The sequence below is a fragment of the Brevundimonas sp. AJA228-03 genome (genome assembly GCF_017795885.1).
Classification (GTDB): Bacteria; Pseudomonadota; Alphaproteobacteria; order Caulobacterales; family Caulobacteraceae; genus Brevundimonas.
In genome coordinates this window covers 1302204-1355334 of the sequence record NZ_CP059297.1, presented here as the reverse complement: position 1 = coordinate 1355334, position 53131 = coordinate 1302204, and the positions used below count along the sequence as shown (strand labels likewise).

67 protein-coding genes and 1 pseudogene (1 of these 68 running past the window's edge) are annotated in these 53131 nt (G+C 67.8%); 13 read left to right on the top strand and 55 right to left on the bottom strand.

Annotated elements, in window-relative coordinates; genetic code table 11:
• Positions 1-578 carry the 3' portion of a hypothetical protein gene (locus HZ989_RS06725; protein ID WP_209322832.1) on the top strand. Its footprint begins 586 nt before the window's first position, so the window shows 578 of its 1164 coding nt (coding positions 587-1164); its start codon lies beyond the left edge, outside the window; it ends in the stop codon at positions 576-578.
• A gap of 55 nt (positions 579-633) precedes the next feature.
• Here HZ989_RS06725 and HZ989_RS06720 read toward each other — a convergent pair whose 3' ends face one another.
• The 4 genes from HZ989_RS06720 to HZ989_RS06705 all read right to left on the bottom strand — a co-directional run bounded on the left by HZ989_RS06720 (position 634) and on the right by HZ989_RS06705 (position 3546).
• Positions 634-1371, bottom strand: coding sequence for an RluA family pseudouridine synthase (locus HZ989_RS06720; RefSeq protein ID WP_209322831.1), 738 nt, complete (start codon positions 1369-1371; stop codon positions 634-636).
• A 9-nt stretch (positions 1372-1380) separates the two neighbouring features.
• Positions 1381-1824, bottom strand: a complete 444-nt coding sequence (locus HZ989_RS06715) for a hypothetical protein (RefSeq protein WP_245162486.1) — start codon at positions 1822-1824, stop codon at positions 1381-1383.
• Positions 1825-1908: 84 nt separating this feature from the next.
• Positions 1909-2205 (bottom strand): HigA family addiction module antitoxin, encoded by a 297-nt coding sequence (locus tag HZ989_RS06710; protein ID WP_209322829.1) that lies wholly within the window; start codon positions 2203-2205, stop codon positions 1909-1911.
• A 33-nt stretch (positions 2206-2238) separates the two neighbouring features.
• Positions 2239-3546 carry a replication-associated recombination protein A gene (locus tag HZ989_RS06705; protein WP_209322828.1) on the bottom strand — a complete coding sequence of 436 codons (1308 nt, stop codon included), beginning with the start codon at positions 3544-3546 and terminating at the stop codon, positions 2239-2241.
• A gap of 68 nt (positions 3547-3614) precedes the next feature.
• Here HZ989_RS06705 and HZ989_RS06700 point away from each other — a divergent pair, with 68 nt between their 5' ends.
• Together HZ989_RS06700 and HZ989_RS06695 are read left to right on the top strand one after the other, a co-directional pair.
• Positions 3615-4034: a VOC family protein gene (locus HZ989_RS06700; RefSeq protein ID WP_209322827.1), complete on the top strand. Its 420-nt coding sequence runs from the start codon at positions 3615-3617 to the stop codon at positions 4032-4034.
• 1 nt (position 4035) lies between these two features.
• Positions 4036-4458 carry a VOC family protein gene (locus tag HZ989_RS06695; protein WP_209322826.1) on the top strand — a complete coding sequence of 141 codons (423 nt, stop codon included), beginning with the start codon at positions 4036-4038 and terminating at the stop codon, positions 4456-4458.
• Here the strand turns inward: HZ989_RS06695 and HZ989_RS06690 are convergent.
• Entirely contained in the window at positions 4455-5852 is a 1398-nt protein-coding gene (locus HZ989_RS06690; protein ID WP_209323064.1) for a Do family serine endopeptidase, read from the bottom strand. The genes HZ989_RS06695 and HZ989_RS06690 overlap by 4 nt on opposite strands.
• A 70-nt stretch (positions 5853-5922) precedes the next feature.
• Positions 5923-7122, bottom strand: a complete 1200-nt coding sequence (locus tag HZ989_RS06685; RefSeq protein ID WP_245162484.1) for an ectonucleotide pyrophosphatase/phosphodiesterase — start codon at positions 7120-7122, stop codon at positions 5923-5925.
• Positions 7123-7244: 122 nt separating this feature from the next.
• Here HZ989_RS06685 and HZ989_RS06680 point away from each other — a divergent pair, with 122 nt between their 5' ends.
• The 3 genes from HZ989_RS06680 (at position 7245) to HZ989_RS06670 (ending at position 9784) form a co-directional block, all read left to right on the top strand.
• Positions 7245-7922 carry a hypothetical protein gene (locus HZ989_RS06680; protein WP_209322824.1) on the top strand — a complete coding sequence of 226 codons (678 nt, stop codon included), beginning with the start codon at positions 7245-7247 and terminating at the stop codon, positions 7920-7922.
• A gap of 75 nt (positions 7923-7997) precedes the next feature.
• Positions 7998-8918, top strand: a complete 921-nt coding sequence (locus HZ989_RS06675) for an ABC transporter ATP-binding protein (RefSeq protein WP_209322823.1) — start codon at positions 7998-8000, stop codon at positions 8916-8918.
• On the top strand, positions 8915-9784 hold the full coding sequence (locus HZ989_RS06670; protein ID WP_209322822.1) for an ABC transporter permease subunit: 870 nt from the start codon (positions 8915-8917) through the stop codon (positions 9782-9784). The genes HZ989_RS06675 and HZ989_RS06670 overlap by 4 nt, the downstream gene beginning before the upstream one ends.
• Here HZ989_RS06670 and HZ989_RS06665 read toward each other — a convergent pair.
• The 31 genes and pseudogenes from HZ989_RS06665 to HZ989_RS06515 form a co-directional block, all read right to left on the bottom strand.
• Positions 9756-10442: a glutathione S-transferase family protein gene (locus HZ989_RS06665; RefSeq protein ID WP_209322821.1), complete on the bottom strand. Its 687-nt coding sequence runs from the start codon at positions 10440-10442 to the stop codon at positions 9756-9758. The two genes, HZ989_RS06670 and HZ989_RS06665, sit on opposite strands and share 29 nt — an antisense overlap.
• Positions 10439-10921: a GNAT family N-acetyltransferase gene (locus HZ989_RS06660; protein ID WP_209322820.1), complete on the bottom strand. Its 483-nt coding sequence runs from the start codon at positions 10919-10921 to the stop codon at positions 10439-10441. Before HZ989_RS06660 ends, HZ989_RS06665 begins: the two co-directional genes overlap by 4 nt.
• Before the next feature lie 88 nt (positions 10922-11009).
• Positions 11010-11426, bottom strand: coding sequence for a 50S ribosomal protein L17 (gene rplQ / locus HZ989_RS06655; RefSeq protein ID WP_209322819.1), 417 nt, complete (start codon positions 11424-11426; stop codon positions 11010-11012).
• A gap of 92 nt (positions 11427-11518) precedes the next feature.
• Positions 11519-12538 carry a DNA-directed RNA polymerase subunit alpha gene (locus HZ989_RS06650; protein ID WP_209322818.1) on the bottom strand — a complete coding sequence of 340 codons (1020 nt, stop codon included), beginning with the start codon at positions 12536-12538 and terminating at the stop codon, positions 11519-11521.
• An 89-nt stretch (positions 12539-12627) separates the two neighbouring features.
• Complete coding sequence (gene rpsK, locus HZ989_RS06645) at positions 12628-13017, bottom strand: 30S ribosomal protein S11 (protein ID WP_013268944.1); 390 nt, start codon at positions 13015-13017, stop codon at positions 12628-12630.
• A gap of 9 nt (positions 13018-13026) precedes the next feature.
• A complete protein-coding gene (gene rpsM, locus HZ989_RS06640) occupies positions 13027-13395 on the bottom strand; it encodes a 30S ribosomal protein S13 (protein ID WP_209322817.1) in 369 nt (122 codons plus the stop codon).
• 139 nt (positions 13396-13534) lie between these two features.
• Complete coding sequence (locus tag HZ989_RS06635; protein WP_209322816.1) at positions 13535-13933, bottom strand: TonB family protein; 399 nt, start codon at positions 13931-13933, stop codon at positions 13535-13537.
• Positions 13934-14392: 459 nt separating this feature from the next.
• Positions 14393-14959, bottom strand: a complete 567-nt coding sequence (locus HZ989_RS06630) for an adenylate kinase (RefSeq protein WP_209322815.1) — start codon at positions 14957-14959, stop codon at positions 14393-14395.
• Positions 14960-15022: 63 nt separating this feature from the next.
• Positions 15023-16402, bottom strand: a complete 1380-nt coding sequence (secY, locus tag HZ989_RS06625) for a preprotein translocase subunit SecY (RefSeq protein WP_209322814.1) — start codon at positions 16400-16402, stop codon at positions 15023-15025.
• Between the two features lie 247 nt (positions 16403-16649).
• Positions 16650-17105 (bottom strand): annotated as a pseudogene (gene rplO / locus HZ989_RS06620) (50S ribosomal protein L15); the annotation flags it as partial.
• A 162-nt stretch (positions 17106-17267) separates the two neighbouring features.
• Complete coding sequence (rpmD, locus tag HZ989_RS06615; RefSeq protein WP_209322812.1) at positions 17268-17462, bottom strand: 50S ribosomal protein L30; 195 nt, start codon at positions 17460-17462, stop codon at positions 17268-17270.
• Between the two features lie 2 nt (positions 17463-17464).
• Entirely contained in the window at positions 17465-18091 is a 627-nt protein-coding gene (gene rpsE / locus HZ989_RS06610; RefSeq protein ID WP_209322811.1) for a 30S ribosomal protein S5, read from the bottom strand.
• A gap of 10 nt (positions 18092-18101) precedes the next feature.
• Positions 18102-18464 carry a 50S ribosomal protein L18 gene (gene rplR, locus HZ989_RS06605; RefSeq protein ID WP_209322810.1) on the bottom strand — a complete coding sequence of 121 codons (363 nt, stop codon included), beginning with the start codon at positions 18462-18464 and terminating at the stop codon, positions 18102-18104.
• 3 nt (positions 18465-18467) lie between these two features.
• Positions 18468-19001 carry a 50S ribosomal protein L6 gene (gene rplF, locus HZ989_RS06600; protein ID WP_209322809.1) on the bottom strand — a complete coding sequence of 178 codons (534 nt, stop codon included), beginning with the start codon at positions 18999-19001 and terminating at the stop codon, positions 18468-18470.
• A gap of 1 nt (position 19002) precedes the next feature.
• Positions 19003-19401, bottom strand: a complete 399-nt coding sequence (rpsH, locus tag HZ989_RS06595; RefSeq protein ID WP_013268934.1) for a 30S ribosomal protein S8 — start codon at positions 19399-19401, stop codon at positions 19003-19005.
• Between the two features lie 14 nt (positions 19402-19415).
• Positions 19416-19721: a 30S ribosomal protein S14 gene (gene rpsN / locus HZ989_RS06590; RefSeq protein ID WP_209322808.1), complete on the bottom strand. Its 306-nt coding sequence runs from the start codon at positions 19719-19721 to the stop codon at positions 19416-19418.
• A 19-nt stretch (positions 19722-19740) separates the two neighbouring features.
• Positions 19741-20301, bottom strand: a complete 561-nt coding sequence (gene rplE, locus HZ989_RS06585) for a 50S ribosomal protein L5 (protein ID WP_209322807.1) — start codon at positions 20299-20301, stop codon at positions 19741-19743.
• Positions 20301-20609, bottom strand: coding sequence for a 50S ribosomal protein L24 (gene rplX, locus HZ989_RS06580; RefSeq protein WP_013268931.1), 309 nt, complete (start codon positions 20607-20609; stop codon positions 20301-20303). Before rplX ends, rplE begins: the two co-directional genes overlap by 1 nt.
• Positions 20610-20611: 2 nt before the next feature.
• Complete coding sequence (gene rplN / locus HZ989_RS06575; RefSeq protein WP_077354965.1) at positions 20612-20980, bottom strand: 50S ribosomal protein L14; 369 nt, start codon at positions 20978-20980, stop codon at positions 20612-20614.
• 19 nt (positions 20981-20999) lie between these two features.
• Entirely contained in the window at positions 21000-21251 is a 252-nt protein-coding gene (gene rpsQ / locus HZ989_RS06570) for a 30S ribosomal protein S17 (RefSeq protein ID WP_013268929.1), read from the bottom strand.
• Positions 21252-21260: 9 nt separating this feature from the next.
• Positions 21261-21458: a 50S ribosomal protein L29 gene (gene rpmC / locus HZ989_RS06565; RefSeq protein WP_209322806.1), complete on the bottom strand. Its 198-nt coding sequence runs from the start codon at positions 21456-21458 to the stop codon at positions 21261-21263.
• Positions 21458-21898: a 50S ribosomal protein L16 gene (gene rplP, locus HZ989_RS06560; protein WP_013268927.1), complete on the bottom strand. Its 441-nt coding sequence runs from the start codon at positions 21896-21898 to the stop codon at positions 21458-21460. Before rplP ends, rpmC begins: the two co-directional genes overlap by 1 nt.
• Before the next feature lie 3 nt (positions 21899-21901).
• Positions 21902-22651 (bottom strand): 30S ribosomal protein S3, encoded by a 750-nt coding sequence (gene rpsC / locus HZ989_RS06555; protein ID WP_209322805.1) that lies wholly within the window; start codon positions 22649-22651, stop codon positions 21902-21904.
• On the bottom strand, positions 22651-23031 hold the full coding sequence (rplV, locus tag HZ989_RS06550; protein ID WP_209322804.1) for a 50S ribosomal protein L22: 381 nt from the start codon (positions 23029-23031) through the stop codon (positions 22651-22653). Before rplV ends, rpsC begins: the two co-directional genes overlap by 1 nt.
• A 1-nt stretch (position 23032) precedes the next feature.
• Complete coding sequence (gene rpsS / locus HZ989_RS06545) at positions 23033-23311, bottom strand: 30S ribosomal protein S19 (protein ID WP_013268924.1); 279 nt, start codon at positions 23309-23311, stop codon at positions 23033-23035.
• A gap of 2 nt (positions 23312-23313) precedes the next feature.
• Positions 23314-24147 (bottom strand): 50S ribosomal protein L2, encoded by an 834-nt coding sequence (gene rplB / locus HZ989_RS06540; protein ID WP_209322803.1) that lies wholly within the window; start codon positions 24145-24147, stop codon positions 23314-23316.
• 4 nt (positions 24148-24151) lie between these two features.
• Complete coding sequence (locus HZ989_RS06535; RefSeq protein ID WP_013268922.1) at positions 24152-24454, bottom strand: 50S ribosomal protein L23; 303 nt, start codon at positions 24452-24454, stop codon at positions 24152-24154.
• Positions 24454-25122 carry a 50S ribosomal protein L4 gene (gene rplD / locus HZ989_RS06530; RefSeq protein ID WP_209322802.1) on the bottom strand — a complete coding sequence of 223 codons (669 nt, stop codon included), beginning with the start codon at positions 25120-25122 and terminating at the stop codon, positions 24454-24456. The genes HZ989_RS06535 and rplD overlap by 1 nt, the downstream gene beginning before the upstream one ends.
• Positions 25122-25874 (bottom strand): 50S ribosomal protein L3, encoded by a 753-nt coding sequence (gene rplC / locus HZ989_RS06525; protein ID WP_209322801.1) that lies wholly within the window; start codon positions 25872-25874, stop codon positions 25122-25124. The genes rplD and rplC overlap by 1 nt, the downstream gene beginning before the upstream one ends.
• Before the next feature lie 22 nt (positions 25875-25896).
• Positions 25897-26202 carry a 30S ribosomal protein S10 gene (rpsJ, locus tag HZ989_RS06520; RefSeq protein WP_003164367.1) on the bottom strand — a complete coding sequence of 102 codons (306 nt, stop codon included), beginning with the start codon at positions 26200-26202 and terminating at the stop codon, positions 25897-25899.
• A gap of 362 nt (positions 26203-26564) precedes the next feature.
• Positions 26565-27509 (bottom strand): GIN domain-containing protein, encoded by a 945-nt coding sequence (locus HZ989_RS06515; protein WP_209322800.1) that lies wholly within the window; start codon positions 27507-27509, stop codon positions 26565-26567.
• A gap of 184 nt (positions 27510-27693) precedes the next feature.
• On the opposite strand from HZ989_RS06515, the gene HZ989_RS06510 reads away from it, so the two are divergent.
• The 4 genes from HZ989_RS06510 to HZ989_RS06495 all read left to right on the top strand — a co-directional run bounded on the left by HZ989_RS06510 (position 27694) and on the right by HZ989_RS06495 (position 31892).
• Positions 27694-28059, top strand: a complete 366-nt coding sequence (locus HZ989_RS06510; protein ID WP_209322799.1) for a YciI family protein — start codon at positions 27694-27696, stop codon at positions 28057-28059.
• A gap of 9 nt (positions 28060-28068) precedes the next feature.
• Positions 28069-29301 carry an RNA polymerase sigma factor gene (locus tag HZ989_RS06505; RefSeq protein WP_209322798.1) on the top strand — a complete coding sequence of 411 codons (1233 nt, stop codon included), beginning with the start codon at positions 28069-28071 and terminating at the stop codon, positions 29299-29301.
• A 33-nt stretch (positions 29302-29334) separates the two neighbouring features.
• Entirely contained in the window at positions 29335-29856 is a 522-nt protein-coding gene (locus HZ989_RS06500) for an FKBP-type peptidyl-prolyl cis-trans isomerase (protein WP_209322797.1), read from the top strand.
• A 98-nt stretch (positions 29857-29954) separates the two neighbouring features.
• Complete coding sequence (locus HZ989_RS06495; RefSeq protein WP_209322796.1) at positions 29955-31892, top strand: M61 family metallopeptidase; 1938 nt, start codon at positions 29955-29957, stop codon at positions 31890-31892.
• A 25-nt stretch (positions 31893-31917) separates the two neighbouring features.
• Here HZ989_RS06495 and HZ989_RS06490 read toward each other — a convergent pair whose 3' ends face one another.
• Both HZ989_RS06490 and gyrA read right to left on the bottom strand, forming a co-directional pair.
• Positions 31918-32712, bottom strand: coding sequence for an aminotransferase class IV (locus HZ989_RS06490; protein WP_209322795.1), 795 nt, complete (start codon positions 32710-32712; stop codon positions 31918-31920).
• A gap of 171 nt (positions 32713-32883) precedes the next feature.
• Complete coding sequence (gyrA, locus tag HZ989_RS06485; protein WP_371812985.1) at positions 32884-35664, bottom strand: DNA gyrase subunit A; 2781 nt, start codon at positions 35662-35664, stop codon at positions 32884-32886.
• Positions 35665-35796: 132 nt separating this feature from the next.
• On the opposite strand from gyrA, the gene HZ989_RS06480 reads away from it, so the two are divergent.
• Positions 35797-36366 (top strand): superoxide dismutase family protein, encoded by a 570-nt coding sequence (locus HZ989_RS06480; RefSeq protein ID WP_209322794.1) that lies wholly within the window; start codon positions 35797-35799, stop codon positions 36364-36366.
• A 9-nt stretch (positions 36367-36375) separates the two neighbouring features.
• Here the strand turns inward: HZ989_RS06480 and HZ989_RS06475 are convergent, their stop codons facing one another.
• The gene (locus HZ989_RS06475; RefSeq protein ID WP_209322793.1) at positions 36376-37284 is read right to left on the bottom strand and encodes a DMT family transporter; all 909 of its coding nucleotides are present in this window, start codon (positions 37282-37284) and stop codon (positions 36376-36378) included.
• Positions 37285-37438: 154 nt separating this feature from the next.
• On the opposite strand from HZ989_RS06475, the gene HZ989_RS06470 reads away from it, so the two are divergent.
• Positions 37439-39388 carry a tetratricopeptide repeat protein gene (locus HZ989_RS06470; protein ID WP_209322792.1) on the top strand — a complete coding sequence of 650 codons (1950 nt, stop codon included), beginning with the start codon at positions 37439-37441 and terminating at the stop codon, positions 39386-39388.
• 2 nt (positions 39389-39390) lie between these two features.
• Complete coding sequence (locus tag HZ989_RS06465; protein WP_209322791.1) at positions 39391-41379, top strand: tetratricopeptide repeat protein; 1989 nt, start codon at positions 39391-39393, stop codon at positions 41377-41379.
• On the opposite strand, the gene ssb is transcribed toward HZ989_RS06465, so the two are convergent.
• The 15 genes from ssb to HZ989_RS06390 all read right to left on the bottom strand — a co-directional run bounded on the left by ssb (position 41376) and on the right by HZ989_RS06390 (position 53085).
• The gene (gene ssb, locus HZ989_RS06460; protein ID WP_209322790.1) at positions 41376-41867 is read right to left on the bottom strand and encodes a single-stranded DNA-binding protein; all 492 of its coding nucleotides are present in this window, start codon (positions 41865-41867) and stop codon (positions 41376-41378) included. The two genes, HZ989_RS06465 and ssb, sit on opposite strands and share 4 nt — an antisense overlap.
• Positions 41868-41944: 77 nt before the next feature.
• Entirely contained in the window at positions 41945-42367 is a 423-nt protein-coding gene (locus tag HZ989_RS06455; protein WP_245162483.1) for a hypothetical protein, read from the bottom strand.
• An 8-nt stretch (positions 42368-42375) separates the two neighbouring features.
• Positions 42376-43077: a hypothetical protein gene (locus HZ989_RS06450; protein ID WP_209322788.1), complete on the bottom strand. Its 702-nt coding sequence runs from the start codon at positions 43075-43077 to the stop codon at positions 42376-42378.
• Between the two features lie 87 nt (positions 43078-43164).
• Complete coding sequence (locus HZ989_RS06445; RefSeq protein ID WP_209322787.1) at positions 43165-45984, bottom strand: transcriptional regulator; 2820 nt, start codon at positions 45982-45984, stop codon at positions 43165-43167.
• A 241-nt stretch (positions 45985-46225) separates the two neighbouring features.
• Entirely contained in the window at positions 46226-47056 is an 831-nt protein-coding gene (locus HZ989_RS06440; protein WP_209322786.1) for a flagellin, read from the bottom strand.
• A 138-nt stretch (positions 47057-47194) separates the two neighbouring features.
• Positions 47195-47479, bottom strand: coding sequence for a flagellar protein FlaG (locus tag HZ989_RS06435; RefSeq protein WP_209322785.1), 285 nt, complete (start codon positions 47477-47479; stop codon positions 47195-47197).
• A gap of 80 nt (positions 47480-47559) precedes the next feature.
• On the bottom strand, positions 47560-48384 hold the full coding sequence (locus tag HZ989_RS06430; RefSeq protein ID WP_209322784.1) for a flagellin: 825 nt from the start codon (positions 48382-48384) through the stop codon (positions 47560-47562).
• A 261-nt stretch (positions 48385-48645) separates the two neighbouring features.
• Complete coding sequence (locus tag HZ989_RS06425) at positions 48646-48822, bottom strand: hypothetical protein (RefSeq protein WP_245162482.1); 177 nt, start codon at positions 48820-48822, stop codon at positions 48646-48648.
• A gap of 28 nt (positions 48823-48850) precedes the next feature.
• A complete protein-coding gene (locus tag HZ989_RS06420) occupies positions 48851-49306 on the bottom strand; it encodes a hypothetical protein (RefSeq protein WP_209322783.1) in 456 nt (151 codons plus the stop codon).
• Positions 49303-49686: a M15 family metallopeptidase gene (locus HZ989_RS06415; RefSeq protein WP_209322782.1), complete on the bottom strand. Its 384-nt coding sequence runs from the start codon at positions 49684-49686 to the stop codon at positions 49303-49305. Before HZ989_RS06415 ends, HZ989_RS06420 begins: the two co-directional genes overlap by 4 nt.
• Positions 49683-49949: a hypothetical protein gene (locus tag HZ989_RS06410; protein WP_209322781.1), complete on the bottom strand. Its 267-nt coding sequence runs from the start codon at positions 49947-49949 to the stop codon at positions 49683-49685. Before HZ989_RS06410 ends, HZ989_RS06415 begins: the two co-directional genes overlap by 4 nt.
• On the bottom strand, positions 49942-50112 hold the full coding sequence (locus HZ989_RS06405; protein ID WP_209322780.1) for a hypothetical protein: 171 nt from the start codon (positions 50110-50112) through the stop codon (positions 49942-49944). Before HZ989_RS06405 ends, HZ989_RS06410 begins: the two co-directional genes overlap by 8 nt.
• A 4-nt stretch (positions 50113-50116) precedes the next feature.
• The gene (locus HZ989_RS15270; RefSeq protein WP_209322779.1) at positions 50117-51574 is read right to left on the bottom strand and encodes a DUF2793 domain-containing protein; all 1458 of its coding nucleotides are present in this window, start codon (positions 51572-51574) and stop codon (positions 50117-50119) included.
• Positions 51575-51805: 231 nt separating this feature from the next.
• Positions 51806-52531: an anti-sigma factor domain-containing protein gene (locus HZ989_RS06395; protein ID WP_209322778.1), complete on the bottom strand. Its 726-nt coding sequence runs from the start codon at positions 52529-52531 to the stop codon at positions 51806-51808.
• The gene (locus HZ989_RS06390; RefSeq protein WP_209322777.1) at positions 52528-53085 is read right to left on the bottom strand and encodes a sigma-70 family RNA polymerase sigma factor; all 558 of its coding nucleotides are present in this window, start codon (positions 53083-53085) and stop codon (positions 52528-52530) included. The genes HZ989_RS06395 and HZ989_RS06390 overlap by 4 nt, the downstream gene beginning before the upstream one ends.
• Between the last annotated feature and the right edge of the window lie 46 nt (positions 53086-53131).

The following is a 53131-nucleotide window of genomic DNA, read 5'->3' as shown; positions in this document are numbered from 1 at the left end:
TTCAGTACCGCTTCCGGCTGGAGAACGATTCCTACGAGCTCTCGCGCGAGATCGTCCAGCGCACACGCGAGCTGCAGAACCTGTTCACCAACGCCCGCGCCCTGTCCGACCAGGCCGAGACCCAGTTCGCCACCGACGGCAAGGGCTGGGGTCAGCGGGCCCTGTTCCTGACCCGGCTGGTGCTGTGGATCGCCGCGCGCATGGAATATCTCGAGAAATACGCCCAGATGGAGCTGTGGCGCGTGCGCCGCGAACGCTACTGGATGCGCTGGGTCGGCCGGATCTCGACCCCGCTCGTCCTGCTGGTCTGGGCCGCCGTCTTTGCCTTCTGGCCCGCGCCGCCCGCCAACGAGGCCGGCTTCCGCGTGCTGCAGGTCGTGGCCCTCGTCATGGCGCTGATCGTCTCATGGCTGTCCTACTACCGCTGGCGGACACCGACGGCGGCGGTGAAGGACAAGCTGGGGGTCGATGGCTGGGTCCGCTACGCCTCGCTCGACGTCGACAACACGGTCGGCGACCAGGTCCGGCGCGACAAGGAACGTCTGGTCGAATACCGCGCCCTTACCCGCGGCCGCTGAGCGAGGACCGGCCGTCGCGCGCCTCCGCGACGGCCCCGGGGCGGTCCCCCTCCCCCTACGGGTGAGGATTGAGCCCCATCGCCTCCGCCAGCGCCCTGAAATCTTCCGGCGGTTCCGCCGTCACCGTCCGCTCGCCGCCCTCCGGATGCGGAAACCTCAGCGACGTCGCGTGCAGCATCAGCCGGGGTGCGCCCCGTCCCGCCGCCGTCAGCGCCCCGCCATAGCGGACGTCCCCGATCAGCGGCCGGCCGATATGCGCCATATGCACCCGCAACTGATGCATCCGCCCGGTGAAGGGCTGCAGCTCGACCAGAGCCCCCTCCGCGCTGGCCGCCAGCGTCCGGTACCGGCTCCGCGATCCTTGCGCCCCCTTCGTGTCGAAGGCCGCCACCCGCATATAGCTCTCGCGCCCGATCTCCTCGCGCACCAGCGGCACATTGATGTCGCCCTGGGCCGGCTCCGGCGCGGCCGGGACCAGGGCCAGATAGGTCTTGGTCAGCCGGTGGGCCTGAATCGCCTTGCCCAGAAAGCTCGCCGCCGGCTTGGTCCTGGCCGCCAGGATGACACCCGAAGTGTCGCGGTCCAGCCGGTGCACCAGCTCCGGACGCTTGCCGTTCGACCGCGCGAAGGCCCACAGCAGGTCGTCCAGCGTATGCGCCTGGATCCGCCCGCCCTGGCTGGACAGTCCGGCCGGCTTGGCGAAGGCGATGACCGCGGCGTCCTCGTGGATCACCCACGACCGGACGGCGGCGATCTCGTCCTCGGTCAGGGCTACGGGGGTTCTGGGCGTCACCCCCGCCGGTTAGCGGAGAAAGCCGCGCTTCGCCATCATCCGCGAATACCAGACGAGGAAGACGCAGCCCGCCAGGATCACCGCGTTCATGATCCACGCCGTGTCGCCCATCACCGCTGCGCCGTTCGACAGGCCGTACTGATAGATCAGGCTGACCAGAAATGCCGCCAGCGACGCCACGAAGACCGGAAACGCCAGCCGCTTGCGCGCCAGAAGCAGGATCGAGCCGAGCAGGGCCCCCCAGACGCCGACGGCCCACACGCCCGTCATCCAGACCGGCATGGCATGCAAATAGGCGATCTGCGGGTCGGTCATGCCGACGCCGCGGAGATAGGCGTCCCCGCCCGTCTGGGTCATCGTATAGTCGAACGGCCCATAGCTGTTCCACAGCAGCCCGACCAGGCCGACCACCCAGTAATGCCGGGGCACGCGCCCCGACCGCGTGTCGCTCATGATGCTGACCATCGTTCCCTCCCAAGGCTGTTCGGGGACTGACGATACGCCTGCCATCGAGGACGGCAAGGTCAGTGATGGAACTCAGGCCGCGATCCGGTCCACCCGGATGTCGTCGGCATGCGCGCGCGCACCGGCCAGATCATGCGCCGCCTGCATCCGCATCAGCGTGTCGGCACTCAGACCGAACGCCTTCTCGAACCGGATGGCCATTTCGGCCGAGACACCGCCGCGTCCATTCAACACCTGGCTCATGGCCTGCCGCGTCACGCCCAGCGCCTGGGCCAGGGCGGTTACGCTCAGCCCGTGCGGCTCCACGACCTCGGTGCGCAGCCACAGGCCCGGATGCACCGCGAAACTGGAATGAAGCTTGATCGCCATCAGTGATAATCCTCCAGATCGATCGCCGACTCTCTACATACTACCTTGCGACTTTGCCGCCCGCATCGCCGCCCACCGCTCCAGTCGTGCCTTGACCTTCTCCTCGTGGCCCTCGCCCTTCGGCCTGTAGAAGACCCGCCGCTCCATCTCGTCGGGAAAGAAGTTGGCGCCCGAGAAGCCCTCCTCGGTGTCCGGATCGTACTGGTAGCCCTTGCCGTAGCCCAGCGACTTCATCAGCTTGGTCGCGGCGTTGCGGATATGGGCGGGCGGCATCAGCGAGCCCGTCTCCGCCGCCGCCCGCTTCGCCGCCTTGAAGGCCTCGTAGACCCCGACCGACTTGGGCGCAGTCGCCAGATGCACCACCGCCTGGGCCAGGGCCAGCTCACCCTCCGGCGACCCCAGAAAGTCGTAGGTGTCCCTGGCCGCATTGGCGACCAGCAGCGACAGCGGGTCGGCCTCGCCGATGTCCTCGACCGCCATCCGCACGATCCGGCGCGCCAGATACAGCGGATCCTCGCCCCCGTTCAGCATCCGCGCCAGCCAGTACAGCGCCGCGTCCGGGTCCGATCCTCGCACCGATTTATGCAATGCAGATATGAGGTTATAGTGTTCTTCTCTACTTTTGTCGTAAGCCGGAGCGCGCCGCTGAAGCGTCGCGGCCAGCGCCGGCACATCCAGCGGCTCCGGCGGCATGGCGAACAGGGTCTCGGCCATGGTCAGCAGGTATCGCCCGTCCCCGTCGGCCAGGGCCAGCAGCGCCTGACGCGCTTCGGCCGTCAGCGGCAGGGCCGCCGCCTCCTCCGCCTCGGCTCGAATCAACAGTTGATCCAGCGCCGCATCGTCCAGCCGCTTCAGCACGAACACCTGGCTGCGCGACAGCAGGGCCCCGTTCAGTTCGAACGACGGATTCTCCGTCGTCGCCCCGACCAGGGTCACCACCCCCTCCTCCACGAAGGGCAGGAACCCGTCCTGCTGGGCCCGGTTGAAGCGATGGATCTCGTCCACGAACAGCAGGGTCGACTGCCCCGCCGCGCGTCGCACCCGCGCCTGTTCGAACGCCTTCTTCAGGTCCGCGACGCCCGAGAAGACGGCCGAGATCTGCTGGTACTGATAGCCTGCCGCCCTGGCCAGCAGCCGCGCGATCGTCGTCTTGCCCGTCCCCGGCGGCCCCCACAGGATCATGGAGCCCAGCCGCCCGGCCTCGATCATCCGCCGGATCGGGCCACCCTCGCCCAGCAGATGATCCTGCCCCACCACCTCGTCCAGCGAGGCGGGCCGCAGCCGGTCGGCCAGCGGCGCGTCGGGGGGATGGATGCCGGAGGCTTCGAACAGGTCGGTCATGCGGCTTGACAGATAGGCGCTGCCCGTCCCCATTTCACCTCCGGAATTCGACCCGAAAGAGGCGCGTCATGGAACAGGTGGAGGCCCCCCGGCCGCTGACCGGCATCACCCCCTACCTCAGCATCGCCTCGCGCGGGGCTGATGCGGCCGCCGAATTCTATCGCGCCGCCCTCGGAGCGGTGGAGGTCCGTCGCATGGTCGCCGACGACGGCGAACGCCTGCTGCACGTCCACCTGCACATCAATGGCGGCAGCGTCATGCTGTCCGACGAGTTTCCCGAATACGGCGGCGAGGTCGATGTGGAGCCGAAGTCGGTCACCCTGCACCTCTATGTCGACGATGTCGACGAATGGTGGAACCGCGCCATCACCGCCGGGGCGGTTCCCGTCCACCCCCTGGCCGACCAGTTCTGGGGCGACCGCTACGGCGTGCTCAAGGACCCCTTCGGCCACAGCTGGTCGATCGGATCGCCGATCCGGAACACCTGACGTGTCGGAGCCCTACGTCCCGCCTGATCCTCCGGTGGTGCCCTATCTGGTCGTCCATGACGGCCCGACAGCCCTCGATTGGTATGTCCGTGCCTTCGCCGCGACGATCATCCTGCGTCACGATGAACCGGATGGCCGCCTGGGCCACGGTGCCCTCTCGATCAACGGCGGCACGATCTATCTGGCCGACGAGTTCCCGGAGCTCGAGGACCGGATCGGAACCCGGGCGCCGCACCATCTGAACGGCAGCACCTGCAACATCGCTCTGGCCGTCGACGACGTGGATGCCTGGATGGCCCGCGCAAAGGCGGAAGGCGCCGTAACGATCCGCCCGGCCACAGACGATTTCTATGGCCGCCATGGCAAGATGACCGACCCTTTCGGGCACATATGGTCCTTCCTGGGGCCGAAGACGGGCCTTTAGCGCACCCGCCCCGACATCTCCCGGCCCTGCCGCAACAGGGACACTTCCGACCCCCGCGTCGCGCCCTGGATCGCCGCAAGGTTGCGCACGGGCCGCCCGTCGATCCGGGTCACCACATCGCCCGGCAGGAAGCCGTTGGCGCGATAGGCATAGCTGTTGCGGGCCACATCGGTGACGATCGCTCCGCTGGCGAAGGGATCCCCCCCCAGCCGGTCGGCCAGCGCCGGGTTCAGCGCCGCCACCTGGGCCCCGGCGAACGGGCCCTGTTCGATCGTCTGGCCATTGCCCTTGGCATCGCCCGGCAGGGTCTGGACCCGCGCGTTCAACGTCTGGGGCCGCCCCTCGCGCAGGACCGTCACGGCCACGCTGTCGTTGGGGGTCTTCGTCCCGATGCGGAAGTTCAGCCCGCCCTGGTCGTTGATCTCGGCCCCGTCGATGGCGGTGATGACGTCGCCTTCGCGCAGGCCCGCCCGCGCCCCCGGCCCGTTGGCATAGACGTCCGTGACGATCAGCCCCTGCGGCCGGGCCAGGCCCAGCGAGCGGGCGATGTCCGCCGTCACGCTGTCGCCCTTCACCCCCAGCCAGGGCCGGACCACCGCCGTCGCGCCGCCCAGCGCGGAGTCCACCACCCGCCGCACCATCGAGGCCGGCACCGCGAACCCGACGCCCGAGGACGACCCCGACCGCGAGAAGATCGCCGTATTGATGCCGATCACATCGCCGTCCATGTCCACCAGCGGCCCGCCGGAGTTGCCGGGATTGATCGCCGCATCCGTCTGGATGAACGACCCCGAATCCGAAATGCCGGTCTCGGTCCGGTTCAGGGCCGAGATGATGCCATTGGTCACCGTCTGGCCCACCCCGAACGGATTGCCGATGGCCAGAACCAGGTCGCCGACCTGCTGTTCCTCGCGGTCGTCGATGGCCAGGACCGGCAGCTGCTCGGTCACCCCCGTCAGCCTCAGCACCGCGATGTCGGACCGTTCGTCGGCCAGGATCACCTCGGCCGGAAACTCGCGCCGGTCGTTCAGGACGACGCGGATCTGCTGGGCCCCCTCGATGACATGGTTGTTGGTCACCACAATGCCGTCCGAGCGCACGATGACGCCCGAGCCCGCCGATTCCGCCACCCGCTCGCGCGGCATTCCGCCGCCGAACATCTGGAAGAAGGGGTCGGCCTGCACCCGCTGCACCGACCGCGCCGAAATGTTCACCACCGCCGGGGCCGCCTCGCGCACGACGGGCGAGAAGCTCTGCTTCATGGTCGAGACGTCGGTCGGCGGCGTCCGGTTGGTCGGCTCGGCGAAGACGCCGTCCTGGGCCTTGGTCGAGTTGGCGTTGCCGCAGGCGGCCAGCGCCAGCGCCGCGGTGAGGGCGAGGGTCGAGATCTTCATGGCATTCCAGAGTTCAGTCATCCCGGATACGCATATCTGTACCGATTTCGGGCGGCTTCAAGGCGGTGTGTTACCGTCTCATGGCCGGCAGCGTATCGGCCGCCCGGCCGTCGCCCGCCGGCACGGCGATCCCCAGCAGACGCCCCAGCAGGGGCTGCACATCGACACTGTCCAGGTCTCTCAGCACCACGCCCTGCGCGATGCCCGGCCCATGGGCGATGAACAGGGCCTGCATCTCGGGCGCGGCGTTGTCATAGCCGTGCGCCCCGCCGGTGGCCGTCACCGGGCGCGCCCGGACCGCGAACAGCCAGCCGATGTCGGCGGAACAGACGATGGACGCCACGCGCGGGTTGGAGCCCAGCACGAACCGCGCCGGGATCGTCCGGCGCGTCCAGCATTCGCCGTGCGGATGGCGCTTGACCAGGGCCGCCTCGACCTCCGCCTCGTGGCCCGCCACCGGCTCGATCGAGGCCAGGGCGCCGGCATACAGCACCGTCACCCTGGCCGGATCGATCAGGTCGTCCAGATAGATCACCCGCTCCAGCGACGTCGCCGCCATCCCGTGGTCGGCCACCACGACCAGAGTGGTCGTCTCCCACAGACCCCGGTCCTTCAGCCCGCTGATCAGGCGCGCGATGGACATGTCCACGTCCGCCACCGCTCGGTCGGTTTCCGGGGCGGCGGGGCCGAAGGTGTGGCCGGCCGTGTCCACCGTGTCGAAATACAGGGTCGCGAAGTCCGGACGCGGCGTCTCGTCGATCCAGGCCAGCAGCCGATCCACCCGGGCATCGCCGCTCACCGCCTGGTCGAACGGCAGCCACCAGCTCGGCCGCACCCCCCGGATTTCCGTCTCCGACCCCGGCCAGAACATCGTCGCAGCCTTCAGGCCCGCCTTCTCCGCCGTCACCCAGATCGGCTCGGCCTGGTCCCAGAATCCCGTCTCCTTGCTCGCCATCGTGAACCCGCCCAGCACAGGATCGACGAACCTGTTGCCGACGATGCCGTGGTGGTCAGGGTGCAGACCCGTCACCAGGGTGTAGTGGTTGGGAAAGGTCACGCTGGGAAACGACGGCCGCATCGAACCCGTCGCCCCCTCCGCCGCCAGCCGCGACAGCTGTGGCGTCACGCCCCGCGTCAGGTAGTCCGACCGGAACCCGTCGATGGACACCAGGATCGTCAGGGGGCGAGGTTGCCCCGGGTCGCGCGTCGCAGGGGCGGTGGCACAGGCGGCCAGCAGCAAGGCCAGAAGGACGATCATAAAACGCAGCACGATTTTGCTCCCGGGGACGCAGCGCATGAGTCACGGCATCGGTGGAATCGCGACGCGATTCCACATCAGCCGATCAGGCTCTGCTTTCTGCATAGACGCGCTCGACGACAGGCCTGCAACGCATGGCCCGACGCCCCACGACCGATCCTGACGCAGGCCCCCTCTACCCTGCGCCCATGACCGCCCCCTACCGCATCCGATCCGAAGACACCTGGGACCAGGCCCGCGAGGCCTATCTGGCGGGTGAACCGGCCGAGAGTGTCTGCGCCCGGCTCGACCTGGGCGTTCGCACGTTTCGCGCCCGCGCCGCCGAAAAGCACTGGCGGCGCGCCGACCAGCCCGATCCCGAACCGTTCGAATACGACGATGAGCCCGACACCGAGGTCGACGAGGCCGAGCTGCGTCGCATGGCCCGCTCCCGCATGGCCCAGGCCGCCCGGCGCGGGCTGGTCGCCGAGGCCCTGCGCTGGGCCCGTTTCGCCGATGCGGTCGCCCGTCAGGCCGAGGCCGACGACCGCCGCGCCCGCCAAGAAGCCCGCGAACAGAGCCGCGATGCCCTCGACCAGAACCGTCGCGCCAACGACCTGCTCCGCAAGGCGACCGCCAGCGCCCGCACCCTGGAGCATGAGGCGCGCGCCCTGATGGCGACCGACCGCGCGCTGACGGCCCGGCGGGAACTGCACGATCTGCACGATGTGCACGCGAATTCCGCCGACCTGTCGCCCGCCGACGCCGAACCGGTCCCCCTGAACCGCGCCGACCGCCGCCGACAGATCAAACACGGCCGAAAGCGACGATGACGGCGCCCCTGTACCTGTCCGAAGCTTAATCTCTGACCGCTTGCCGACCGCCCCTGACCGGGCGAAGGTCCGGGCATGACCGCCGTGATCGAGACCCGCGCCCTGACCAAGACCTACGGGACCGTGCGCGCCCTGGACGGGCTCAGCCTGACCATCCCGCGCGGCGGCGTCTATGGCGTGCTGGGCCCCAATGGGGCGGGCAAGTCGACCCTGTTCCGCATCCTGCTGGGCCTGATCCGCCCGACCGAGGGCGAGGCCATGGTCATGGGCGCCAGAGTCGGGGCCGGCGTCGGCGACGTCGCCGCCAGCCGCCGCATGGGCTCGATGATCGAGACGCCGCGGTTCCCGCCCTTCATGACCGCCCGCCAGGTGCTGGACTGGCTGTCCCTCGCCCACGGCCTGACCCCCGACGCCGCCCTTGTCTCCGGCTGGCTGGAGCGGGTCGGCCTGACCGAGGCGGCGGACCGCAAGGTGCGCGGCTTTTCCGTCGGCATGCTGCAACGCCTGGGCGTCGCCGCCGCCCTGATCACCGAGCCGGAACTGGTCATCCTCGATGAGCCCACCAGCGGCATGGATCCCCCCGGCATCCAGGAGATGCGCGCCCTGATCCGCTCCCTGTCGGAAAAGGACGGCATTACGGTCGTCCTGGCCAGCCACCAGCTGCTGGAGGTCCAGCGCGTCTGCGACCGCGTCGCCATCCTGAACCGGGGCACCCTGGTCCGCGAGGGCTCCGTCACCGACCTGACCTCGGCCGGCGAACGCCTGCGCCTGTCCCTGACCCCGATGGCGCCGGCCATGGCCATCCTCGGCGACCGGGCCACGGTCGAGGGCGACGCCCTGCTTGCCACCCTGCCCCGCGCCGAGGCCCCCGCCCTGATCCGCGCCCTGGTCGAGGCCGGTGTCGACATCGAGGAGGCCCGCTGGATCGGGGCCGATCTGGAAAGCGTCTTCATGACCGAAACCGGTTCCGTCCAGCATGTGGAGGCGATCCGATGAGCGTGACCCTGTTGCCCGATGCCCTGCGCTCCGAGGCCTACCGGCTCGTCCGCAATCGCATGGCCGTGTTATGGAGCGTCTTCTTCGTCCCGCTGCTGTTCGTGCTCGGCGGCCTGATCTATCACTGGGTCAACAAGAGCAAGGCCGCCGATCTCGCCGCCGCGGCCCGTCTGCCTGCGGACCTGCTGGCCGCTGCCCCCGTGAACCTGATGGACGGCCTGGGGGTCGGTGTCAGTGCCATGGCCAATGGCGCGGTCCTCGTCTTCATGCTGATCGGCGCCGCCACCCTCTATGCCGGCGACTATCGCTGGGAGACCTGGCGACTGACCAGTGCCCGCAACAGCCGGGTCAATCTGATCCTCGGCAAGGTCGCGGTGTTCAAGCTGGCGGCGCTGGCGACCATGGCGACCTTTCTGGTCGCCGGCCTGATCTACAGCCTCAGCGAGGCCCTGATCTATGGCAAGGCGCTCACCATCGACCCGGAGGGGTTCGAGGCCGGTCAGTTCGTGCTTCTGGTCCTGCTGGCCTGGGTGCGGATCGTCCAGTACGCCATGATCGCCCTGCTGACCGCCGTGGTCACCCGTTCGCTGCTGGCCAGCCTCTTCGTGCCGGTCGTCATCGGCTTCGCCCAGTCGTTTCTGGGCGGCCCGGGCCTGCCCCTGCTGGGCTGGGAGCCGACCCAGTGGAAGGCCCAGCTGCTGCTCCCCGGCCTCGCCTATGACACCCTGAAGGTCACGATCGGCGGCGCGCCCGGACAGCCCGACGGCCTGGCGCTGAAGGCCATCGTCAGCCTGACCCTCTGGACCCTCGCCCCCCTCACCGCCGCCATCGCCTGGTTCAGCCGTCAGGACCTGTCGAAGGAGTAGGCGGCCAATCCTCGTCCGGCGCGCCCAGCGGGAAATAGCCCCGGTACGGCCGGGCCTCGTCCAGGGCCCGGGCATAGCTGGGCCGGGCCAGCAGGCGGCGGCGATAGGCCCACAGGTGGGGCAGATCCTTGGGGATCGGGTGGGTCCAATGGGCGTAAAGCAGCCCCGGTGCCGCCCCGCAGTCGGCCAAGGTGAAGGCCTCGCCCGCCGCCCAGGTCCGGCCCGACATCACCCCGTCCAGCCAGGCATAGGCCGTCTCCAGCTTTGCCTTCGCCTCCGTCACGATGAGGGGGTCGCGATCCGCCTCGGGGCGCAGGGCATTGTAGATGATCCGCTGCTGGTTCGACTGGACGTGATTGTCGAACACCCGGTCCATGAACCGCGTCTCCAGCGCCAGGTCCGGATCGGTCGGGATCATCGGCGTCGAGGGGTCGATCTGGTCCAGCCGCTCGATGATGATCGACGCCTCGGCGAAGTGGCGCGCCCCCTCCTTCAGCACCGGAAACTGCCCGAACGGCCAGGCCGCCTTCAGCTCCGCCATCGCCCCCTCGTCCTCCAGCATCCGCTGGGTGAACGGCAGGTCCTTCTCGTAAAAGGCCACGATCGCCTTCTGGCAGTAGGACGAGAACGGGTGACTGTAGAGGATCAGGTCGGTCACAGCCGCTTCTCCATCCAGACATTGCAACGGGCATAGGGACTGGGTTGCGGCGGCAGGTCGACGAAGCCGAAGCGGCGATACAGGGCGATGGCGTGGGTCTGGGAGGTATTTGTTTCCAGATACAGACGGGGTGACCCGACGGCCCGGGCGTGGGCCTCGCAGGCCTCCAGCAGCTTTTGTCCCAGACCCAACCCCTGCGCGTCCGGCGCCACCGCCATCTTGCCGACCTCGCAGCCGCCGTCCGGCATGACCATCAACGAACAGCATCCGACCGCCTCCCGTTCACCCCGGCGAAGGCCGGGGTCCCGCTCCGCCATGAAGATGGCCCCGCCCTTCGACAGGACCGCCCCCTCCGGATCGTCCAGCACCAGCCGGTCCTTGGCCTCGAGCGCATAGCCCCCGTCGAGGATCCAGTGTTCGTTCAGAGCGACCCAGGCGGCGGCATGGTCGGGGCGATAGGGGACGATGTCGATCTGCATGGCACCACCCTGCCCCACGCCCGGGCAAAGAAAAAGGGCGACCCGGTCATGCGGATCGCCCTCAAATCCTGACGCTGTCGCCGACAGCCTATTCGTCGTCGCCCTCGTAATCCGCGACCGGACCGGAATCCAGACCCTTGGCCGAGGTGTCGCGGTCGACGAACTCGATCACTGCCATCGGGGCGTTGTCGCCATGGCGATAGCCAGCCTTCATGATGCGGATGTAGCCGCCCTGACGGTCGGCATAGCGCGGGCCGATCGTCTCGAACAGCTTGCCGACCTGGGTCACGTCGCGAACGTGGCTGATGGCCTGACGACGGGCGTGCAGGTCGCCCTTCTTGCCGAGCGTGACCAGCTTTTCAACGAAGGGACGCAGTTCCTTGGCCTTGGGCAGGGTCGTGGTGATCTGCTCGTGCTTGATCAGCGACGCGGCCATGTTCGCGAACATGGCGGTGCGATGGCTGGCCGTGCGGCCGAGTTTGCGGTGGGCGGCGCCGTGGCGCATCGGGGTCTCTCCTAGTGGCGAGTGCCGAGTGACGAGTGGCGAGAAAAGCGCAGGATCCCCTCGCCACTCGCCCCTAACCACTCACCACTTAACTAAATTTGGTCGTCGAACTTCTTGGCCAGGTCTTCGATGTTTTCCGGGGGCCAGTTCGGCACGTCCATGCCGAGCGACAGACCCATGGAGGTCAGCACTTCCTTGATCTCGTTCAGCGACTTGCGGCCGAAGTTCGGGGTGCGAAGCATCTCGCCCTCGGTCTTCTGGATCAGGTCGCCGATGTAGACGATGTTGTCGTTCTTCAGGCAGTTGGCCGAACGGACCGACAGCTCCAGCTCGTCGACCTTCTTCAGCAGGGCCGGGTTGAACGGCAGGTCGGGCTTGCCTTCGGAGGCCTCGACGGCCTTCTTCGGTTCGTCGAAGGTGATGAAGATCTGCAGCTGGTCCTGCAGGATGCGCGAGGCATAGGCCACGGCGTCCACAGGCGAGACGGCACCGTTGGTTTCGACTTCCAGCACCAGCTTGTCATAGTCCAGCGACTGGCCCTGACGGGTCGGCTCGACGCGATAGGCCACGCGCTTGACCGGCGAATACAGGGCATCGACGGCGATCAGGCCGATCGGGGCGTCTTCGGGACGGTTGAACTCGGACGCGACATAGCCCTTGCCGTTCTGGACGGTCAGTTCCATGCGGATCGAGGCACCGTCATCCAGGGTGCAGATGACGTGGTTGGGGTTCAGCACCTCGATGTCCGACGGGACGTCGATCTGGCCGGCGGTCACGGGCCCGGGGCCGGTGGCGCGCAGGGTCATGCGCTTGGGCCCCTCGGCGTGCATGCGCAGCGCCAGCTGCTTGATGTTCAGGACGATGTCGACGACGTCTTCCCGCACGCCTTCCAGCGACGAGAATTCGTGCACGACGCCATCGATCTGGATGGCCGTCACGGCCGCGCCTTGCAGCGATGACAGCAGCACGCGGCGCAGGGCGTTGCCGAGCGTCACACCGAAACCGCGTTCGAGGGGCTCGGCCACCAGGCGGGCCTTGCGCTGGGCGTCGGAGCCCAGCTCGATCTGCGGCTTCTCGGGACGGATCAGCTCTTGCCAGTTACGTTCGATCATGGGTGTCCCTTGGATACGGAGGTCGCCCGTCCCTCGCTCCTCGTCAGGGCGGCAGGACGGGCGTTGAATAGGGTCGGCGGCGGGTGGGTCTAGACGCGGCGGCGCTTGGGGGGACGGCAGCCGTTATGCGGCATCGGCGTGACGTCGCGGATGGTCGTGATGGTCAGGCCGACCGACTGCAGCGCGCGCAGGGCCGACTCCCGGCCGGAGCCAGGACCCGAGACATTGACTTCCAGCGTCTTGACGCCGTGTTCCTGGGCCTTCTTGCCGGCGTCTTCGGCGGCCATCTGGGCGGCATAGGGCGTCGACTTGCGCGACCCCTTGAAGCCCATGTGACCCGCCGACGACCACGAGATCGCATTGCCCTGGGCATCGGTGATCGTGATCATGGTGTTGTTGAAAGACGCATTCACATGGGCGACGCCCGAGGTGATGTTCTTGCGCTCGCGTTTCTTTACGCGACCCGGTTCCTTGGCCATGTGTCTGCCTTACTTCTTCTTGCCGGCGATCGGCTTGGCGGGACCCTTGCGGGTGCGGGCGTTGGTGTGGGTGCGCTGGCCGCGGACCGGCAGGCCCTTGCGGTGACGCAGGCCGCGGTAGCAGGCCAGGTCCATCAGACGCTTGATGTTCATCGACGTCTCGCGGCGCAGGTCGCCCTCGACGGTGTGATCCTTGTCGATTGTCTCGCGGATCTGCAGGACTTCGGCGTCCGTCAGCTGGTTCACGCGGCGCGAGGCCTCGATGCCCACCTTGCCGGTAATGTCCCTGGCCGCGGCCGGGCCGATGCCGTGAATGTACTGAAGCGCGATTTCGACGCGCTTGTTGGTCGGAATGTTGACGCCAGCGATACGGGCCACGAAGATCTCCAGGTACGCGCAAACCGGACGCAATAAACGCTCCGGTCAACAGACCAGGAGCGTGGCGCCCTTCGCGGGAAGCGCGCCTTATACAGGCGATTCAGATTGCGTCAACGCCTGAGGGGGACGGGCGGGATATTCACGCCTGCTGACGACCGAACAGGACCACAACCGTCGCCCGGAATCCCTCGACCGGTCGCCCCCCAGCCGTCGTCGGCGGGCGAAAGCGGAAATGGGTTTCCGCCACACGGATCGCCGCCTCGCCAAAGCCCAGCCCTTGCGGACTTTCGGACACGACGCGGCAGCCCTCCAGCCGCGTATCGGACCGGATCACGCAGGTGACCGACGCCCGACCCGGCACCCGCCGACGGCGCGCCTCCGGTGGCACGAGGGCCAGGATTTCTCCGCTGGACGCTCCGCGCAGGATGAGGGGGCCAGAGCCCGCTCCCGGCCCATCGCCCTGCCCCTCCCCGTCACCCGTTCCGTTGCCCTGGCCACCCTGGCCCGGTCCCGGCAAGATGTCCGGCGGGTCGGACACCCCGACAATGACAGACGGCGCGGGCGCGGGACTGGGGGGCGCTGTAAGTTCGGGACGCGGCACGGGTCGGGGCGAGACATGCACGACGGAGGGTGCCGCCGGTGCGCCGCCCCCGGCCGCCGGGGCGGGTCGCTCGGGCGGAGGGGGTGGTGGAGGACTTGGGATCGGTTCGACCAGCTGCACCTCGATCGGCCTCCGGACCACGACCGGTGGCGGCGCATGCCCCAGGCCGATGAGCGCGAACAGACCCGCATGCAGCGACGCGACGGCCAGCAGGATGCCGCCCTGACGCCAGCGTCTCGCGGATTTGGTCGTGGCGGGAATGGTCGTGGCTCCGGTCGCGGCGCTTGCCGCCAGGCTCGGCCGACCAAACGCTGCGGCCGGCCGAAACCATCCATAGCAGAGCGGCGACGACGGCGCCTGACCGCGGGGCTCATCTCCCGTTCAGGTTCAGCCGGCTCAGGCCCGGGCGAGGGCCCCGGAAATCGCGGCAGCGACCGTCTCGATCGAGCCCATGCCGTCCACCTCGGTCAGCAGACCCCGGTCGCCATAGTAGGGCAGCAGCGGCGCGGTGTTGCGGTTGTAGGCCTCCAGCCGGACCTTGAAGCTCTCGGGATTGTCGTCCGGGCGGCCCTGCTCGGCGAACCGTTTCGAGACCCGCGCCAGCAGGGCATCGTCGTCGACCTTCAGCCGCACCACGGCGTCGATCTTCTTGCCCAGCTTGACCAGCATGGCGTCCAGCGCCTCGGCCTGGGCGATGGTGCGGGGGAAGCCGTCGAAGATGGCCCCACCGGCCTCCTCGGCTTCCTTCAGACGGGCGGCGATCAGGGCGATGACGATGTCGTCGGCGATCAGGCCGCCCCTCGACATGATCTCCTGGCACTGCTTGCCCAGCTCGGAGCCGGAAGCGATCGCCTCGCGCAGCATGTCGCCGGTGGACAGCTGGACCATGCCGCGCTGTTCGACCAGCCGCTTGGCCTGGGTGCCCTTGCCGGCCGCGGGGGGCCCGAACAGGATCAGGTTCATGCTCGGCGCCCCTCCCCGGGCCCAGGGCTCACGTGGCGCGAAGCGCGATGGCCCATCAAAGTCCTAGCGTCTCGAGGGCGCGGGCGCGCCGCGACCGCCACGGCCACGCAGCTTGGCCTTCTTGATGAGGCCTTCGTACTGGTGTGCCAGCAACTGGGACTGGATCTGCGCCACCGTGTCCATCGTCACCGAAACCACGATCAGCACCGAGGTGCCCCCGAAATACAGACCCTGTCCGAAGTTGGCGGACACGATCTCGGGCAGCAGGCAGACTGCGGTGATATAGGCAGCGCCGATCACGGTCAGGCGGGTCAGGACATAGTCCAGATATTCCGCCGTCCGCTTGCCCGGACGGATCCCCGGCAGGAAGCCCCCGTATTTGCGCAGGTTCTCGGCCGTGTCCTCGGGGTTGAAGGTGATCGACGTATAGAAGAAACAGAAGAAGACGATCAGCACGCCGTACAGCACCATGAACAGCGGCTGGCCATGTGTCAGCTGGGCGGCCACGGTCGGCAGCCATTCCAGCCAGGCCGGCAGGTTGGCGGTCGCAGCGAAATTCGCCACGGTCGATGGCAGCAGCAGCAGGGAGGAGGCGAAGATCGGCGGGATGACCCCGGCGGTGTTGACCTTCAGCGGCAGGAACGAGCGCTCGCCCCCCGCCATCCGGTTGCCTTCCTGGCGCTTGGGATACTGGATCAGCAGGCGACGCTGGGCGCGTTCCATGAAGACGATGAAGACCACCACGGCCACGACCATCACCAGGATGAACAGCAGGGCGAAGGCCGACAGCTGACCCTGCTGGGCCAGACCCAGAAGACGGCCGATCGTGCCCGGCAGGACCGCGACGATGCCGGCGAAGATGATCAGGGAGATGCCGTTGCCGACCCCGCGCGCCGTCACCTGCTCGCCCAGCCACATCAGGAACATGGTTCCGCCGGTCAGCGAAACGACCGTCGTGGCGATGAAGAACAGTCCGGGATTGTCGACCAACTGCGGTTGAGCGTTCAGTCCGGCGGCGATGCCGAACGACTGCGCCAGGGCCAGGACCACGGTCAGATAGCGGGTGTACTGGTTCAGCTGCTTGCGGCCGCTTTCGCCGCCTTCCTTCTTCAGCTTTTCCCACGGCGGATACACGCTGCCCATCAGCTGGACGATGATCGAGGCCGAGATGTAGGGCGTCACATTCAGGGCGAAGACGGCCATCCGCTCGACCGCGCCGCCCGAGAACATGTTGAACATGTCCAGGATGCCGCGCTGGCCGTCCGGATTGTTGAAGAACTGCAGAAAGGCTTCGGAGTTGATCCCCGGGATCGGCACATAGGTGCCGATGCGATAGACCAGCAGGGCGCCCAGCGTGAAAAGCAGACGCTTGTGCAGCTCGGTCGCTTTCGCGAACGAGCCCATGTTCATGTTGGCGGCGAGTTGTTCGGCGGCCGAAGCCATGTGTCGTTACCCCGACTGATCAGTACGCGGCCGATCGAACGAATCCGGGGCCAACGTCCAGATAGGTGAAGGGCGGCCTCATAGCGAGACCGCCCCCCGAGCTTTATTGCTACGCCTTGGACGCGGTGCGCGTCGTGCGGGCGGAAATCTTGTTGGCATCGCCACGCGGAGCCTTGGGCGCGGGCGCCTTGCCCTTGGCGGCATTGCGCTTCTCGACGCGCGCGGCGGCCTTGGCCTCGGCCTCGATCCGCTGCTCGACGACCGAGCCGCCGGCGGCCTCGATGGCCTTCTTCGCACCGGCCGTGGCCGACCAGACGACCAGCTTCAGGGCCGACTTCAGCTCACCGGTGCCCAGAAGACGCACGCCGTCCTTGGTGCGACGGATCACGCCGGCGGCCACCAGGGCCTCGCCGTTCAGTTCGGATTTGGCGTCCAGCTTGCCCGCATCCACGGCGTCCTGCAGGCGCCACAGGTTCACCTCGGCCAGCTTCAGGGCGTTCGGATTGTTGAAGCCGCGCTTGGGCATCCGCATGTACAGCGGCATCTGCCCGCCTTCGAAGCCGCCGATGGCGACGCCCGAACGCGACTTCTGGCCCTTGACGCCGCGACCGGCGGTCTTGCCCTTGCCCGAACCCGGGCCACGGCCGACCCGCATGCGCTTCTTGTGCGCGCCTTCGTTGTCGCGGATTTCGTTCAGTTTCATGTGCCTGATCCTTTCGGGTGCTAGCGCTCGCTGGTTGGGCGAACTCGGCTGTTTCACGAAAGTGGCGAGTGGCGAGTTACGAGTGACGAGTAGAGCAGCGGCCTTGAACCCGGATGCTTTTCACTCGTCACTCGCCACTCGGCACTCGCCACTCCCGAAGGCTTACTTCTCGACGATCTCGGTCAGGTGGGCGACCTTGGCGATCATCCCGCGGACCGAGGGGGTGTCTTCCAGCGTGGACTCGCGGCCCATGCGGTTCAGACCCAGGCCCACCAGGGTGGCGCGCTGGTCGTTCTTGCGGCGGATCGGCGAGCCGGTCTGCCTGACGGTAACCGTCTTGGCGTCAGTCTTGGCCATTCTCAGGACTCCACGGCTTCGGGCGCGGCTTCCACAGACGAAGCGCCATCGTTGCGGCGGCCCATCAGGTCGGCGACCTTCTTGCCACGCTTGGAGGCGACCTGACGCGGCGAGGACTGGACCTTCAGCGCCTCGAACGTCGCGCGGATCATGTTGTAGGGGTTGGACGACCCCGTCGACTTGGCCACCACATCGGCGACGCCGAGGGTTTCCAGGACGGCGCGCATCGGACCACCCGCGATCACGCCGGTGCCGGGAGGGGCAGCGCGCATCATGATCTTGCCGGCGCCCCAACGGCCGTTGCCGTCGTGGTGCAGGGTGCGGTTTTCGCGCAGCGGCACGCGGATCATCGTCTTCTTGGCTTCTTCGGTCGCCTTGCGGATGGCTTCCGGCACTTCGCGTGCCTTGCCGTGACCGAAGCCCACGCGACCCTTGCCGTCACCGACGACCATCAGGGCTGCGAAGGAGAAGCGACGACCGCCTTTGACGGTGGCCGCGACGCGGTTGATGTGCACCAGCTTCTCGACGATGTCCGAATCCGGACCGTCGACGGCGGGGGCGTTGCGGTTGTCGCGTCGGTTGCGGTCGTTGCCGCCTTGTCCGCCGCCACGTTGGGGTGCTTGGGCCATCTGTCGGTCCTTAGAAGTTCAGGCCGGCTTCACGCGCGGCATCCGCCAGCGCCTTCACCCGTCCGTGATAGATGTAGCCACCGCGATCGAAGACCACGTCCTTGATGCCCTTCTCGATGGCCCGCTCGGCGACCAGCTTGCCGATGGCGGCAGCGGCCTCCTTGTTGGACCCCTTCGAGGTCCCGGCCTTGGCGCCTTCCAGCGACGAGGCGGCGGCGACCGTGATGCCCTGGGTATCGTCGATGATCTGGGCCGAGATGTTCTTGTCCGAACGGTGCACCGACAGGCGCAGGCGACCGTTGCCCATCGCCTTGAGGCGACGGCGGTTGCGCTCGGTCCGCTTGGCGGCTTTTTGCTTGAGGGTCGATGCCATGGCTTACTTCTTCTTGCCTTCCTTGCGACGCACCTTCTCGCCGGCATAACGGACGCCCTTGCCCTTGTAGGGCTCGGGGGGCCGCAGCTTGCGGATGTTGGCCGCCAGTTCGCCGACGACCTGCTTGTCGGGGCCGGAGATCTTGATCTCGGTCTGCTTGGGCACCGCAAAGGTCACGCCGGCCGGAGCCTTGATGTCCACTTCGTGCGAGAAGCCCAGCTGCAGCGACAGATCGTTGCCCTTCATCGCGGCGCGATAGCCGACGCCGACCAGTTCGAGCGTGCGCTCGAAGCCGTCGGTGACGCCGACGACCATGTTGTCGACCAGGGTCCGCGACAGACCCCACATCGCGCGGGCGCGCTGGGTGTCGGCACGGATGGCCAGGTTCAGTTCGCCGTCGGTCTGGGTCAGCTCGACCTCTTCGGCCAGGGTCCAGGACCGCTCGGCCTTCGGGCCTTTCACGGTGATGGTCTGGCCGTCGATGGTGACGGTGACGCCTTTCGGCACGGTGATGGGACGTTTTCCGATACGGGACATCTCAGTAGACCCTGCAGAGGACTTCGCCGCCGACGTTGGCGTCGCGAGCGGCGGCGTCGGACATGACGCCCTTCGAAGTCGAAAGGATCGAGATGCCCAGGCCGTTCTTGATCGGCTTCAGGTCGGAGATCGCGGAGTAGACGCGGCGGCCCGGCTTGGACACGCGTGCGATCTCGGCGATGACCGGCTGGCCGTCGAAATACTTGAGCTCGATCTCGAACTGCGGGAATTCACCGGGGTTCTGAACCAGCGAATAGCCGCGGATGTAGCCTTCGTCCTGCAGCACGTCGAGGACGCGCTGGCGCAGGCGGGAGGCCGGGGTGAGCACCTTGGAACGCTTGCGCATGGCCGCGTTCTTCATGCGAGCGATCATGTCGCTCAGGGGATCGTTGATCATCATGTCTGTCGCTCCCCTTACCAGCTGGACTTCGTCAGGCCCGGGATCTGGCCCAGGTTGCCGAGTTCGCGCAGCGCGATCCGGCTCATCTTCAGCTTGCGATAGAAGGCGCGCGGACGGCCCGTCACCTCGCAGCGGTTGCGGATCCGGACGGCCGCCGAGTTGCGCGGCAGCTCGGCCAGCTTCAGGCGGGCGTCGAAACGCTCTTCCAGAGGCAGGCTCTCGTCGTTGGCGGTCGCCTTCAGGGCGGCACGCTTGTCGGCGTATTTGGCGACGAGGGCTTTCACCATCTCGTTGCGGTTCACGGCGCTTTTCTTAGCCATTGTGCTTTTCCCTTCCCGCTCAGTTCTTCACGAACGGGAACTTGAACTCGGTCAGAAGCGCGCGCGCCTCGTCGTCGGTCCGAGCCGTGGTGCAGACGATGATGTCCATGCCCCACATCTGATCGATCTGGTCGTAGTTGATCTCCGGGAACACGATGTGCTCCTTCAGACCCATGGCGTAGTTGCCGCGGCCGTCGAACGACGTAGGCTTCAGGCCCCGGAAGTCCTTCACGCGCGGCAGGGCGATCGTGATCAGACGGTCGAGGAACTCGTACATCTGGTCGCCACGCAGGGTGACCTTGCCGCCGATGACCATGCCTTCGCGCAGCTTGAAGCCGGCGATCGACGTGCGGGCCTTGGTCGGGACCGCCTTCTGGCCGGCGATCTGCGTCAGATCCTTGAGGGCGGCGTTCGCCTTCTTGGAGTCCGCGACCGCTTCGCCGATGCCCATGTTCAGGACGATCTTGTCCAGCTTGGGCGTCTGCATCGGGTTGGTGTAGCCGAACTTCTCGGTCAGCACGCCCTTGATGCGGCTGTTGTAGTCGTCCTTCAGACGCGGCGTATATTTGGTGTCGGCCATCAGATGACGTCTCCCGTGGTCTTGGCGAAGCGCACCTTCTTGTCGCCTTCCATGCGGAAGCCGACGCGGCTGGCCTTGCCGTTGGCGTCGGCGATCGCGACGTTCGACAGGTGAAGCGAGGCTTCCTTGTTCTTGATGCCGCCCTGGGGGTCACCCTGGGACGGACGGGTGTGGCGCTGGACCATGTTGATCCCGGTCACCATCACGCGGTTCTCCGTCGGCAGGACCTTGGCGACTTCGCCCGTACGGCCCTTGTCTTTTCCGGCCAGGACGACGACGCGGTCGCCCTTCTTGATCTTGGCGGCCATGGTTACAGGACCTCCGGGGCCAGCGAGATGATCTTCATGTGGTTCTTGGCGCGCAGTTCGCGTGGAACCGGGCCGAAGATCCGCGTGCCGACAGGCTCGTTCTGCTTGTTGACGATGACGGCGGCCGACTTGTCGAAGCGGATGACAGAGCCGTCCTTGCGCTGGATGTCCTTGGCGGTGCGCACGACGATGGCGCGAACCACTTCACCCTTTTTGACGCGGCCGCGAGGAATAGCTTCCTTGACCGAGGCGACGATCGTGTCACCCACCGAGGCGTAGCGACGCTTGGCGCCGCCGAGCACCTTGATGCACATGACCCGGCGAGCGCCCGAATTGTCGGCCACCTCCAGGTTAGTTTGCATCTGGATCATATGATCAGATCCTTTTCGATTACGACGCCGAGGCCGGAGTGTCCTTCGAGAGGACCTCCCAGCGCTTCAGCTTGGATTTCGGGGCGCACTCACGGATGCGGGCGACGTCGCCTTCCTTGAAGGCGTTCGCCTCATCGTGGGCGTGGTACTTCTTGGACAGGCGCACGATCTTTTTCATGACCGGGTGCAGCAGCGTGCGTTGGACGACGACGACGACGGTCTTGTCGCCCTTGTCGGACACGACCACGCCTTCGAGAATACGTTTGGGCATGGGGTTTCCTTACGAAGCCGAACGCTTCTCACGCAGAAGCGTGGAGATGCGAGCGATGTCTTTGCGGACTTCACCGACGCGGTGAGTCTTTTCCATCTGGCCGGTGGCGGCCTGGAAGCGCAGGTTGAACTGCTCCTTCTTGAGCGACAGCAGCTGGTCGCCCAGCTGGTCGGTCGTCTGGGAGCGAAGGTCGGCGATCTTGGTCATCAGGCAACGTGCTCCACGTGCGAGACGCCGGCGTCGAGGCGGGTGACCACCTTGGTGCGGACCGGCAGCTTGGCGGCGCCCAGACGCAGGGCCTCGCGGGCTACGTCGTCGGCGACGCCGTCGATTTCAAACAGGATCCGGCCCGGGTGGCAGCGCGCCGCCCAGTGATCCACCGCGCCCTTGCCCTTGCCCATGCGGACTTCGGCCGGCTTGCCCGAGACCGGAACGTCCGGGAACACGCGGATCCAGACACGGCCCTGACGCTTCATCTGGCGGGTGATCGCGCGGCGAGCCGCCTCGATCTGACGCGCGGTGATGCGTTCCGGCTCCAGCGTCTTCAGGCCATAGGAGCCGAAGTTCAGCGAGAAGCCGCCCTTGGCCGCGCCGTGGATACGGCCCTTGAAGGCCTTGCGGTACTTGGTTTTCTTCGGTTGCAGCATCTCTTAGCCCTCACGGCCACGGCGACCGCCGCGGTCATCGCGGCGCGGGCCGCGTTCACGGCCTTCGTTGGACGACGGACCGGCGGCTTCCTGGGCCCAGCGCTTGTCCTGGGCCATCGGATCGTGCTCGAGCACTTCGCCTTTGAACACCCAGACCTTCACGCCGATGATGCCGTAGGTCGTCTTGGCCTCGATGAAGCCGTAGTCGATGTCGGCGCGCAGGGTGTGCAATGGCACGCGGCCTTCGCGATACCATTCCATCCGCGCGATTTCGGCACCGCCCAGGCGACCCGACACATTGATGCGGACGCCCTTGGCACCCAGGCGCATGGCCGACTGCATGGCGCGCTTCATGGCGCGGCGGAAGGCGATCCGGCGTTCCAGCTGCTGCGCGATGTTCTCGGCGATCAGCTGGGCGTCGGTCTCGGGCTTGCGGACCTCGACGATGTTCAGGTGAACCTCGCCTTCGGTGCGGGCCGAGATGTCCTTGCGCAGCTTCTCGATGTCGGCGCCCTTCTTGCCGATCACGACACCCGGACGGGCGGCATAGATCGTCACGCGGCACTTCTTGTGCGGGCGCTCGATGATGATGCGGCTGACGCCGGCGGCGTTCAGACGCTCCTTCAGCCAGGTGCGCAGCGCCAGATCCTGGTGCAGCAGCCGGGCGTAGGACGGGCCGTCGGCGAACCAGCGGCTGTCCCAGGTACGGTTCACGCCGAGGCGGAAACCGATCGGATTGATTTTCTGACCCATCAGGCGGCCTCGCCGGCTTCACGGACCACGATGGTGATCTCGCTGAACGGTTTCAGGATGCGGGACGAACGGCCACGAGCACGGCTCGCGAAACGCTTCATCACCAGGTTCTTGCCCACGAAGGCCTCGGCAACGACCAGGCTGTCGATGTCCAGGTTGTGGTTGTTCTCGGCGTTCGACACGGCGCTGTAGAGCACCTTGCGGACGTCGTCGGAGATGCGCTTGCGGCTGAACTCCAGCTCGTTCAGGGCCTTCTGGACCGGCAGGCCACGGATGGACTGGGCGACCAGGTTCAGCTTCTGCGGGCTGATGCGGACGTTCGTCAGCTTGGCGCGCGCTTCGGTTTCGCCGACGCGGCGGGGGTTGTTGGTCTTGGGCATGTTACTTCCGCTTCGCCTTCTTGTCCGCGGCGTGGCCGGGGAACGAACGGGTGGGCGAGAACTCGCCCAGCTTCATGCCGACCATGTCCTCGTTCACGTGCACGGGGACGTGCTTGTGACCGTTGTGGACACCGAACGTCAGACCGACGAACTGCGGCAGGATGGTGGAGCGGCGCGACCAGGTCTTGATCACGTCCTTGCGGCCCGACGTCGAGACGGCGTCGGCCTTCTTGAGCAGATACCCGTCGACGAACGGGCCTTTCCAGGAGGAGCGAGCCATCTTTAGCGAGCCTTCTTGAGGTGGCGGCTACGGATGATGAAGCGATCCGTCGCCTTGTTCTTGCGGGTACGCGTGCCCTTGGTGTCCTTGCCCCACGGCGTGACCGGGGTCCGGCCGCCGGAGGTCTTGCCTTCACCACCACCGTGCGGGTGGTCGACCGGGTTCATGGCGACGCCGCGCACGTGCGGGCGGAAGCCCATGTGACGAACGCGACCGGCCTTGCCGAGGTTCTGGTTCATGTGGTCGGCGTTCGAAACGGCGCCCACCGTGGCCATGCAGCCGTCCAGCACCATGCGCAGCTCGCCCGAGCCGAGGCGGATCTGGGCGTAACCCTGATCGCGACCCACCAGCTGGGCATAGGCGCCGGCCGAACGGGCCAGCTGGGCGCCCTTGCCCGGCTTCATCTCTACGCAGTGGATGATGGTGCCGACGGGGATCGAGCGCAGCGGCATGGCGTTGCCCGGCTTCACGTCCGTCTTTTCGCCGGCCACGATCATGTCGCCCGCCTTCAGGCGCTGCGGCGCGACGATGTAGGCCTTTTCGCCGTCCTCATAGGTGATGAGGGCGATGAAGGCGGTGCGGTTGGGGTCGTACTCCAGCCGCTCGACGGTCGCCGTCTGGAACTTGCGGCGCTTGAAGTCGATCTTGCGATACAGGCGCTTGGCGCCACCGCCGCGGAAGCGGACGGCGATGCGCCCGCCCTGACCGCGTCCGCCCGACTTGGTCAGGCCTTCGGTCAGCGATTTCTCGGGACGGCCCTTGAAGAGCTCCGAGCGGTCGATCAGCACCAGGGCGCGACGGCCCGGCGATGTCGGATTGTATGTTTTCAAGGCCATCTGATCAGAGCCCCGTGGTTACGTCGATCGACTGGCCTTCGGCCAGCGTCACGATCGCTTTTTTGATGTCGACCCGACGGCCCATGATGCCGCGGAAGCGTTTGGTCTTGCCCTTCTGGACCAGGGTGTTGACCTTCAGGACGTTGACCTTGAACAGGCTTTCGACCGCGGCGGCGATCTCGTCCTTGGTCGAGGTGCCCGCGACGCGGAACACGACCTTGTTCTGCTCCGACAGGATCGTCGCCTTCTCGGTGATGATCGGCGACAGGATGGTGTCGTAGTGTTTGGCGGTTGGAGCGGCGGCCATTACGCGGCTTCCTTCTCGGCTTGCTCGCGACGCGAGGGCTTGTAGTCGGCGTAGGTGGCCTCGATGGCCTCCACGGCGGACTTCGTCAGCACCAGCGTGTCAGCGCGCAGGATGTCATAAACGTTCAGGCCGGCGTTCGGCAGGACGTGGATCTGCGGGATGTTGCGCGCCGCCAGGGCGAAGTTCGCATCCACTTCCGGACCCGCGATGATCAGCGTCCGGGTCCAGCCCAGCTTGCCGAAGGTCTCGCGCAGGGCGGAGGTCTTGGCGTCCTTGACTGTCAGGGCGTCGACGATGACCAGGTCACCGGTCTTGGCCTTGGACGACAGGGCGTGACGCAGGGCCAGGGCACGGACCTTCTTGGGAAGGTCGAAGCCGTGATCGCGAACGATCGGGCCGAAGGCACGCGAACCGCCGACGAACTGCGGGGCACGACGCGAACCGTGACGCGCGCCGCCGGTGCCCTTTTGCTTGTACATCTTCTTGCCGGTGCGAGAGTTCTCGTTCCGGGTCTGGACCTTGTGGGTGCCGGCGCGGCGCTTGGCCAGTTGCCAGTTGACGTAGCGTGCCAGCAGATCGCCGCGGATGTCGGTGATGCCGAAGACGACATCCGACAGCGCAACGTCACCGGCGGCCTTGCCGTCGAGTTTGATGACCGGGAGTTTCATTACGCTTCACCGCCTTCGACGGTTTCGACCGCGGCCGGCTCTTCAGCGGGCGTTTCGGCCGGAGCGGCTGCAGCGCCGCCCCTGGTCTTGAACGAGCCGGGGAACGGCAGGTCGGCGTGCGGCTTCTTGTGCGCGTCGCGGACCTTGACCCAGCTGCCTTCGTGGCCCGGGACAGCGCCCTTGACCAGGATCAGGCCGCGCTCGGCGTCCACACGGACGATGGTCAGGTTCTGGGTGGTGATGGTCTCGACACCCAGGTGTCCGGCCATCTTCTTGCCCTTGAAGGTCTTGCCGGGGTCCTGACGGTTACCCGTCGAGCCCAGCGAGCGGTGCGACACGGACACGCCGTGGGTCGCGCGCAGACCACCGAAGTTCCAGCGCTTCATGCCGCCCTGGAAGCCCTTGCCGATCGTCTCGCCCTGGATGTCGACCTTCTGGCCGGCGACGAAGTGGTCGGCCGACAGGGTCGCACCGACGTCGATCAGCGCGTCGTCCGAAACATGGAATTCCATGACGACGTGCTTGGGCTCGACCTCTGCACTCGCAAACGTCGTGCGTTGAGCCTTGTTGGTGTTCTTTGCCTTCTTGGTCCCGGCACCCAGCTGCAGGGCGACGTAGCCGTCCCGCTCCTTAGTGCGTTGACCGACGACCTGACAGTCGTCGAGCTGGAGCACAGTGACCGGAACGTGTGCGCCGTCTTCGGCGAACACGCGGGTCATGCCCAGCTTCTTGGCGATCACGCCCGTGCGCATATCGGATCCCGCCTTTGTTTCTTTAAATCTTGATCTCGACGTCCACACCGGCGGACAGGTCGAGCTTCATCAGCGCGTCCACGGTCTGCGGGGTGGGGTCGACGATGTCGAGGACACGCTTGTGCGTGCGGATTTCAAACTGCTCGCGCGACTTCTTGTCGACGTGCGGCGAGCGGTTCACGGTGAACTTTTCGATCAGGGTCGGCAGCGGGATCGGACCACGAACGGTCGCGCCCGTGCGCTTGGCTGTGTTGACGATTTCGCGCGTCGAAAAGTCGAGGACGCGGTGATCGAAGGCCTTGAGCCTGATGCGGATGCTTTGATCCATATCGGTCGTATTTCCCAAGCAGGCGAACCTGCGTCCCTGTGAACCATTTCAAAGACCGGAGGCCTTCAGGCACGAGTGCCTTCAGAGTACGCACGTCCGCAAAAACGATCGGCCCACGCAGTCACCCGCGAAGGCCGTTGAAGTCCTGGATCGCTACAAAGAACGGGCCGGGTCGTTCCTGCGAACCGCGTCTGCAACCCGAGAGCTGCACAGCCGGTCCAACAAGAGTTGGCGCTTATGACGAGTGAGTCCGGTTTCGTCAAGCGCGCCGAAGGGCTTCGAACCGGTTTCTGTGGGAAAGACGGCCCGGGGGGTTCCACGCTCCCGGGCCGTCTCCCTACGGCGTTCTGACCCGGGGGAGATCAGGTGCCGATATGGACCCGTCCGCCGCCCATGACGGACTGGGAGACCGGGCCGGTGACCCGGCCGACCGTGACGTCGCCGCCGCCGACGAGGCTGGCGTCCAGGCTGGCCACCGTCCCGGTGACCGTGATGTTGCCCGATCCGGCGATGGAGGCTTCCAGCGCGCCGGCGTCGCCCTGGATCACGATGTCGCCCGAACCGCCGATGGCGGCCTCGACCGAACGGGGACGACCGCCGCCGACGCGCACGTCGCCGGAGCCGCCGATGGCGGCCTCGATCGCGCCCGTTGCCCGGGTGACGATAATGGTGCCCGATCCGCCGATCGAGGCGTCCAGGTCACCCGTCGCCCCGGCGGTCACCTGGCCCGAGCCGCCGATGGCGGCCTCCAGGCTACCGGACGTCCCGGCGCGAATGTTGCCCGATCCGCCGACCGACAGATCGGCGTGGCCCGAGGTGTTGGCCATGGTCCAGTCGCCGCAACCGCCGGCCCCCAGCGCGACAGAGGTCGCGCCCCGGCCGATGGCCCCGAAGATCGCCGAGTCTTCAGTGCTGACATCCACGGTCCGGGGCGTGCGCACCACGATCAGGGGCGCGGCCGACAGATCGACCCGACCCTTGTTGCGAACCTCGACCGAGGCCCCGTCGCCCGGCTGACGCGCGGTTTCGGGGCCAGTGCGGCAGTTGCGGATCGGGTTGCGACCCAGACCGCCGTCGATGCGGACCTCGTTGCCGGAACGGGTCACGGTCGGCAGGGGCAGCCCGCCCGATCCGGGCTCGATCTCGACGGCGACATCGGTGCGATCCTCGACGATCACCACCATCCGGGCGGCGGCGCGACGCACGCGCACCTCGGGCCCGTCGGCGGCGGATGCGGGGACGGCGGCGACGAAGGTCGCGGCGACGGCGGCGATAATGGCGAAGGCGGCGGTAATGGACCTGGTCATGGTGGGTTCCTCCCTGGGGCTGGGGCGAAAGTGACCCCCTGACCGGGCGAAGTCATTTTAACTCGACGTCATGACCTCGAATTAATCCGCCGGGCCTGTCGATCCGGCCGACCCTCGCGCGTCTGTCTGTTGTCGTGCAGGATCGGAGCGTCCGATCAGGCGACCCAAACCGGAGGCTGACCCCATGCAATATGCCCTGCTGATCCACGAACCCCACGCCGAGGCCTATCCCGAAGGCGACAGCGGCCAGGCCTGGCTCGACATCATCGCCGCCCACACCGCCTATGGCCAGGAGATGGGCGCCGCCGGCGTCATCGTCGGCGGGGCGGGCCTGAAGAGCCCCGACACCGCCACCACCGTGCGGGTCACCCCGTCCGGGCGCACCGTCCACGATGGCCCGTTCGCCGAGACGCGCGAGCAGCTGGGCGGGCTCTATATGATCGATGTGCCGGACCTCGACGCCGCCATCGAATGGGCGAAGAAGCTGCCGATCGCCAAGACGGGCTCGATCGAGATCCGCCCCATGCTGGCCCCGCCGCCGCAGGGCTGATCGATCCCGGTGAGCCGTCTCCTCGACCAGACGTTCCGGGATGCGGGCGGCCGGGTGGTCTCTGCCCTCGCCGCCGCCTTTCGCGATCTCGATCTGGCCGAGGAGGCCTTTGCCGAGGCCTGCGCCCGTGCCCTTGAGCGCTGGGGCGACGCACCGCCCGCCGATCCAGCCGCCTGGCTCTATGCGGTCGCCCGTCGCCGGGTGCTGGACCGCTATCGACGGCGCGCGACGGCGGCCGCCTGGCGACCCGACGACGCCGCACCCGAACCCACCCCCGAGGATCACGTCATGGCGCTCGATGAGCCCATTCCCGACGAGCGGCTGCGGCTGATCTTCGTCTGCTGCCACCCGGCCGTCAGCCCGGATGCCCGGGCGGCCCTGACCCTGCGGACCGTCTGCGGCCTGTCCACGGCCGAGGTCGCCGCCGCCTTCCTGACCCCGGAGCCGACCCTGGCCCAGCGCCTGGTTCGCGCCAAAAGGAAGATCGCCGAGGCGGGCGTGCCCTATGATGTCCCCTCCCCGGACCGCTGGCCGGAGCGGATGGACGCCGTCCTGTCGACGCTGGAGGTGGCCTATGCCCAGGCCCACGCCGACGCCGCCGGGGCCGGTCCCCATGCCGATTTCGCCGCCGAAATGCTGAACCTGACCGGCCTGCTGGCCCGTCTCGCCCCCGACGATGCGGAGGCTCAGGCCCTGGCCGCCACGGTGCGCTATACGGAGGCCCGCCGCCCCGCCCGCCTCAGCCCCGACGGGGCCATGGTTCCCCTGACCGAGCAGAATACGGCCGACTGGGATGCGGCGCTGATCGCCGAGGCGGGTCGCTTCATGGCCCGATCGGCCGCCGCGTCCCACGCCCGGCGTACCGTGCCCGGCCCGCGCGCGCTTCAGGCGGCGATCCACGGTGCCCACGCCGACCGCGCCAGGACCGGGCGCACCGACTGGGCCGCCATCCTGGGGCTCTACAACCTGCTGCTGCTCCAGCGTGACGACCCGGTGATCCGCACCAACCGTGCCGTGGCCCTGGCCGAGATCGAGGGCCCGGCCGCCGCACTCGACGCCCTGCTCGGCATCGACGTGCAAGGCTGGCTGCCGCTGCACGCCGCCCGCGCCGGGATGTTCGCCCGCCTGGGACGGGACAGGGACGCGCGCCAGGCCTATGACACCGCCCTCGCGCTGGGGCCGTCCCCGGCCGAGGCGCTGTTTCTCAAGGCACGGCGCGATCGTCTGGATGCGGCCGCCTAGCGACGGGGAGGAGACGCTGCTAAGCCTTCCGGCATGAAGCTGAACGCCCCCGCCCTCTTCGCCCCCCTTTCTCTGGCAACCCTGGCGCTCGCCGCCTGTGCCACAGCGCCCGTGCCGACGCCCGACCCGTCCGCCCATTCGACCCCGGCCGAGTACGAGGCCGGTCAGGCCGCCTATCTCGCCTGGAACGGCCAGCGTCGAGGATGGACGACCACCGCATCGGGCCTGCAGTATCGCCGCGAGGGCCGCGCCCATCCCGAAGGTCGCCAGCCCACCGCCACCGACACGGTCAAGGTTCACTACGAGGGCACCTTTATCGACGGGCGCAAGTTCGACAGCTCCTACGACCGCGGCGAACCGGCCGAGTTCCCGCTGAACCGCGTCATCCGCGGCTGGACCGAGGGCGTGGCCCTGATGCACGTCGGCGAGACCTTCTATTTCGCCATCCCCGCATCGCTGGGCTACGGCGACCGCTGGGTCGGCGGGGACGAACTGCCGCCGAACTCGACCCTGCTGTTCAAGGTCGAACTGCTGGACGTCACACCGGCATCGTGATCCGTCCCGGCGGCAAGGCTTGACGCGGTGACCGGACAGGCGTGATCTCGCGCCGCCAAGCGAAGGGGCCTTCCCGACGCCCTTCCCGGAAACCCTTCATGAAGCGTCTCGCTCTCCCGGTTTGCCTTGCGACCCTCGTGCTCGCCTCGACCCCCGCCCTGGCCCAGGTCGATGCCTACGCCGGCCATCCGCAGACCCCGCAAGCCATCCCCGCCGTCGTCGATCAGGCCTGGCCCGGCGTCGTGCGGCTGGAGGTCGATGCGACCGACCTGAACCGCCGCATCTATCAGGTGCGTGAGACCATCCCGGTCGAGGGCGCGGGACCGCTGACCCTGTTCTTCCCCGAATGGTTGCCGGGCGAACACGGTCCGACCGGGCCGATCACCCAGCTGGGCGGCCTGATCTTCACCGCTAACGGCCAGAGGGTCGAATGGGTGCGCGATACGCTCAACCCCTTCGCCTTCCACATCGAGGTCCCGGCCGGCGCGACCGAGGTCGTCGCCACCTTCCAGCACCTGTCGCCCACGACCCAAAGCCAGGGTCGGGTCACCATGACGGCCGAGATGCTGAACGTGCAGTGGGAAAAGATGCTGCTGTATCCGGCCGGGCGCTTCCACCGGAACATCACGGCCCAGGCCACCCTGACCCTGCCCGATGGCTGGAAGTTCGGCACCGCCCTGGAGACCGGGACCACCGACGGGGCCGTCACCACCTTCAAGCCCGTGCCGCTGGACGTGCTGGTCGACAGCCCCCTGTTCGCCGGAGAACATTTCCGCCAGATCGATCTGGATCCGGGCGGCCGCTCGCCCGTGCGGCTGAACCTTGTGGCCGATGCCGAGGAAAACCTGGCCGCGACGGACGAGCAGATCACGATCCTGCGCAATCTGGTCCAGCAGGCCGACCGGCTGCACGGCGCGCGCCACTATGATCACTACGATTTCCTGGTGGCCATCACCGACCGTCTGGGCGGGATCGGGCTGGAGCATCACCGGTCATCGGAGAACAGCGTCGATCCCGGCTTCTTCACCGACTGGGAATCCCGGCTCGGCGACCGCGATCTGCTGCCGCACGAATACGATCACTCCTGGGACGGCAAATATCGTCGCCCGATGGGTCAGATGGTCCCGAACTACAACACGCCGATGCAGGACTCGCTGCTGTGGGTCTACGAGGGACAGAACCAGTTCTGGGGCAAGGTGCTGGCCGCCCGGTCAGGCCTGCATTCCCGTGAGCAGGCGCTGGACGCCCTGGCCCTCGACGCGGCGACCTATGACAACACCGTCGGGCGCGAATGGCGCGCGATGCAGGACACGACCAATGACCCGATCATCCAGCAGCGCCGCCCGATCGGCTGGCGCGCCTGGCAGCGCAGCGAGGACTACTATGTCGAGGGTCAGCTGATCTGGCTGGACGCCGACACCCTGATCCGCGAGCGCACCAATGGCCGCAAATCGCTGGATGATTTCGCGCGCGCCTTCTACGGCATGAACGACGGGGCCTTCGACGAGAACCCCTACACCTTCGACGACGTGGTCGCGGCGCTGAACGGCGTGGTCGAATACGACTGGGCGACCTTCCTGCGGACCCGCCTGGACGGCCACGGCCCCGGCGCGCCGCTGGATGGTCTGGAGCGCGGCGGGTACCGGCTGGTCTATACCGATACGCCCAGCGACTATCAGAAGACGCTGTACGCAGAATACCACCGCAACGACTTCACCTATTCGCTTGGCTTCCAGACCAGCGCGACCAACCAGATCGGGGGCGTGATGTGGAACGGCCTGGCCTTCCAGCAGGGACTGGCCAGCGGGATGCAGATCATCGCCATCAACGGCGAGGAGGCCTCGGCCTCGCGTCTGGCCGATGCCGTGACCGCCGCCAAAGGCACGGACCGGAAGATCGAGCTGATCGTCAAGGACGGCACCCATTTCCGCACCGTGACTTTCGACTATCATGACGGTCTGAAATACCCGCACCTGGAGCGGATCGAGGGCACGCCCGACCGTCTGGGCGACCTGTTCACGCCGCGTCGCCGCTAGATCGGGCGACTGGCCGGTCGAGCCGTCAGATCGGCTCGATCGGGTTCGCCGCCCAGGCGGCGCGGATGCGGTCGATCAGGTCCGGGTTCGCGTCGAACGTCTGGTCGCCGATGGCGGTCACCGGGCAGGCCGGGGTCGCGCTGTTGCAGATGAAGGCGGCATCGAAGCCTGCGAGGTCCGCGACATTCACCGGCGCGGTGCGCTGGTCCAGACCGGCCCGGGAAAGCTCCTGCGCGATCAGGGCCTGGGCCACGCCCGCCAGCATCGGGGCCTGGGGCCAGACCACGGTGTCACCCGCGACGAAGCCGATGTTCCAGCTGCTGCCTTCCGAAACCACGCCGTCCGGATCCGCGAACAGGGCGTCGTCGAAACCGTCCGTGCGGGCGGATCGGCGGGCCCGGATCAGGCCCATGCTGGCCGTATGCTTGATGTGCGGTTCCTCGCGCCCATAGGTCCGGACCTGCAGGCGCAGACTGTCGGCCAGGGGCGGCGGTGGCGGCGAAACCGACGTCATGACCCTGGGCACGCCGGTTCCTGACGGCATCCGGGGCCAGATGTCCGGCGAGAACAGGCTGAGACGCACCCAGGCCGCGTCCCGTCCGGCCAGCGCCGCCCGCAGCACCTCGCGCAACCGGGCCTCGCCCACCGCCGCGCCGAACAGTTCGACCGAAGAGGCCTCCAGCCGCCCCAGATGCAGGGCCAGGCCCCGCACACCCCCCTCCTCGATCCGAAATGAGGTGTAGGCCCCGTAGTTGACCAGGGCGAGGTAGTGGAGGTCCGCCTCGGTGGCCGGCAGGCCGTCGATCAGGAGTGTGGTCATGCCTCCCTCTCCCGGCGGGAGAGGGCTTGAGCGCACGGCGGCGAAGCCGTCGTTCTGGCGCGAAAGGGTGAGGGGACGTTGCCAAAAGCTGAGCGGAAACCCCTCACCCTTTCGGCTGAGACGCATCGCTGCGCTCTGCGAGCCTCAAGCCCTCTCCCGCCGGGAGAGGGACTAGCCTTCGCCGTCACCCTCGACATCGGACTCATCCCCGCCGCCCGTCTCGGCCAGCCGTTCGACCGACACCACCCGCTCGCCCTCGGCGGTGCGGAAGATGGTCACGCCCTGCGACGAGCGACCCACGATCCGGACCTGGCCCACGCGCGTGCGGATCATCTGGCCGTTGGAGGTGACCAGCAGCAGGTCGTCGGTTTCCTCGACCGGGAAGGCGGCAGCCAGACGTGTGCCCGCGCGACCGCCCAGTCCATGGGCCGTCAGCCCCTGCCCGCCCCGACCGGTGCGCCGGTATTCATAGGCGGAGGATCGCTTGCCGAAGCCCGTCTCGGTGACCGTCAGGATGAACTGCTCGGCCGCACCAAGTTCGGCGATCCGCTCGACCGACAGGGCGGCGTCGCCCGAGCCTTCCGCCTCGTCATCCGCCTCGGCGACGGCGGTGTCGTCCTCGCCGTCGGTCGCCCGACGCATGGCGTTGGCGTGCTTCACATAGGCCGCCCGCTCATCGGGCGTGGCATCGACCCGGCCGAGCACGGCCATCGAGATAACGGCGTCGTCGCCTTGCAGACGCACGCCCCGGACGCCGGTCGAATCCCGGCCCTTGAACACCCGCACGTCGTCGGCCTTGAAGCGGATGGCGCGGCCCAGGGCGGTCGTCAGCAGGACGTCGTCCTCGGCCGTGCACAGGGCCACGCCCACCATGTGATCGCCGTCTTCCAGCTTCATCGCGATCTTGCCAGCCCGGTTGACGGTGGCGAAGTCGCTGAGCTTGTTGCGGCGCACATCGCCCGAGCGGGTGGCGAACATGATGTCGTAATCGCCCCAGGTCGTCTCGTCCTCGGGCAGGGGCAGGACGTTCATGATGCTGTCGCCCGGCTCGATCGGCAGCAGGTTGACGAAGGCCTTGCCGCGCGAGGTCGGCGCGCCCAGCGGCAGACGCCAGACCTTCAGCTTGTAGGCCTTGCCGTTGGTCGCGAAGAACAGCACCGGCGTGTGGGTCGAGGCGGAGAAGACGCCGACGACGGCGTCCTCGTCCTTCATCGTCATGCCGGACTTGCCCTTGCCGCCACGGTGCTGGGTCCGATAGGCGTTGAGCGCCACCCGCTTGACGTAGCCGCCATGGGTCACGGTCACGACCATGTCCTCGCGCGGGATCAGATCCTCGTCTTCCAGCTCGAAGTCGCCCTCGCCGATGACGGTGCGGCGCGGCACGGCGAACTGGTTGCGGACGTCCAGCAGGTCCTCGCGGATGATCGCCAGGATGTTCTTGCGGTCCGACAGGATGGTCAGGTGGCCCTGGATGGTGTCGGCCAGACCCCTCGCCTCGCCGAAGATGTCGTCGCGGCCGAGGCCGGTCAGGCGGCTGAGCGTCAGGCCCAGGATGGCGCGGGCCTGTTCGTCGGTCAGCTTCAGGCTGTCGCCGTCGATCAGGACCGAACGCGGATCGGCGATCAGCTCGACCAGGGCGATCATGTCACCGACGGGCCAGGCCCTGGCCTGCAGCCGCTCGCGCGCCTCGGCCGGATCGGCCGACGAGCGGATGATGTGGATGACCTCGTCGATGTTGGCGACGGCGACGGCCAGACCGACCAGGACATGGCCGCGGTCGCGGGCCTTGGCCAGTTCGAACTTGACCCGGCGGACGACGACTTCCTCCCGGAACTCCAGGAAGACCTCGAGCAGCTTGCGCAGGCCCATCTGCTCGGGACGGCCATGGTTCAGGGCCAGCATGTTGACGCCGAACGACGACTGCATGGCGGTATAGCGCCACAGCTGGTTCAGGATCACGTCGCCGGACGCATCGCGCTTCAGCTCGATGACGATCCGCATGCCCGCGCGGTCGGATTCGTCGCGGACGTCGGAGATGCCTTCCAGACGCTTTTCGCGGACCATTTCGGCGATGCGTTCGATCAGGGTCTGTTTGTTGACCTGGAACGGCAGTTCGGTGACCACGATGGCCTCGCGGTCCTTGCGGATCGTCTCGACCGACGCGACGCCGCGCACGACGACCGAGCCCCGGCCTTCGCGCAGGGCATTGCGGGGTGCGGTGCGGCCCAGGATCTCGCCGCCGGTCGGAAAGTCTGGCCCCGGGACAATGTCGAGAAGGGCGTCGTCGGAAATGTTCGGGTCGTCCAGCAGGGCGACGAGCGCGTCAACGATCTCGCCCAGGTTATGCGGCGGAATGTTGGTCGCCATACCGACGGCGATGCCGCCTGCGCCATTGACCAGCAGGTTCGGAATCCGCGCCGGCAGGACGACGGGTTCCAGCTCCTTTTCGTCGTAGTTCGGCTGGAAATCGACCGTGTCCTTGTCGATGTCGGTCAACAGGGCGCTGGCGGCCGGGGCCATCCGGGCCTCGGTGTAACGCATCGAGGCCGGCATATCGCCGTCGACCGAGCCGAAATTGCCCTGGCCGTCGATCAGCATCAGCCCCATCGAGAAGGGCTGGGCCATGCGGACCAGGGCCATATAGACCGAGGCGTCGCCATGCGGGTGGAACCGGCCCAGCACGTCGCCGACCACGCGGGCGCATTTCGAATACGACCGCTCCGGCGTCATGTTCAGGTCGTGCATCGAATACAGGATGCGACGGTGAACCGGTTTCAGGCCGTCGCGCGCGTCCGGCAGCGCCCGGCTGACGATCACGCTCATGGCATAGTCGAGGTAGGAGCGTTTCAGCTCGTCCTCGATGGAGATCACGGAGATGTCGCCGCCCGGATCGAAGGGCCCTCCCGATGGAACAGGCAGGGGCGCGTCATTGTCGAAGCTGTCGTCAGTCAAGGAAATCTGGCTTTAAATGGCCGGAATCGGAACGTGATCCGCTAAGGTGATTTCTAGCATCCGGGGGTCGGCGAAGCAAAGTTTCGCAGGCTTTTTCCGGGTTTCGACCCCATCCGTGAAAGGACGAAAACGATGCGCAAGGCTCTGCTCTCCCTGACCCTGCTGGCTCTGCCCCTGGGCGCCTGTGTCAGCGTCACGGCCAATGACTATGGCGACCACGTGATGGCACGCGCCTCGCCGGGCGATTTCGGCGAGGCGACGCTGGTCAACGCCGCGGGCGCCCGGGTCGGTCGCGCCGTCCTGACGCAAGGCGCGACGGGCCTTCTGATCCGTATCGAGGCGACCGGCCTGACGCCGGGCTGGCATGGGGTGCACATTCATTCGGTGGGCCAGTGCACGCCGACCTTCACCGCAGCCGGTGCCCATGTGAACCACGGCATGCCGGCAAAACCGCACGGCCTGCTGAACGCCGGGGGTCCCGACGACGGCGACCTGCCCAACATCTTCGCCGCCGCCGATGGCTCGGTCTCGGCCGAACTGTTCACCACCCGCGCCCGCATCGCCGACGAAGGCCCGGGCGAATGGCTGTGGGACGCGGACGGCTCGGCCATCGTGATCCACGCCAACGCCGACGACCACACCTCCCAGCCGATCGGCGGCGCGGGCGACCGCGTGGTCTGCGGGGTCATGGCGGCGGGCTAGGACGACCCATCAGGCCTTGGCGGCACCGGCGCGCAGGCCCCGCTCCGCCAGGGCCACGACCGCGACCCCGCCCATGGTCAGGGCGGAACCGGCGAGGATCTGCGGCGTCAGGACGTCGCCCAGGAACCCCCAGCCGATGGCGATGGACACCACCGGGGTGGCGAGGAAATAGGGCGTCACCCGCCCCGCCTCGCGCTTCTGCACCAGCCAGAAGACCATCGAGGTGGCGAACACCGACGACACGACCCCGGCCCACAGCAGGCAGATCCAGATCAGCGGCGTCGCCGCCCGGACGGCCTCGACCTGACCGTGTTCGGTGAAGGCGGAGCCGAAGGCCAGGGTCGGCAGGGCGAACAGGGCCAGCAGCCCCTGCATCTTCAACGGCGGGATAGAGGTCGTGCGCCGCGCGATCACCGTGGTCACGGCCCAGCAGGCGCTGGCGGCCGCGACGATCAGAATGGCCGGCCAGTCATGCAGGGCGTGCGGATCGGCCGTCATCCAGACCACGCCGGCGAACGCCACCACCAGCCCCGCCAGGGCCGCCCTCGACAGACGCTCGCCGAGCAACAGGAAGGCGAACACGGCGGTGAAGGGGATCCACAGCTGCGAGGCCACCGACACCGGGCTGACATCCTCGGCCAGTGAAAATCCCAGATACAGCAGGCCGTAATGAAGCGGCCCTCCGATCACCACGATCAGCAGCAGGCTTTTCCAGTTCGGAAACGGCGGTCGCACGAACGGGATCAGGCAGACCGACGCGATCGCGAACCGCAGCGCACCCGTCAGAAGCGGCGGCAGGACGTCGGTCGCCACCTTGGCCGCCGCATTGTTCGCCCCCCAGATCACCACGATGGCGACGATCGCGCCGATCTCCATCAGGGTCAGCGGGCTGTGGGGCTTGTCGGGAATCACGGGCACGCAAGGCCTATCGCACAATGGGGGCACCAGGGCGCGTCACACCAGGTGACAGGGCGTTTCGGTTTCAAGGTTCGACCCCGGCCTGATACGCCAAACGGGGTTTGACCTCGCGTCCGGTTTTGGCAAGCTGCACCGTAAGCGCACGGGGGGCCGGATGACGATCGACAAACCCAAGGGGCGCAAGGCGCGTCCGCGACCGGCGGCCCCCACCACACCCGATCCGGTCGAGATCGCCATGGAGATCGCCGCCACGGGCAAGACTCCGGCGGAGGCGGCCATGGCGGTGCTTCACGCCAATGCCGCGCTTCTGACGCATCAGGGCGTGCTGGCCCGTAACGAGATCTTCCGCAACCGCATCCGCTCCATCCGCGACATCGCCATCGCCGCCATGGTCGTCGCCCTCGTGGTGGCGGTCGGGGCCGTGGTCTGGAGTGCCAGCCGGACGACCGGTCTGGTGATCCAGCCCTTCTCCGTCCCGCCGGAGCTGGTCGAGGACGGTCTGGACGGCCGCGCCGTCGCCGCCCTGTTCCAGGACGAACTGGTCCGGCTGGAGGCGGCGACCGTCTCACCCCGGCCGGCGGCCAGTTTCCGCAACGACTGGAGCGGGGCCATCACCGTCGAGGTCGAGGCGGGCGGCCTGTCGCTGACCGGCGCCTATACCGCCCTGACCCGCTGGCTGGGCCAGGAGACCTTCATCAACGGCGGCCTGAGCCGAACCGGGGACGGACTGGAACTGGTGGTCCGCACCAGCGACGGCAAGGCGGTCAGGTTGCGGGGCCCGGCTGATCGGCCCGAAGCCCTGATGAAACAGGCGGCCGAACAGGTCTATGAACAGACCCAGCCCTATCGCTATTCACAGTATCTCCGGACCACGGGCCAGGACCTGTCTGACGGCCCGGAGCAGCGGGCGCTTTACAGTCGCAGCCGGGCCATCCTAACGGCCCTGCTGGACAGTCCGTCGCAGACCGAACGCCTCTGGGCCTACAATGGTTTTGCCGTAGCCAGGGACACGACAACGCGGGACTCCATCCCCATTCTCGAGGCCGTCCTCGAGATCGACCCGGATCACCCCGTCTTTCGGGGCAACCTGGCCGACTCCTGCCTGTCCGTCGGACATGCCGAGGCCGCACTCGGTCATAGTCAGCGCGTGGGGGCTTCCTGGTCCAAACCGCACAACCGGGCCAAGACCGCCGAAAACAGGCGGCAACGCCTGCCCCTCGTCTTCGCCGCCCGAGCGGCGGAACTTCAAGGGGATTGGCGGCAGGCACAGGATCTCTGGACTCGCGTCCTGAACAGCGGCCAACCGGGCACCACGAATCCTCGCGATCTGCGCATGGCGGCCCTGATCGCGCTCCACCAGCCTTCGGCGCTGTCGCGCCTGATCGAGGAGCAGAACCTCAGGACCCCGGGCCGTCCGGGCATGGGCGACCCCCTGCTCGCTCTCCGGGCCGCGGCGGCGGCGAGCCGGGATCAGTGGCCGCAGGCCCTGGCGGCGTTGGAGGCCTTCGAGACAGAGGTGGCCCCGACCCTGGACCTGCGCGACAGGACGGACCGTATGACCTCCATCTGGCCCCGCCTCGCCTACGCCCGGGCCCGGACCGGTGATCTGGCCGGGGCCCAGGCCCTGATCGCCGCCACGCCTCTGGACTGTTACCTGTGTGTGCGCGAGCGGGCGCGGATCGCGGAGCTGGCGGGGGATCGGGCGTCGGCGGATCGTTGGTCGGCCGAGGCGCGGCGGCAGGGGCCGTCCCTGCCCTTCGCCTTTGCCGAACGCGGCCAGATGCTGATGGCGCGCGGCGACCTGGACGGGGCCATCGATTTCTATGAACAGGCCATCGAACGCGGCCCTCGCTGGGCGGACCCTCAAAAGTACTGGGGCGACGCCCTGATGGCTCGGGGCGACGAAGGCGGGGCGATCCGCAAATACCGCGCCGCTGCCGACCGGGCCCCGCGCTGGGGTGCCCTGCACCTGGCCTGGGGCCGGGCACTGGAGGCGCAAGGTCGCCGCGATCAGGCCCGTGAGAAGTATGAGCAGGCCGCCCGCATGGACCTCTCCGCCGCCGACCGGGCCGAGGTGGTGCGGCGGCTGGGGGCGAGGACCTGATCATGACCGACACAAACAAGCCGACCGGACGGCCTCGTCGCCCGCGACCGGCCGCCCCCTCCACGCCCGATCCCGTCGAGATCGCCATGGAGATCGCCGCCAGCGGCCAGACGCCCGGCGATGCTGCGTTGGAGGTGCTTCGCATCAATGCCGCCCTGATGCGCGAGCAGATCGATGTCGCCCGTGAAGAGGCCAACCTGTCCCGCGAACAGATCGGCCTCGCCCGCAACGAGCGGTTCCGGAACCGGATCAAGGCGGTGCGGGACATCGCCATTGCCGTCGTCGTTCTTCTGCTCGCAGCGGGCGTGTTGGGGTTCGTCTGGAACGCCCGACAGGCCAGCGGCCTGGTCATCCAGCCGCTGACGACACCGCCCGATCTGGCCCAGCGGGGGCTGGATAGCCGGGCCGTCTCCTCGCAACTGCTGGACCGGCTCAACCGGCTTCAGGCGGAGACGGATTCGGCCCGCGCCGCCAATACCTATGCCAGCAACTGGCAGGGGGACGTCAGCGTGGAAATCCCCTCCACGGGCGTCTCCATCGGCGAACTGGATCGCTGGCTGCGGGGTGCCCTGGGTCGCGAGACGGTCATTTCCGGCGAGGTGACGCGGGCGGGTGAAGGCCTGTCCATGACGGTGCGAACCCCGTCCGGCGGCGGTCGCACCATCGTCAGCCCGACCGGTGATCTGGACGCCCTGGTGCAGGGCGCCGCCGAGGCCATCTATGAGATGACCCAGCCCTATCGGTACGGCTGGTACCTCCAGAACGGGGGACGGCGAGACGAGGGACTGGCTGTCATGAGGAAGCTGGCCACTGGAGGGGGGGCGCTGGATCGCGCCTATGCCATTATGGCCTTGGGTATCGACGCAGCCAGGCAGGGTGATTTCGATCAAGCCATCGGCCTTGGCAGACGCGCGCTCGAAATCTATCCCGAGTTTGCACCGGCCGATAACAACCTGGCGACCTGGTATCACGCCGCTGGCGATCTGGAACGCGCGCTGGCAGCCCGGACCCGAGCCGTCCGCATCCTGAGCGGGCCCGGCCGCCGAGACCTGCAGCCCGGCCCCGCCGAGATTATCGAGATCGTCAACCGGGCCTTGATCGCCGATTATCAGGGAGACGCGGTGGGTGCGGCGGATCTGGCTGGCACGCTGGCAGGCAAACCGGACTACGCGGGAAGTGTTCGGGCCGCCCCATTGTTTCAAGCCAGACTTCTGGTCGCCGCGCATGACCTCGCCCAGGCCCGAAGGGTCCTGACGGACGTCGGGGTCGCGTCGGCGATCCAGAGTTACCGGATCACCGGGGGGTACTACGGTCTGTCGATCCCAAGCGCCGACCTTCTGATAGCGCGCGAGCTGTGGCCGCAGGCCCTGGCGGAGCTGCAGGCCTGGGAGGCCGTCGTGAGCCAGCCCGAATACATCGCGCAGATACCGATGGTGATCTGGCCCCGGATAGCTGAGGTCATGGCGCGGATGGGTCGGCTGGACGAAGCCGCTGCCCTGATCGGGCGGACGCCGACCAGCTGCTATCGCTGCCTCACGACGCGGGCGCGGATCGCGGAGCTGGCGGGGGATCGGGCGGCGGCGGACCGCTGGTCGGCCGAGGCGCGGCGGCAGGGGCCGTCCCTGCCCTTCGCCTTCGCCGAACGCGGCCAGATGCTGATGGCGCGCGGCGACATCGCCGGGGCCATCGACTTCTACGAACAGGCCGTCGAGCGCGGTCCTCGCTGGGCGGACCCTCAAAAGCACTGGGGCGACGCCCTGATGGCGCAGGGCGACGAAGGCGGCGCGATCCGCAAATACCGCGCCGCCGCCGACCGCGCCCCCCGCTGGGGTGCCCTGCACCTAGCCTGGGGCCGGGCACTGGAGGCGCAAGGTCGCCGCGATCAGGCCCGTGAGAGATACACCGAAGCCGCCCGCATGGACCTGTCCGCCGCCGACCGGGCCGAGGTGGTGCGGCGACTGGGGGCGAACAGGGTGTCGGTCAGACCCTAGAACGGAATGTCGTCGTTCAGGTCGTAGCTTTCGCGCGGGCCGCTGGGCTTGTTCGCCCCGCCGGTCGAGAAGCCGGACGAATAGTCGTCGTCGCCGCCGCGACCCCCGCCGCCACCCTGCGAGGCCCCGCCCCCGTCGCGGCCGCCCAGCAGGGTCAGCTGGCCGTTGAACCGGCCGACGATGACCTCGGTCGTGTATTTCTCGACACCGTCCTTGTCGGTCCATTTCCGGGTCTGCAGCTGGCCCTCGATATAGACGGTGGTGCCCTTTTTCACATAGTTTTCAACGACCTTGACGATGTTGTCGTTGAAGATCGAGACCCGGTGCCATTCGGTCTTTTCCTTCTTCTCGCCCGAGGACTTGTCGCGCCAGGTCTCCGACGTGGCGATCGACATATTGGCGATCCGGTCGCCGTTCGGCATCGACCGGATTTCAGGGTCGCGCCCCAGATTGCCGACCAGGATGACCTTGTTGACGCTTCCCGCCATGAGCTTGGTTCTCTTTCTGAAATCTCGACCACGCGGGTCTGCCCGTCGCGATCGTTAACACGTGTTCCGGTTTCGTTCTAGCCCGCCGGGGGCGTGGGCGGCGCTGCTTCCTCGATGATGCTGAGACCGTTGGTCTCGCGCTCGATCGCCTGGGGCACTGCCAGGCGACCGTCGCCCGTGCGGGCCAGGGCGAAGAAACGGATTCCGTCCAGCGACTTGCCATAGGACACGCCGCGTCCATCGACGAAGATGAAACGGCCCTGATAGGACCCGATCACCTCACGCTTGTTGCCGCCCATGCCCAGGAACCGGGCCCGCATCTCCTCAAGGCGCGCGGCGCAGTATTCGATCGCCGGCTGATCGCGGGCCACGACGTTGAACTGGGGATCCTGGCCCTCGGGCGTGCCCAGGGCATAGCAGACGCCCTTGTCATACGGCGCCTTCAGCTTCTCGGCACAGCCGGTCGCAGCGAAGGCGGAAAGAAGCAGGACGCGAACCATCGCGCGCATCATTTCAGGTCCGGGAACTGGCAGTTCCGGTCCTGGTCGGCCAGGATGCGGAATCGGGTGTTGTCGTTGGACTGTTCGACCCGACGCGGCACCAGACGCAGCGTCAGACTGCCGTGCTGGCCATACTGGGCGTCTCCGGGCGAAACGCAGGTGCCGGCGTAAAGCGCCTGGACGCACTGGCCCAGACTCATGTCGGTCGAGATCTGGCGCCATTCCGAACCCGTGTAGCGCAGGCAGGGCGCGCCCGACGCGCGCTGGACCTGGGGCTCGCGCTCGGCCTGGCCGCCGGGTTTCTCGGGCAGGGTCGCCTCGGGCGTGTCGAGCCCGTCGTTCAGGTCCGCGACCTCGGACGTCGGCAGGTCCGGCGGCGGCGCGAACGACGCCGTCGGGGCCGCCGCCAGATTTCCGCTGGCGTCCAGGCCGACATCCAGGCCGTCGGTGGCCAGTCCATTGCGCCGGGCACAGTCGGCCAGGGTCGCCATGCCGACGAACTGACCGTCGACGAAACAGCGCAGCTCGCGCGTCGGCTCCAGCGACGGGGCATCGGCCAGATCGACCTGGAGGCCGGCGGGCCTGTCCACCGGCGGAGCCTGGGTCTGATCCTTCCTGCCGCCGAAGATCAGGGCCAGCACGATCGCGGCCAGGATCGCCACGCCGGCACCGATGGCCAGGATCACCCGATTGTCGTTGGGAAGCTGCATGGTCCGGGGCACTCGGGGGCGGCGAAAGCGTCAGGGCTCAATAACCCCGCGCGCCCCCCATGCGTCAACCGGGAAGGCCGCCTGTCCTCAGGAACCTGTGAGACGCGAAAGCGCGGCCTGATAGTTTGAAATCTGGTTGGTCAGATAGGTGGGGACCGGGCCACTGGCCGACGCGTTCGTGGCCTGCGTGGCCAGGCCGCGATAGGCGTCGCGAACCGCCTTCATCGCGCCCTGCAGCTTTTCCCCGGCCGCCTTGATGGTATCGGCGTTCGACAGGGTCAGGTTGGAGGGCAGGCCGAGGCCATAGGTCCGGGTCTTGGTGTCCCCCACCGCCAGCCCGATGTAGCCGGGCGAAAGCCCCAGACCCAGCAGGGCGTCGCGCCCCGTCTCCCCCGAGGTCAGCACTGCACCGGTCTTGCCGTCCTTGGCCGTGATGGACAGCCGTTGCAGACCGCCGGTCGTGGTGGTCGTCGTACCGTCCTTGCCGGTGGCGGTGCCCCCCTCGGAGGCGATGGTGACCTTCAGCTTGCCGGCGGAGGCCACGCTGATCTTGCGGGCCAGGGTCGCCAGGGTGTCCTTGGCGTCGATGGTGACGGCCGCGGCACGGCCGCCGTCCGCCGGGCTGATGTAGAACCGGTCCCCGACGCGCGCGGAGGTCGCGGCCGTCAGCAGCTTGGAATCCGACTGATCGATCTCGCCCTGCGGCAGCCCGAGCCGGTCCAGCACGCTCGCCCCGTTCCTGGCCACGGCCAGGGTCATCGGCTTGGCCTGATCGGCGTCGCCGGACCATGTCCGCGTGTATTCCACCGCACCGGTCAGGGGATCGAGCCGGGTCAGATAGGCGTTGGTCGGGTCCGTGTCCTTGGCGTCCGCCGCGCGGTTGGCGATCCCGGTGATCCAGACCTTGCCATCCACGACCTTCACATCGGCGGCCGAATCCTCGCCGGCCTGGCCATACCAGGTCAGCCGATCGGTGCCGGCGGCGACGAGGTTGGTGGACAGGGCCGCGACGAAGACATCCTTGCCACCGGAGTTTGCCCGGGTCGTGGTGCCGGCGGAAAGGCCGCTGTCGCGGCTGGTGCCGGTCAGGATGACCTTGCCGTTCGAGACCGACAGCCCGGCGATCTCGCCCGCGATCACGCCCAGGTCTCGCGTCGAGGCCAGACTGGGCACACCCGATGCGTCCAGGGAGAAGCGCCGCACGACGGCCCGGCCGTTCTCGACCCCGGCGGTATAGAGACTGGATCCGTCGACGGTCACGGCGTCGACTCCGTCGTCGGAACTTGTCCCGAACTGGGCCTGTCCGATGACCTTGGGGACGATGCCGGCCGTGGGATAGGGCTCACCGGCCTTGAAGGCCTGGACATAACCGTCCCATCCCCCGATTGCGGTCGAGCCGGTTAGCGCCGACTTGGCCCGGCCGCCGATATAGACCAGGCCATTGGCTCCGAAGGTGACGCTGGTGGCCTCGTCGGCGGCGCGCGCGCCCCGACGCTGGGTCCACTGTTCCTGTCCGTCCTTGTCGAACACGGTGACGAAGCTGTCGGCGACGGTCGCCGCCTCTCCTGTCTTGCCCGCATCGGTGGTCGAGGTGTTGAGCGAGCCTGTGACCGAACCGGCCACGGCGACAGTTCCGTCGGCGTCGACCGCCAGGGCGAACCCGCTGGCGCTCGACGCCGCGCCCAGGGTCCGCGTCGCGATCAGCCGCCCGGCGGTGTCGTATTTCAGCAGCGCCACGTCCTGGCTGCCCTTGATCGGCTGGTTGGCGGGGCCGGATTCGACGTCGGCCACCAGCCATAGGGATCCGTCCGGTCCCACAGCGCTGGCGCGGACGGTCTTGACGTCGTCCGGCAGCTTTTCCTGCGACAGCCGACCGGCGACCCAGCGGGTCTCGCCGATGTTGCCGCCCGTGGGGGCCGTGGCGGTCCCGCCGTCGCTCTGGAACTTGAGCAGCTGATTGACCGTGCTGGCGGGCACGGTCGTCTTGGTGGTCTTGACGCCATTGACCGTTGTCGTGGTGGTCTGGGCGGCCGCGCCTGCCGACTGCACGACATAGACGGCATCGGAGGTGTCGGGCGCGGAGAAGCCGACGGTCTCGGTCGAGGTCCCCCGGATCGCCAGGGCCCATTTGTCCGGCCCGGCCGGCAGGGTCACGGGCTTGCCGTTGACGGTGACGGTCTTGGGTTCCGCCTTGATCTGGTCGCGGCCGATGCGGGTCTGGAACCCGGCGGCCTGCAGCTTTCCGTTGATGAGCCCGGTCACGGCATCCAGCGTGCGCGGCGCGGAACCCAGTTCGGACAGGTCGATGGCGATGCTGGTCGTCGCGGTCGACAGACCGGCGGGCACCTTGATCGTGATGCTGAACCGCGTGTCTCCGGCAAAGGCGGCCACGGGCGTGTCCACCGAGCCTTCGTGGATCGGGCCGGTGATGGAGTTGGCGCTGTCCTTCGGCACCGCGGCCGTCGTCTTGGACAGGCTGGTGGAGGTGCCCTGCACCAGACGCAACGCCTCGAAATCCGCCTTGGGCAGATAGGCACCGATCTCTTGCAGCCCGGCCGCGAAACGCTTCTGGACCTGTGCGAGTTCGGTCGGTGACAGCCCCTTGGTCGTGGCCCGGTTGGCCAGGGCGTTGAGGGTATCGAGGCCCTGATAGAGGGCGAACAGCTTCTTGTAGTCGGCGGACGCGCCCTTCACATCCAGTCGGGCGGCGTCTTCATCGACGAACGCGCGACCGCCCAGCGCCTGACGGACCAGGGCATCGGCCTTGGGTGCCGTCGCCTGCGCGGCCGTGCTCCACGGTGCCGTGGGCTGGGGCTTCCTGGCGGCCGATTTCGTCAGGGCGGCCGACTGCGCGGGGTCGTAGCTTCCCCCATACAGTCCAGCCAGATAACCGTTGTTGACCGCCACGTTAAACTCCTGGCGTCACTTTCGCACAACGGGCTCAACGGGCCATTAACGTCCGGGTCAGGAACGAAGATTTGCGAATCGTGTTTTGGTCCTGCCAGACAGGAGCAAGACGATGATCTTTCCGAAGTCGCTTATTCAGTCCCTGCTTGCGCTGTACGGCTTCGGCGAACGGGCCAATATGCCTCGGCGTCGCCCGGCCCGTGTCGTCATCGGCCAGGGGAGCCGACGATTCGGCTGAGATCTACTGGAACAGCGACAGGATGATCTGCGGCGCCTGGTTGGCGATCGACAGGGCCTGCACACCGAGCTGTTGCTGAACCTGCAGGGCCTGCAGGCGCGCGCTTTCCTTGGCCAGATCGGCGTCCACCAGATTGCCGATTCCGCTCTCCACCGTATCGCTGAGCTTGGTCACGAAGGTGCTGTGCGCCGTGATCTGCTTGGCCTGGGACCCGAGGTCGCCCATCGCCGAGTTCAGCGTGTTGATGGAGTTGTCCAGCTTGGTGAGGGCCGTGGTCGCGCCCGTGAGCGTCAGCAGGCTGTCGGCCAGCCCCAGCGAGATGATCGACCCCGACAGCGTCAGGTTCTTGCCTGACAGCGTGACGAAGGACGTCGCGTCGGCATTGGCCAGGAATTTGATTCCGTTGGTCAGCACGCCATTCAGGATGTTGCCGCCATCGAAGGAAGCGTTTTCGACGGCCGAGCTGATCGCGCGCAGCAGGGCCTTGAAGTCCGAGTTCAGCAAGGACCGAGACTGGGTGCTGAGCGAAACGTCCTTGGCCGCGACGACCTTTTCCTTCATCTGGTTCAGAAGGTCCGAGATCGACTCGCCGGCCGAGAGGGCGACATCGGCGATCGAGGTGGCGCGATCCAGGCTCTGCTTCACGGCCGCAAGCGCCCCGATATCGGCGCGCTGGCTCTGGGCAATGGCCCAGATGGCGGAGTTGTCCTTGGCACCCTGGACTCTCAACCCCGTGGACACGCGGTTCTGCACGCTGGTCAGGTTGTCGTTGGTGCGAGACAGGTTCTGCAGCGCGGTGGCGGCTGCGGCATTGGTGTGAACGCTGTTGCTCATAGGTCTTCTTGCCCCGGGATGTTGGCCGCAAGGCTAATGCGAGAACTGTGAGCGTATGGTTAACGGCGTTTCGCAACGGATATCGCCCGCGTCGGGCGGGCCCGCGCGGTTGGATTGTCTTTTTCTGACGCCCGAAAATCAGGCGCTGGTGTCGATCAGCCCACCGGCCGTATAGCCGCCGCTTTCGGACATCTTCATCACCTGTTCCCGAGGGAACTGGCGCACGACCTTTCCGGTCTCGCTGTCCATGGTCTTGTAGACAAAGCTCCCCTTGGTGGAGCCTTCCTCGATGATCAGGCGGTACCGCGCAGTCCTTATGGCATCATCCGCGGCGCGTTCCTGTTGGAAGTCTCCGCCTGGCGTCGTTGACGACGGGGCGGCGACGACGGTGGGGACGACGGTCAGCTTCGCATTCGTTTCCATGGCTCCTCACGCCGGTAAGGCCGGCGGCTCCTGAAAGAGCGGTCGGACGGGGCACAATGCCCCGCCCTTCCGCCGGTTTGTTATCTGAACAGGCCGAGCAGGGTCCCGGACGATTGGTTAGCGATCGACAGAGCCTGCACACCCAGCTGTTGCTTGGTTTGCAGCGACTGCAGTCGTGCGCTTTCCTTCGCCAGATCCGCATCGACCAGGTTGCCAACGCCGTTCTCCAGGGCGTCAGACAGCTTGGTGATGAACGTCGAGTGGGTGTCGTACGCTTTGGCGCCCGTGCCCAGGCGCGCCAGGGCAGAGGAGACATTGTTGATCGAGGTGTTAACCGCGGTCAGTTGCGCGGTGGCCAGGGTCCGGGTGCCGATACTGGAGGTCGCGGTCACGGTCACATTGCCACCGTTCAGCGACAGGATTTCACCCTTGACGCGCAGGGCGGTGCCCGTCGAGTTGGACAGGGCGCTGAAGCCGGTCGTGGCGTTCAGCATGTTCAGGCCGTTGAACGACGCGTTGGTGACCACGGTGGTGATCTGATCGCGGAGTGCCTTGTAATCCTCGTTCAGGGCGGCACGCGAAGCCGTGTTCAGCGAACTGTCGGTCGCAGCCAGGGCCTTGTCCTTCATCTGGACCAGGAGGTCAGAGATCGACTCGCCGGCAGCGAGGCCGACGTCGACGGCCGAAGACCCCCGCGCCAGACTTTCCCTTACGGTATTCAGGGCGGTGACTTCAGAGCGCTGCTGCTGGGCGATAGCCCAGATGGCGCCGTTGTCTTTGGCGTTGTTGACCTTCTTGCCAGTGTTGATCCGGTTCTGGGAGATATCCAGGTCGCGGTTCGTGGCGTTCAGATTCTGGAGGGCGGTGTAGGCGCCCGAGTTCGTGTTCACGCTGTTTATCGGCATGACGAAAAGCCTTTTTTCAAGGTGTCCGACCGTCGTTTTGACCGTCGGGAGCATTTTGCTCAGGCTTTCAGAAGCAATCGTCGGGCCAGGAATGTGAAAATCGCATCAAGGCCAAGTGTCTGAAAAACCTGCGTTAGGTTGCCTTAACCATGGTCGTGACCCGGCAATATGTGCCGCAATTGACCTCCAGCGGCAGGAAATGCCGGGTGCCAGGCAGGATTTGCCGGGTGACCGCTGCACGCCGATGCAGGACAGGGTGCCTCAGGGCGACCCCTCTCGCCCGAAGGCCCGAACCCGGAACGATGACCTCGGCCTGGCGCGCGACCTGTCGATGGCCTCGCGCTCGGCCAGCAATGTCTCGACTGCCATTCGCCGGGCCAGATCGCATTCGACGATCTGGCGGCCCCGCGTCATATAGCCGACGTCGAGATCGGCCACGCCGGGATCATCGGGCAGCCGGTAAAGGTCACACGGTCGGCTCGCCAGCTGCGGCAGGGTCAGGCGCGGCGGCGCAACCGACGAGGTCGGGCGCGATCCGGCACAGCTCGTGATCATGGTCGCGCAGGCGAGCAGCGCGATCGTTCGAAAGGGGATGGTCGGCATCATCGGCGGTTCTCGCATCCTGAATGGCTAGGGTCGTGGCGCGATCCAGCGACCGCGCGGTCCGAAGGGAGGCATCGAGGCGAGCGACCTGACCGGCCTGACCCTCTGCCTCTGCGGAGCGCGCATCGGCGTCGACCCGGGCCCGCGCGGCGGCGGCCTCGGACGCTTCGGCGCGTCGACGAGACAGGTCGAGCGGATCCCAGCGAAAGCCGAGCCCGCCCAGGACCAGGCCGAGCGCCGCGACGGTGGCCACGATCCCGGCGATCAGCCCGAGCGGGGTCAGCGTTCTCAGCGCCGAGGTCAGAAGCTTCGCGGTCATGGAAACACCTTCCGATCCAACTCGAAATGCGGACCGTCGCGCAGGCGCGGCCAGTCGCCGCCCCAAACGATGGCTACGCCCCTGGCCATGGCGGTCGCCTTGATATGCGCCGCGAGGCGCGGATACAGCGGCCAGTCCCAGCGGATCTGGCCCTCGACCACCGCCGCCAGATCGACCGCGTGGCCGGTGATGTGGCGCGAGTTCAGCGTCCGGCTGGCCCCGGCCTTGAGCAGGGCCGCCTGCCGCGCCGGGCTGCGCAGTCCCTCGGTCACCATGAAGTCGATCGGGCTGGTCCGGATCGCCGCCTCGACGATACCGACCAGGGCCGGATGAACCCCCTTCAGCCGCGCATGCGACCGGCTCGACAGTCGAAAGCTCATCGTGCGCCACCCTGCGTCAGACGGATGCGCAGATTGGCCATCAGCACCACCAGCTGCTGAGCCGTCGGAGCGACCAGATAGAGGACCAGCATCAGGGCCAGGAGGGTCATCAGCCCGCTGGCCACGGCGGGCAGGGCCCGGGGTTCGGTCCGGGCGACCGCGTCCGCCAGCAGCCGCCACAGCGCGCAACTGGCCAGAAAGACATACAGCCGGCGCCACAACCACTGGCCCTCGGCCAGGGGCGGTCGTTCGGGTTCACTCATCGTGTTCGTCCTTTTCAAAATGGGGTTGGGTCCAGCGCCAGTCCGGACCGGCGGCCAGCGCGCCCTCAAGACGGGTCATGCGGCGCGGCAGATCCCACGCCTCGGCGTCGAGCACGTCCGGCTCATCCGGTTCATCCGGCTCGGGGGTTTGGGGGCGGCCCATATCCTCACCCCTCGGCCAGGATCAGCACGACCCCGGCCGCACCCGATCCGCCCATGCCGCCGGCCGTGGCCCCCGCGCCGCCGCCCCCACCGCCGCTGCCGAACGTCCCGCCGTTTCCGCCTGCGAATCCCGCTGCCGAGGCCGAGGCCGCGCCGCCCCCGCCCCCTCCACCGCCAAGGGCGAGGGCCGGCGTGGCCGCCGCGCTGCCCGAGGCACCCGCACCGCTCGCGGCGGCCCCACCGGGCGACGGCTTCAGAAGCGCCGCACCGTCTCCGCCCGCGCCCGATGCCCGGACCGTCCCGGCGGCATTGAGGGCACCACCACCGCCGCCGCCGCCCGGGGCTCCGGGCCCGGACAGGCCCTGGCCCGCCTGCGCCGCGCCGGTGGTCGAGGATGCGCCCCCGGCGTTCGACGCGATCAGTCCGGGACCCCGCTGTCCCCCGCCCCCGCCGGCTGCGCCCGGGACGCCCGCTCCGCCACCGCGCGCGGTCAGGATGACCAGGCTCGAAGCCGAGACGGTCGTCGCCTGACCGTCCGCACCGCCTGCTCCACCCGCGCCGATGGTCACCGCCAGACTGCCGGGCAAATCCGCCGTGCTGCACCGAAGGACGCTGAGACCACTGCCCCCGCCACCCCCGCCGCCGAACCGGTCGCCCGAGGTCGCGAACGCTCCGGTCCCTCCACCGCCTCCGCCGCCGACAGCCGTGATCGTCAGCATTCGCGCCCAGGCCGGCGGCGTGTAGCTGAATGAACGGGTGAGGAGGCTGGCCTCGACCCGCATCGCGCCCGCCGGAAAGGCGACCCGCCCGTTATCGGGATCGACACGGAACGCCTCGCGCCAGGTCGATCCGTCGGCACTGACCTTCAGGCTGAGGTCTTCGTCGCCGACCAGGCCCAGTTCGGCGCGTCCGGAGTAGCCGCGCTGGAACAGGATCGACATCACGTCCGGGGCCGCGTCCTTGTTCAGGACCAGTCGCAGCGCGCCTGTGCCGCCCTCCGCCACCGGTCGCGCGGTGAACAGGGCGCTGTTGATCCGCGCGGCCAGAGGATTGGCGGCGTCGGCCGTCGTATTCAGCCCCAGGCGCGTCAGGCGCTGGATCGCGCCGCCGGACAGCGTGGGAGCCGACCAGCCCGCGCCGCCGCGGACCACCAGCTGGCCCTCATCCAGGACGACCGCGATCATCCCGACCGGGACCGGCACGCGGGTCCACCCCCCGAACTCGGCCCGGACCAGATCACCCGCACGCCACGTCGACCAGACCGCACCGGCTGGCGCGCTCGGGAGGATATAGAGGTCGCCATCCTCCGCATCGGCGGGCTGGACCGCGACCGTGCGGCTGATCACGGCGGTCTGGATCAGCCCGTCGAGCCGGGTCAGGGCCTCGTTGACGGTGACGTGTTTCTGAAGCTGGCCCGCCGCGACATAGGGCAGGTTCAGGCGGGCACTCTGGCTGGAAGGCATCGAAATCTCCGTTGAAGGACGGAGTTCAGTGTCGTTCAGCCCCGATACCGGGCGCGTTCAGGCCTGCATTAAACCGACCGCCGATTGAAAATGCGCGGCTTTTCAGAGCGAACGCGGACAATTGGCCCGGACGTCGCGGACATCGAACCGGATCGCGGCGGTCAGGCTCGAGGCGACACCGAAACGGGCCGGTCACGGTCAGCGACACATACGCCAGCGGCGTGGATGCCGTCAGAGCGGCTGCAACTCGCCCGTCGCCACGACCGGGCCGTCGGGCGCATCGGCCCCAGGGGTATGGCCCGGTGCCTCCAGCGAAATCGCCACGGCCCTGGCCTGCCCGGCCTCGTCGGCCAGAAGCGCCGTCAGGGTCCGGCGGCTGGTGGCCGAGCCGTCGATGGCCCCGACCAGCTGGACGCCACCCTCGGGTTTGACCAGCCACAGATGCGGTACGCCCGTCCCCCGGCTGAGCGCGGTCGTGGGGGCGATGAACAGCTTTCCGGTCGCCGTGTCATAGGCCAGCGCCACCGCCGGCGCGCCGCCGTCGGTCAGGGACAAGGTCGCCACCCGGGTCACGCCGCCTTCCGGCGCGGACGGGGCGATCGGCGCGGGCTCGGGTCGCGCCAGCAGGATGGCGACGCCGGCGACACTCGCCGCCAGCAGGGCGGTCGAGGCCACGGCCCAGGTCCGCCAGAAGGCGACGCGGCCATTGTCATTGGCGACCGGCTGGATGGCCGCCTCCACGCGCGGCCAGACTCCCGACGATGGCGTCACGGGCGTGATCTCGTCGGCGAAGGTGGCCAGGTGCTGGTTCCAGGCCTCGACCTCGGCGGCGAAGGCGGGGTCGGACCGCTCGCGCGCCCGTGCGGCCTGTTCCTCTTCGGCGGACAGAACGCGCAGGACGAGCTCGCCGGCCAGGGCGCGGTCTTGGTCGGCGGGATCGATGGGTGTGTCGGTCATGTCTCGAGGCAGCTCCTCAGCCTCAGCAGCCCCCGGCGAATCCAGCTCTTCATCGTCCCCGGCGGCACGTTCTCCCTGCTGGCCAGGGCATCATAGGTGACGCCTTCCATAAAGGCGGTGCGGATCGCTGTGCGGACCTTGTCTTCCAATGTCTCCAGGCAGGTGTTCAGCCGTCCGACCTCGTCGGTCGTCTCGATCACGTCCGAAGCCAGCGGTGCCGCATCGGCCAGGTCGTGCGCATCCTCGACCGGTATCGACCGCCGCATCGGGGCGCCCGAGCGCAGCCGGTCTATCGAGCGGTTGCGGGCGATGGTCACCAGCCAGGTGATCGGACTGGCGCGCGTCGCGTCGAAGGTCGAGGCCTTCTTCCACACGGCAAGGTAGGTGTCCTGCAAGACGTCCTCGGCCAACTGGCGGTCCGCCAGGATACGCAGGCAGACACCCAGCAGCTTCGCAGAGGTCGCCTCATAGACGATTTTGAAGGCGCGCCGATCCCCTTCGCCCGCCCGGCCGAGGGCAAGGGCCAGTTCATCGCGCGTGAGCATCGCATTCATGGAACCGTCCGAAAGCCACAGCCGACGCGAATAGGGCCGTTGGAGA

Coding starts and splice junctions, on each gene's coding strand:
- HZ989_RS06715 (WP_245162486.1), bottom strand. CDS start 1,824: ATGAGCGACACGCGGTCGGGGCGCGTGCCCCGGCATTACTGGGTGGTC.
- HZ989_RS06710 (WP_209322829.1), bottom strand. CDS start 2,205: ATGGCGATCAAGCTTCATTCCAGTTTCGCGGTGCATCCGGGCCTGTGG.
- HZ989_RS06705 (WP_209322828.1), bottom strand. CDS start 3,546: ATGACCGACCTGTTCGAAGCCTCCGGCATCCATCCCCCCGACGCGCCG.
- HZ989_RS06700 (WP_209322827.1), top strand. CDS start 3,615: ATGGAACAGGTGGAGGCCCCCCGGCCGCTGACCGGCATCACCCCCTAC.
- HZ989_RS06690 (WP_209323064.1), bottom strand. CDS start 5,852: ATGAAGATCTCGACCCTCGCCCTCACCGCGGCGCTGGCGCTGGCCGCC.
- HZ989_RS06680 (WP_209322824.1), top strand. CDS start 7,245: ATGGCCCGACGCCCCACGACCGATCCTGACGCAGGCCCCCTCTACCCT.
- HZ989_RS06675 (WP_209322823.1), top strand. CDS start 7,998: ATGACCGCCGTGATCGAGACCCGCGCCCTGACCAAGACCTACGGGACC.
- HZ989_RS06670 (WP_209322822.1), top strand. CDS start 8,915: ATGAGCGTGACCCTGTTGCCCGATGCCCTGCGCTCCGAGGCCTACCGG.
- HZ989_RS06660 (WP_209322820.1), bottom strand. CDS start 10,921: ATGCAGATCGACATCGTCCCCTATCGCCCCGACCATGCCGCCGCCTGG.
- rplQ (WP_209322819.1), bottom strand. CDS start 11,426: ATGCGCCACGGCGCCGCCCACCGCAAACTCGGCCGCACGGCCAGCCAT.
- HZ989_RS06650 (WP_209322818.1), bottom strand. CDS start 12,538: ATGATCGAACGTAACTGGCAAGAGCTGATCCGTCCCGAGAAGCCGCAG.
- rpsK (WP_013268944.1), bottom strand. CDS start 13,017: ATGGCCAAGGAACCGGGTCGCGTAAAGAAACGCGAGCGCAAGAACATC.
- HZ989_RS06630 (WP_209322815.1), bottom strand. CDS start 14,959: ATGAACCTGATCCTGTTCGGGCCCCCCGCGGCCGGCAAGGGCACCCAG.
- secY (WP_209322814.1), bottom strand. CDS start 16,402: ATGGCTTCGGCCGCCGAACAACTCGCCGCCAACATGAACATGGGCTCG.
- rpmD (WP_209322812.1), bottom strand. CDS start 17,462: ATGGCCAAGACTGACGCCAAGACGGTTACCGTCAGGCAGACCGGCTCG.
- rpsE (WP_209322811.1), bottom strand. CDS start 18,091: ATGGCCCAAGCACCCCAACGTGGCGGCGGACAAGGCGGCAACGACCGC.
- rplR (WP_209322810.1), bottom strand. CDS start 18,464: ATGGCATCGACCCTCAAGCAAAAAGCCGCCAAGCGGACCGAGCGCAAC.
- rplF (WP_209322809.1), bottom strand. CDS start 19,001: ATGTCCCGTATCGGAAAACGTCCCATCACCGTGCCGAAAGGCGTCACC.
- rpsH (WP_013268934.1), bottom strand. CDS start 19,401: ATGATGATCAACGATCCCCTGAGCGACATGATCGCTCGCATGAAGAAC.
- rpsN (WP_209322808.1), bottom strand. CDS start 19,721: ATGGCTAAGAAAAGCGCCGTGAACCGCAACGAGATGGTGAAAGCCCTC.
- rplE (WP_209322807.1), bottom strand. CDS start 20,301: ATGGCCGACACCAAATATACGCCGCGTCTGAAGGACGACTACAACAGC.
- rplX (WP_013268931.1), bottom strand. CDS start 20,609: ATGGCCGCCAAGATCAAGAAGGGCGACCGCGTCGTCGTCCTGGCCGGA.
- rplN (WP_077354965.1), bottom strand. CDS start 20,980: ATGATCCAGATGCAAACTAACCTGGAGGTGGCCGACAATTCGGGCGCT.
- rpsQ (WP_013268929.1), bottom strand. CDS start 21,251: ATGCCCAAACGTATTCTCGAAGGCGTGGTCGTGTCCGACAAGGGCGAC.
- rpmC (WP_209322806.1), bottom strand. CDS start 21,458: ATGACCAAGATCGCCGACCTTCGCTCCCAGACGACCGACCAGCTGGGC.
- rplP (WP_013268927.1), bottom strand. CDS start 21,898: ATGCTGCAACCGAAGAAAACCAAGTACCGCAAGGCCTTCAAGGGCCGT.
- rpsC (WP_209322805.1), bottom strand. CDS start 22,651: ATGGGTCAGAAAATCAATCCGATCGGTTTCCGCCTCGGCGTGAACCGT.
- rplV (WP_209322804.1), bottom strand. CDS start 23,031: ATGCCCAAGACCAACAACCCCCGCCGCGTCGGCGAAACCGAAGCGCGC.
- rpsS (WP_013268924.1), bottom strand. CDS start 23,311: ATGGCTCGCTCCTCCTGGAAAGGCCCGTTCGTCGACGGGTATCTGCTC.
- rplB (WP_209322803.1), bottom strand. CDS start 24,147: ATGGCCTTGAAAACATACAATCCGACATCGCCGGGCCGTCGCGCCCTG.
- HZ989_RS06535 (WP_013268922.1), bottom strand. CDS start 24,454: ATGGCCGCCGCTCCAACCGCCAAACACTACGACACCATCCTGTCGCCG.
- rplD (WP_209322802.1), bottom strand. CDS start 25,122: ATGAAACTCCCGGTCATCAAACTCGACGGCAAGGCCGCCGGTGACGTT.
- rplC (WP_209322801.1), bottom strand. CDS start 25,874: ATGCGCACGGGCGTGATCGCCAAGAAGCTGGGCATGACCCGCGTGTTC.
- rpsJ (WP_003164367.1), bottom strand. CDS start 26,202: ATGGATCAAAGCATCCGCATCAGGCTCAAGGCCTTCGATCACCGCGTC.
- HZ989_RS06515 (WP_209322800.1), bottom strand. CDS start 27,509: ATGACCAGGTCCATTACCGCCGCCTTCGCCATTATCGCCGCCGTCGCC.
- HZ989_RS06510 (WP_209322799.1), top strand. CDS start 27,694: ATGCAATATGCCCTGCTGATCCACGAACCCCACGCCGAGGCCTATCCC.
- HZ989_RS06500 (WP_209322797.1), top strand. CDS start 29,335: ATGAAGCTGAACGCCCCCGCCCTCTTCGCCCCCCTTTCTCTGGCAACC.
- HZ989_RS06495 (WP_209322796.1), top strand. CDS start 29,955: ATGAAGCGTCTCGCTCTCCCGGTTTGCCTTGCGACCCTCGTGCTCGCC.
- HZ989_RS06490 (WP_209322795.1), bottom strand. CDS start 32,712: ATGACCACACTCCTGATCGACGGCCTGCCGGCCACCGAGGCGGACCTC.
- HZ989_RS06480 (WP_209322794.1), top strand. CDS start 35,797: ATGCGCAAGGCTCTGCTCTCCCTGACCCTGCTGGCTCTGCCCCTGGGC.
- HZ989_RS06470 (WP_209322792.1), top strand. CDS start 37,439: ATGACGATCGACAAACCCAAGGGGCGCAAGGCGCGTCCGCGACCGGCG.
- HZ989_RS06465 (WP_209322791.1), top strand. CDS start 39,391: ATGACCGACACAAACAAGCCGACCGGACGGCCTCGTCGCCCGCGACCG.
- ssb (WP_209322790.1), bottom strand. CDS start 41,867: ATGGCGGGAAGCGTCAACAAGGTCATCCTGGTCGGCAATCTGGGGCGC.
- HZ989_RS06455 (WP_245162483.1), bottom strand. CDS start 42,367: ATGGTTCGCGTCCTGCTTCTTTCCGCCTTCGCTGCGACCGGCTGTGCC.
- HZ989_RS06450 (WP_209322788.1), bottom strand. CDS start 43,077: ATGCAGCTTCCCAACGACAATCGGGTGATCCTGGCCATCGGTGCCGGC.
- HZ989_RS06440 (WP_209322786.1), bottom strand. CDS start 47,056: ATGAGCAACAGCGTTCACACCAATGCCGCAGCCGCCACCGCGCTGCAG.
- HZ989_RS06435 (WP_209322785.1), bottom strand. CDS start 47,479: ATGGAAACGAATGCGAAGCTGACCGTCGTCCCCACCGTCGTCGCCGCC.
- HZ989_RS06430 (WP_209322784.1), bottom strand. CDS start 48,384: ATGCCGATAAACAGCGTGAACACGAACTCGGGCGCCTACACCGCCCTC.
- HZ989_RS06420 (WP_209322783.1), bottom strand. CDS start 49,306: ATGACCGCGAAGCTTCTGACCTCGGCGCTGAGAACGCTGACCCCGCTC.
- HZ989_RS06415 (WP_209322782.1), bottom strand. CDS start 49,686: ATGAGCTTTCGACTGTCGAGCCGGTCGCATGCGCGGCTGAAGGGGGTT.
- HZ989_RS06410 (WP_209322781.1), bottom strand. CDS start 49,949: ATGAGTGAACCCGAACGACCGCCCCTGGCCGAGGGCCAGTGGTTGTGG.
- HZ989_RS06405 (WP_209322780.1), bottom strand. CDS start 50,112: ATGGGCCGCCCCCAAACCCCCGAGCCGGATGAACCGGATGAGCCGGAC.
- HZ989_RS15270 (WP_209322779.1), bottom strand. CDS start 51,574: ATGCCTTCCAGCCAGAGTGCCCGCCTGAACCTGCCCTATGTCGCGGCG.
- HZ989_RS06395 (WP_209322778.1), bottom strand. CDS start 52,531: ATGACCGACACACCCATCGATCCCGCCGACCAAGACCGCGCCCTGGCC.
- HZ989_RS06390 (WP_209322777.1), bottom strand. CDS start 53,085: ATGAATGCGATGCTCACGCGCGATGAACTGGCCCTTGCCCTCGGCCGG.